We start from the raw sequence: 57,671 nt of genomic DNA on the forward strand, positions 1-57,671 counted from the left end.
ATAGGAAAAATCAACAGCCCTTAAGTAAACCCTACAAAAAACTAATTTTTATACACAGCTCCTTGTCTGACTTATGGGGGGAGTGTTTGGTAATATGATACCTCAAATGGTTCCTAGTGTTGAGTCAGTTGAAAACTGGATAACGAGGGGAACACAGATTTGTAGGGTTGCCGTAGGGGGAGGGTAGAGCGGGAGAAAGGCGCCCGCTCAGGATAGGAGGAATCAGGCTGCAGCGATGGGCTCGGTTCTGAAAATCTCGTTTCGGTGATAGGCGAGGTATACGGCTTGCTTGGGTTCGAAGTGGCCGACGTTCAGAGGCAGCTCAACGCCCCACTGCTGCAGCACTTGCTCGATGCTGGGCTCGGCACACAGCAGGTCGCCAGCGTCAGTGAAGGTAATCCAGCCGCGGTCGAACAGCTTGTCGATGTGAGGGGAAAGTAGTAGGCCGTTGTTCCCATCCAGGCGCTCGGCGTTATTACTCTCACTCCAGGGTTTGATGTGGCTGGCAATCAGCAAAGCCTGGTTGTTCACACCGGTGACCCGGCAGGCGCGCTCTATTTTCTCAAGCCTACTGCGGAAGAGGCCCTGACCGCGGCGCGACTTCACCAACTGCTCCTTCTCGGTCACAGGCAGCGTGGAATGCTGGATTTCCTCGATTGCTGCCGCTTCGTCATGCTCCTGCCGCTCTTCCAATATCTCAAAGCACTTCATGCAGTAGGTGAAGTGATGGTACTCGTGCTTAAGGTAGTTCCTGAGCTCTCGGAAGTTCGTTGAGCAGATTTTGAAATAATCGTTGGTCGTGAAGTTGCCACGCTTATCTTTCGAGATAGCAGCATCACCCGCGGAGTGGATCATCGGGTACTGCTTCATGCTCTTGGCTTTGTCCATGTTGGCTACAAAGCCCGATGGGTTTGCTTCAACCCAGGCCAGATACTCCTTTTCCTTTTTGTCGAAGACTTCGACGTTCCAGGTGCGAGAGGGGGTGGCCGCTCGGAGTTGCACTTCTGGAGCCAGTGAAAGAAGCAGGTCGCCCAGCTCGTTGCTGATGCCGGCCAGGTAACAGCTCTGATTCCCATCCCCGGTTGCCCGCAAAGGGGAGTTTTTCAGTGGGAGGAGGGGAGCAATCAACTCCAGGTGGTCCTTCGGGCGGATTGGCTTCTTCAACTGCTCCCAGTCGATGCGAACTTCCCAGCCCATATCTGACCAGGAATCACCGGCACTGCCGAATTCAGAGGGCTTGGACTTCTCGCTGCAAGGGGCTGCTACTAGGCCAATGGCCTTGATAAGCCCGCCGGCGTAGGAGATAACAACATCCCCCGGCCGGGTCAGCGTGAGGTTGATATAGGTCTGATTCTTCGAACCGTTACGGTTTGTCTTGGGCGACCAGATGTAGCCGCCCCCGACCTCTGCACTGTACGTTTGCTTATGGTTTACCCACCAGAATGCCACTGAAATCCCCTCGAGACAGCTGACCACGGAAAGAGGGGACATGGTAACTCGAATGGTTCCATATGTAGAGAGGTGCCACCCATCGTTGATTGGCATTGAGGACAACAGCAGGCTAGCACTAAGCCCTGTGTTTAAGCGCCCGGTTTATGGCTCTCAAGGATAATACTGGAGTGCCCACATAGAACATGTATATGCCTCCAATAATCATGATAGCTATTAGAATTAATGGTCGTCCATTCAGAGCAAACAAACCCAGGTCGATTTGGATATATAATGCGAGCAACCCTAGCGCCAAGAAAATAAAGCCAAAAAAGAGATGATATAATCCAAAGAAAAAATCTATGAGTCCAACATCAAGCTTGTACTTCCCATCACTGCCCCGGATTACCTTTGGATAGAGTTTCAGAGCATTGGCAAATTGATGAAGTGTCCTTTCCCCTCCTAGTTTATTGTGTAGCATGAACACCTGATCTATCAGGGATTTCTTGGCCCTGACGCCATATACAATTTTAAAATGTTCACTCTCAATCTCTTCTTTAAGGTTCTTCTTGAAAGATGAGCTGATGTTATCACTCTTAATCGTGTTTTCCAGGTCGGTTACTCGACGCTTCCTGTGTGTATGATAAGCATCGAGTAAAGGGAGTGATTTATATATCAGGCTTGCGATGATGACTGCGATCAGAATTGCATAATTGCCTGACTGCAAATGAGCCATTGCTTTCTCTATTAACTCGAACATGAACAATCTCTTAGTCGATAAGGTGATGAGTGGAAGTAAATCATACAAGGGACTCAGATTGTTCTGAATGGTTTTGTTGTGCGTGACAGAAATTCTCAACAGTGGGTACCATTGCCAATGCCGGACCTAGACCACCCGGCTTTGAGTAACCAAAGGACCCAGACCATGACCAAAGCACATACCCGAGATCTATCTACGGCACGCCCTCGCGGCTGCGGCAGTATCCACCACATCAAGCCTATCGCCCCTCAGTACACTCCCGAGCAGATCGAGTTGTTCAAGAAGCTGGTGAGTGCCCAGGATGGGGAGGTGTTCACTACCTCTCGTCAAATTGCTGAACTGTTTGAGAAGGAACATCGCAACGTACTGCGAGCTATCCGCTTGCTCGAATGTGACGAGGAATTCACTGCGCTCAATTATGAGCTGACTGATTTCATTGATAAAAATGGCGATTCCAGACCCGAGTACCTGATCTCGAAAGACGGCATGGTGTTCTTGGTCATGGGATTTACTGGCAAAAAGGCTGCCCAGTTCAAACTGCTCTACATCCGAGCGTTCAACTGGATGATGGAACAACTCCACGAGAATCGAGATCTGCAGTATCTCCTGCACGACTTTGCTAGGCGGGAGGCTCTGTCTGTCTCCAAAGGTTCTTTCCATGGACAAGGGCTGGCCCAGCGACGCATAGAGAAACGAGCGCTGGGTCTAGAACAAGCCCAGCTCAAGGCACGAGCACAGCTTTCCCTTGTACTGATAGGGACTGATGCGGCATGAGCTCCTATCCCAAATATATCCTCCGCAGCCCTGAAATCCGGTCCCGTGCTTGCCAGTTGGTCGCAGGCCTGCCGGTTGACCAGGACAAGCCGCTAGTCATCGAAGTCAAAGAGATGACCCGTTCCCTGGCTCAGAATGCCCTGTTCTGGGCAGTCATGACCGATATCGCCGAGCAGGTGGTCTGGCACGGCCGCAAGCTCTCCAAGGAGGACTGGAAGCATGTGCTCAGTGCGGCCCTGTACCAACAAGACGTGGTGCCGAACATCGACGGTAATGGGTTCGTGGTGCTGGGCAAGTCCACCTCCAAGATGACCGTGCGCGAGATGCGCGACCTCATCGAGCTGGCCCAGGCCTTTGGTGCTGAGCAGGGCGTGAAGTTCGGAGATGAATCCCGCCGCGGCTTCGACTGGGTAGCCGCCTACGGGAGGGCTGCATGAGCAAGACCAAGGCTGATAAGCAGTGGCTGGACGATGTGAGCTCGCTTGGCTGCGTTGCATGCAGGAATGCCGGGTATGGCGCCACGCCTGCTGAAATCCATCATGTGCGCTCTGGGTCTGGCATGGCCCAGCGCGCCGAGCATACCAGAGTGCTGCCGCTGTGCCCGCGGCATCACCGCGCTTGTTACCCCACCGGTTTCCATGCTGCCCCGCGCACCTGGCAGCAGGAGCACGGCAGCGAGAGGGCCCTGCTGGGGCAGGTAGCCAGAGAAGTCACCGAACTGCGCAAGAACACCATCGGGAGGGCGGCATGATCCACCTTTCCGCCCTCGATGCGTCCCGGCTATTGGGTAACAACCCCAAAGTCAGGAGTGCAGCCAACCAGGTGCGCAAGGCCCAACAAGTCACCAACCTGCACGACAAGGTGCTGGCCCAGCTGGTTGGCTTTCCTGACCCAGCCATAGAGCTGCTGTTCCACCCCAAGCGTAAATGGCGTCTAGATTACGCCTGGCCGGCCCGCATGATCGCCGTCGAGGTCCACGGCGGTATCCACTCCGGTGGCCGGCATACTCGGGGCCGTGGGTTTGTAGAGGACCGCGCCAAGATGAACGAGGCTGCCTTGCTCGGGTGGACTGTCATCGAAGCCACGCCCGAGCACATCAAATCCGGCCAGTTGCGCGCCTGGCTGCTCGCCGCCTTCAACCAGGACCCAGACCAGAGGACCAACCCATGAGCATCGAGCTTCTTATCAAACTGCATGCACCCAAGGCGGTGTCCATCGAGGCGGAGTCACAATGCGCTGGTCGCTCTCCGGATGGGGTGGGCAGGGAGGTGGCTTTGGCCGCCTTGGCGCATGCTGAGCGCCTGCACCCTGTTGGGGTGATGGTGCTACGCGCCCGCCACTTGTCAGATGGTCTGGCTATGCGTCAGCTGGTCAGCGGCTACCCAGTCAGCGCGGTGATGAGTGCGGCTGAACTGAATGGCGATAGCGATCGGCTGCTGCGCCTCTACAAGCGCCACCATCCCTATGGTCGCCGTGAGGCGAAGCGGGCCAGGGAGCTAGAGCTGTTGGGGGATCATTACAACGCGGCGCGGGTGCGGGCGCTCATCGTTTCCCGTTGTGATCGCGATACCCAGGGGGGACGCTGCCCCGCCTGCTCCGGCACGGGGGAGTTGACCAAGCCGAAGCCGCACGCTTGCCCGCACTGCCACGCTGGTTACATCTCAGCTCCGGCATTGACCATTGATATAGAGCTCCAAGCCGAGAAGGAACTGCAGCGTTGCTATGGCGATGCGGTGAGGGCGTTTCACCAGTATCTGGATAAGGCCAAGGCGGCGTAGAAAAGCGAACGTGACAAAGTGTCACCTCAATCTGTTTGACCAATCAGACAAATTTCTCTAAATTGAATTTGCTAACTCCGGACGCAGGAGCAGTTGCTCTACGGGGTGCCGATTAGGCGAGGCTCTACTTCTTTCTATTACAAGCTATGTTAACCATCCCTTACTGAAACTGGGTAATGGTGCATGCTGCAAGCGTCCTGCTGCTACCAGCGTCTTCCGCTGCGGCACCACTACTTAACTGAGGAGTGGTTAGTATGACTTCGTTCTATTTCAGAGGGGAAACCCTCTTCGCCAGCGACATTGATGTGAAACGCGTTGCCCGTGCAATCCGCAACGCCCATCGTAATCCCGATGGCTCCTACACTATGAGCATGGATGAGGCACTTGAGCTTGTCGCTCATTACTTTGGTGCTAACCATGCGCACGACATGCGCAAGCAAGCAGCTGATCCTGTCATAAGCGGGATGCGTCGCGAAGAGAAAGATCGGCTCGTACAAGAAAGCGCGATCTTCACTGGTGAGGCATTTCCCAAGAGCTTGCCTCCCAAATTTGGTACTGAATGGCAGAAAAATGCACGGCAGTTGTTTGAGCTGGCAATTCAATCTCGCGAACCTGAAAAGCTGGAATTTGTGGCCCTGGTTGGTAGTGAAGGATCTGGGAAGACCCTTTTGGCTAACCACATGTGTCAGTTTTATGGTGGCTACGTTGTAGATGTAGAGCTGTATAACGAACTCAGTTTTCTAACCAAACCAATGCACTACCAACCAGGGCAAGTACTCATCTACGATCGGCCTACTGTGTCTTCGACCGTAGAATGGTCTGACGTCTTCTCTGTACTTAAGAATGCGTCAATCGATCCTGCAATACGAACCCTGAAAAAATATCGGGAGTTGAGCCGGAGCCGTCGCCCCCTGATTCCTGGTGAGGAAAGGCACCGTGGCGGCGGTATGTGGAATGCAACATCTGGTTTCAACCAATTAAGCAACGCTCGCCATTGGGTTTTGAATAACCCCCAAGTGACAATGGTGGTTAGTTTTACAAACATTGCAGAGGTTGAAGAGGCGATAAGCTCTGATGCTCAGGTTTTTACGAACCAAGGAGAGTCTTTTAAGCACAACTGGCGTCGTGTCCATGTGGTGAATTTGGACACCATGACTTTCTGTACTGTGGATGGGCCCGGAATGAAGGCTTAGTTTGCTCGTTTAGGTCAGAATCGCTAGGTCGCGTCGGTATACTTGACCCAATTCATGAGATTAAGCGGAGCCATAGGCTCCGCTTTCCTTTTCTACGTTCGGCAAAGTCCCCCCCCTGACACTGTTGCGAGAACTGGCCATGTATTGATTCAATGCTCGTAAATAATCCGACACCTGCCAATATCTTCGATTGCTTGCTATTTGCGGTCGTGTGGCACAAAATCTCCTCATCATAGCCGGACTCTTCGTGAGCCCGGCTTTTTCGTATCTGGCCCGCAGCTGTGCGGGTTTTTTCGTTTCTGGGGTTGGGCGATGGGGAAACAACGGGTCAGGTCTGCAGCTAAGTTCACAACTAAAGGCGTGCAGTGGAGTACTGATGAGTAGAGCAAGTATCAGGCTGAACAGGCCATGGTTAGTTAAGGAGGATTTAACATGAGTAAATCACTGGAAATGGCCCTACGCCTGTTCTCTCCCCGTGGCGCTCTGACCGAAGTCGCCCGGGGGACTGCCGGCCCACTGAATCGCGAGGACATCCTGGTGGCCCTGCAGATAGCTGCCAAGGATAACCCCCGGGGCTATCAGTATCTGATAGCTGATCACCTGATGGATGAACAAGCCATCCAGGGACTGCTGACCCACTTCTGCACCGCTCTTGGCAGCAGTGATGCCGGCGGTATGGCCATGGCTATCCTGCTGCGCCGCCCTTTGCCTGAGCAGTTGGAGCGCCTGGTGATGTCCCACCCGCATTATGACAAAGAGCGCCGCCGGGCGGCAGTGGTGATGGAGAAGGCTAAACGGGCGCACCGAGCGGGGAATGAGCACGAGTACCAGCGCCTGCTGGATGAGCGGAACGGGATCTTGCAGTTGGCACGCGACCACTGTGTCGCTGAGATGATGCACTCAGGGCGCTGCCCACACTGCAGGGGAACCGGATTGCGGCCACGCCGCGGTGATGAGTGCCCGAAGTGCTATGGTACCGGGCGAGTAGTACCCGATGCTGAGTTGGTGTCGCGCCGGTTCGGTCAGGAGATGCGTCAGCATGTCGAGCGGTTGGTTGATGAGGTGATCCACCAAGCGTCAGACTTAACCAAGGTCATGGACCAGCAGGTGAGGGAGATGCGGATAGCCTGATACCTGTTGTTCAACGATACAGCGAAAAACGCCCTTCTCAGAAGGGCGTTTCTGTTGCATAGATTTCTTACTTGATACGTACCGGCTCTTTGTTTTTGTGCTGGGTGAAGAACTCTTGCGCCTCTTGGAGCGGATCTTTCCCGCCCTTGGCGGCCAACTGCAAGTTGGCTGGAGTCTTTATCATCTCGACTACAGACAGTGATTGCAGGTGGACACGGTAGGACTCCTTGTCCTTCAGGGTGATAAAGAGGACACGTTCCTTCTCGATATCTACGTTAATCTCCATCCCCATAGGCAACCCGTACAGGAACAGGCCGGTATCTTTGGACTGGACCCCGAACAGTATGTTGTACTGATAAGTTGTCTTGTGTGCTTCGCTCTTCTCCCAGAAGATCCAAGCACTGTCTTTCTGCTCATTCAGGTTGGTAAAGGCGCTGGTGACTGACTCGACCAGTTTCGCCTTCGGAACTTCACCGAGCACCACCCCGAGTACCTTGTTCAGGATTTCCAGCACCTTATCCACCATGAGCGTGACCGCAGCATTGGACTGCTCTACTACCTGGTCGGTGAAGTTGATCACAGCCATGTCCTTGTTGCCCTTGATCAGGGTAAGTGCTTTTTGAACATCAAACCGGAGTGACTTCCCATCGGCTGTTGATACCAGAGCATCTTGGAACACCCTGGCCATCGCAAAAGCCTGTGGTGCGATCTTGGGATCCGTGATCGAGAAGATCTCGTTGAAGTTGACCTGGCCTTCGCCGGCTGAAAGTGAAACATAAATATTCCGAGTGACGATTTTTTTGGCGTTATCCACGGTGGTATTCATAGGTTCATCCTTGTGCTCGTTATGTGATTGAACTGCAGTGCTCTAAGGGGCCAGCAAGGTATATTCTTAGTTGATAGATCTATCAACTATGGTGCCCCATATGGGGGTTAAATGGATCTTTGTTTTGTTTGTGGCTCCCAAGTGCTGGCGGGATCGGGATAGGCGGTCTATAGCAATTGAGTCTGTATTTGAAGGGGGGAGGGGATGCAGAGGAGTGTGCTTAGGCCAATGGCTCTGAAGGTCGCTAGCTGGGGCCTTATGTATGGCGACTTTTTCGATCTACATTCAATCACCGGCATTCTTGGCGTATCTGATGCTGTGGCTGCTAGTGTGATCCTTTACCTGCGCAGACTGAGTTATATCGATACTGTGGCTGAGACTAGGAGCTGTAAGCGAGAGCCCGGCAAGAGAAGCTCCCATCGTGTTTTCATTAAAGTGATCTGCATAAATCCAGAACCACCAAGCAAAGCACCACCCGCCAAAGTGGATGTCCTACGTTTGAAGCTAGCTCGTCTATCTAAGGTCATGCCTTCACCTCGAGGAGCTCGTTGAAACAGGTGGTATAGCGGGGACTGAGTTGCTCCTGCTTCATCATCCATTCCCGGGTATCCCGGCCGCGGGCCGCGAAGTAGACCTTGCCCAGTCGCCCATGATTGATCTTGTCGATGACCTGCATCAGCGCCTCGCTGCGCGGTGATTGCTGCTCCGCAGCGAATAGGTCGCCCTGCTGCATGTGGGCCGGGGTGAAGTCGGCCAGCATGACGCCCCCCTTCTGATAACGTTGCTCATCGCGCCAGATCCGGGGAAGTAGTTGGGGGATCAGGGCCAGCAGCGCCCGGGTGTCATTGGTGGGAATGGCCAGCTTGGTGCTCACCTGGTTGCCGTAGTAGGGGGCCTTGTCGCTGAACGGGCTCGTGCGGATGAACAGGGTGACGTGGCGGCAGCACATCCCTTCCCCCCGGAGCTTCTCAGCTGCCCGCTCCATGTAGCCAGCCAGCGCCTGGTGCATAGGGCCGATCTGGGTGATGCGCTCCCCAAAGCTGCGCGAGCAGATGATCTGCTGTTTGGCCTGGGCCTCTTGCTCCAGCTCGGCACAGGGGAGCCCCCGCAGCTCCTGCACCGTGCGTTCGACCACCACGCCATACCAGCGGCGCAGCACCTTGGGGTCAGCAGCAACCAGGTCCGCCACCGTCTTGATGCCCTGGGCCTCCAACTTGGCCGACAGCCGCCGGCCAATGCCCCACACCTCCTCGATCGGGGTGATGGCCATCAGCCTGGCGCGCCGCCCCTCATCCCGCAGATCCACCACGCCCCCGGTCGCCGGCCACTTCTTGGCGGCGTAGTTCGCCAGTTTGGCCAGGGTCTTTGTAGGACCAATACCCACCCCGACGGTGAGACCCGTCCACTGCAGCACCCGCTCGCGGACTTGGCGGCCATACTCCACCAGATCGCCCGCCCATCTCTCGCTCAGCTCGATGAACGCTTCATCGATGCTGTATACCTCCACCGCCGGGGCCATCCCCTCCAGAATGCTCATCACCCGCTGGCTCATGTCACCGTAGAGCGCGTAGTTGCTGGAGAACCAGATCCCGCCCATGGCCTCAAAGAACTGGCGGATCTGGAAGTAGGGGACCCCCATCTTGATGCCGAGCGCCTTGGCCTCCGCTGAGCGGGCCACCACACAGCCGTCGTTGTTGGAGAGCACCACTATGGGGCGCCCCTTCAAGTCAGGCCGGAATAGCCGCTCGCAGGAAGCGTAGAAGTTGTTCACATCGACCAGAGCAACAGCACTGTGTTTGTTCATGGGGTTGGCATCAGGCGCACGACACCGGTCACCACCCCGAAGATTTCCAGCTCCTGCCCCTCACTGAAATGGATGGGCCGATATGCCCGGTTGCCAGGCAGTAGCGCTATCGATGGCTCAAGCTGCAGCTCCTTCACCGTGAATTCGCCATCGACTGCGGCGACCACCACGCTGCCGTGGCGCGCCTTGCGGCTGCGGTCCACGATCAGCAGGTCACCATCACGTATCCCGTGATCCACCATGCTGTCACCGGCCGCCCGAACGAAGTAGGTTGCCGCCGGGTGTGCGATGCAGAGCTGATTCAGGTCGATGGTCTGCTCCACGTAGTCCTGGGCGGGAGACGGGAAGCCACAGGCTGCGGGGGAGAGGAACAAGGGGATTTCCAGCGCCGGGGCTTCAAGGTCGGGAACTGCGTACATGTTTGGAACTCTATTGTGCTGTATATAAATACAGTATAGCTGTACCCATGATGAAGATCACCGTGGAGCGATTGGCTCTGGATATGTTGGTCTTGCAGGTAGCGTCACAACCTCATGCTATGGTTTTGCAACAAGGTTCCAAATGGTGTTTAAATAGTGCGACTCTGATGTATATGTAAGGAAAAACATGATCTTGCTGAAAATTATGGTGGCTTTACTGATGCTTGCCATCATTGCTGTCGGTTCTTATATGTGGGGTATCGTTGGATTTTTGGTCACTTTGGGCATGGCCATCGTTTTGAACGGGATGTTCAATCGCTGGGATGCGAAAATGTCCGCGAAGTAGCCATATTATCCTCATGAACAATGCCGGGGTGCCGGAAGCCGAAATGACTGAAGAAAAAACACTTTTATTGCTGCCCCGTTGGTTTTTCAAAAGGCAGCTCATTGTATCGCTTTGCCTCTTCGTGGCATTCCCGGTTGCAATGACTCTCATAACGCCACAAAAAAATCATGTACCAGTGGTGAGCTGGCTGATCATTACTGTGGAGTTTCTAGTGCTAGGCATGCTGTACCCATACAGCAGGTATGCTGTTCAGCGCATCATTGACTACTGGTATGGGGATGAAAATGTTGTCTATGACGCGTCAATAAAAAGCTCATTCGATCGGAAATTTGCAAAATTGATGGTGAGCTTGGTTTGCCTGCTGGTACTGGGACCGATGTGTCTTATCGTGCTTCTGGTGAAGCGTTGGAGAGAGCGAAGAGGCCAAATAACTAGGGAGCCTGCTTCTGGTTGAATCCCCGCCGCCCCAGCGTTAGTATTGCTCAAAGATGGCCAGAGTCCCCGTGACCCTGGCCTTTTTCATTTCTGGCCCGCCTCGTGCGGGCTTTGTCGTTTCTGGAGGGGCGATGCATGGGGAAAGAAGAAGATCTCGCGACGGCTGCGGCTGCTGCAGGGGTGGCAAAGAGCGCGCCGCCGGTGGTGGTGTCCGGCATGACGTTGGCCGGGTACTCGCTCAATGACTGGGTGCTGGCCGCCACGTTGATGTGGATAGCGGTTCAGATGGGCTGGTTTATCTGGTCGAACATCATCAAGCCGCGTCGCCAGCAGGGAGGTGCAAAATGAACAAGGTCCGCATTGCCATTGCCGCGCTCAGTCTGAGCGCGGCGGGCTTTGTGGGGCTCCTGAATCGGGAGGGGTTTGAGCCGACGGCTTACCCCGACCCGGTACATGGCACCAAGCTCCCCACGCTCGGCTTTGGGAGCACCGAAGGGGTCAAGATGGGTGACACCATCACGCCCGTCGCCGCGGTGAACAGGAGTCTTCGGGAGGTGCGGGTGTTCGAGGATGCCCTCAAGGCATGCATCCAGGTACCACTCCATCAGTATGAGTTCGACGCCTATGTCGAGCTCTCCCATAACATCGGCCCCGGCGCCTTCTGCCGCTCCACCATCGTGAAGCGCCTGAACGCCGGCGACTACCCCGGGGCCTGTGAAGCGATCCTGCTGTTCAAGCGGGCTGGCAACCAGGACTGCTCGGCGCCAGGGAACCGGGTCTGCCCCGGGCTCTGGAAAGACCGGCTGCGCCTCAATGCGAAGTGCAAGGGGGAGTGATGGGTGTTACTCCGCAGAGCAAGGCGCTTCCGTTCCTGGCCGGTGCCTTGGTGATAGCCGCCCTGGCTGGCGGTGGTGCGGCGCTCTACTGGTCCGGTCATGCTGCTGGGGAGGAGGGGGAGCGCAATACCTGGCAGGCAAAGTGGAATGAAGAGGCTGCCCGCCTCGCTACTGCTAGGACCAAGGCTGAGCTGAAGGCTCGGGAGGAAGAGCAGCGCCGGCAGGCAGAAATCGATGAGGTGAGAGACCATGCACAAGAACAGATCGCCCAAGCACAAACTGATGCCGCTGCTGCTGGCGTTGAGTCTGGCCGGCTGCGCGAGCAAGCCCGCCGCCTGGCAGCCCGAGCAAGTAGGTGCGCCAGCCATTCCCGCACTCCCCAAGGAAGCCCGGCAGCCGAACAGCCTGCCATGGTGCTCGCCGACCTGCTCAGCCGGGCTGACGAAAGAGCGGGTGAGCTGGCAGCAGCGTATGACCGAGCTCGAGTATCAGGACTAGCCTGCGAGCGAGCCTATGACTCCCTGCGTACCGCAACCATGACACCCCGCCCATAACGGCGGGGTTTGTTTTTCTGGGGAAGGGGAGGAGGTGATGCAGATGAACTGGAGCAGTGAAGTGGAAAGCGGTATCGATGTGACTGGGGTTATCACCCGTGTTGAGCACTACGACGGGGCTGAGGCGGTGGTTGTTCTTTCTTCCGGTGTTTCTGTGGTGGTAGCTGCAGCCCACAAGCCGGTACCCGGCGATACCATCGTTGAAGGCGAGTTATCTATCTAAATGGCAAAGACCGACTGGGCACAGCTCAATGCAGAGTTCCTGCAGGAGCATGAAGCGACAGGCATCAGTGCGAAAGACTGGTGCAACAGCCGCGGCCTGAACTACAACTCGGCGCGTCGCTATTTGAAATCTCGGGGACAATCCCCTGCGCAACCTGATAAATCTCGCGTAGCTGCGCAAACTGCGCATTCCGAAGTGCGCAAAACTGCGCAATCTGCGCAAAGTGCGCAAGCCAAAGGGAATGAGGCCAAGGCGAAAGGGGGAGAGGGAAGAGGGGAGAAGTCATTCTCTTCCACACAATCTCAGCCCGAGCCGGACCAGACCTCGAAAAACAAAGGGCGGGATGGTGCTGGCCGCTTCGTCCGAGGCGAGTATGAAGGCAACCCGAACCCGCCCGCCAACATCAAGCCCGGCATGCAGATAGCCAAGACCCATGGCGGTTACGCCAAGTTCCTCGATGCCGAGGAGCTGTTCGACCAAGCCCGCGAGCTGCAACTACGTGATGAGCTGGAGTTCACTCGGGCGCGCGTTATCTCCGTCACCAAGCTGCTCAAGGGGCTGCAGCAGGACCTGGTCACGGCCACCGAGATGACCGACCGGATCGCGCTCTATGACAAGATCCTGAAAGCCGAGCAGGCCCTCGACCGCAACATCCAGCGGATTGAGTCCATCGAGCGGACCCTGAGCGCCCTTATGGTTGATGCCGTTAACGTGCCCAAGATCGAGGAGGACACCCGCCGCATCAGAGCAGCAACTCGCAAGCTGACCGCCGAGGCCGACCGGCTCGAGAAGGATGGGGGCAGCGAGGCCACGCCGGTCAGCGAGATGGTGACTGAGCTGCAGGGGATGGGGACTGGTGGATTGATGTCGTGATAGCATACAAAATATAGCAACCGGTATAATTGGAGTGTGATGGTGGCTTCTAACGCGGAAATGGAAGAGCTGTACCGAAAACGACTAATGGTTGTGGCGACTGGAATACTTATTTTTGTAATTGCAGGCGGGTCTCTTAGCAAGGCAGATCCGAACGCTAATGCTACAGAAATTGTGATGTTTGGGGTGAAGCTGATATTCAGTCGCCCTAACTGGTTGGAATGGGCTGCGCTAGCCGTTATGGGATACCTCTGGTTGAGGCATCAACAATTTTCCTTTGAGGAGAATGAAAAGCTCAAAGCGCAGGTTTACGAAAATACTAGAATTAGCCGAAGAATTTCAGTAAAGGCCCTCGGGGCTGAATCAACATACTATCACGGCCCAGGCGACTATGAAGGAAAGTTCAGGAGTGTGAGATACTATCGCACAGCGTGGAAAGAATTGTTCGATGAGCACGAACCATATAATTACCCCATAAGCATCTGCGTTTCATCTTTTTATAAAATCATCGTATGTGTGACATTAATAGATAGAGACAGTGATAGGGCTGTTGGATGGAAGATGGAGAGGGTGAAGGGTGTTGTTGAACATCTTCAGTTTTATTTTTCATACGCAGTGTCATATTTACAGTGTGCCTATAAGTATCCAGAGTTTTGTCATGCAAAACTGCCATCTTGGTTAGCCTGCATTAGCGCCATATCGTATTTAACAAGCCAGTTTATTATTTAGAGTCCAATATTAAGATAAACCCGCCTCGGCGGGTTTTTTATTGCCTGAGATCCCCGATGACTGAACCCGACACCTCCGCCATGACTGAGCAGGAGCAGATGGCCTACATCCGCTCGAAGCTCAGCGATAAGTGGTGGAGGATGAACAACCTCTACATGATCGAGAATGAGCAGGGCCAGCTGGTGCGCTTCCGGTTGCGCCCGGCGCAGGAGCGGCTGTTCAAGACCATGTGGTGGCTGAACATCATCCTCAAGGCGCGCCAGCTTGGGTTCTCCACCGCCATCGACATCTATCTGCTGGACGAGGCGCTGTTCAACAAGAACATCAAGTGCGGGATCATCGCCCAGGACCTGACGGCCGCCGGCGAGATCTACCGCACCAAGATTGAAGTCCCGTTCGATAACCTGCCGGGCTGGCTCAAGACCCAGTTCAAGGTGGTGACCCGGCGCGGTGGGGCAAATGGCGGCCATATCCTATTCCGCCATGGCTCCAGTATCCAGGTGGCCACCTCGTTTCGCTCCGGTACCGTCCAGCGCCTGCATGTCTCCGAGCACGGGAAGATTTGCGCCAAGTACCCTGAGAAGGCCAAGGAGGTGCGCACCGGTACCCTGCAGGCGATCCACCCGGGCGCCGTGGCCTTCATCGAATCAACAGCGGAAGGCGTGGGCGGCGACTTCCACGCCATGAGCATGAAGTCCCTCGAGCTGGCCAGGGCCTCCGGTGAGCTCAGCCAGCTCGACTGGAAGTTCCACTTCTTCGCCTGGTGGCAGGACCCCAAGTATCGTGCTGACGTGCCGGCATCCGGCGTGGTGATGAGCAAGACCCAGGTGGAGTATTTCGCCGCGGTAGAGAAGGCGATGAATTGCACAATCACCGACGAGCAGCGGCAGTGGTACGTGCTGAAAGAGTCCACTCTGGGCGCAGAGATGAAGCAGGAGTTCCCCAGCACGCCGCTGGAAGCCTTCCTGACCTCTGGTCGCCGGGTGTTCGACCCTATCCACACCATGGATGCCGAGGGCGATTGCATTGCCCCGCTCATCGTCTATGACATCGACCCGGTGACCGGCAAGCGGGAGAAGGCTCGCAAGCCTGAGAAGCTGGACGAGCGTGGCCAGCGCTCCCTCGAGAACATGCTGCTGGTCTGGGAGCTGCCAGACCCCGACGAGGATTACGCCATCGGCGCCGACGTTGCGGAAGGGCTGGAGCACGGCGACCGTTCAAGCCTCGACGTGACTGCCAAGAGCGACGGCCGGCAGGTGGCCCACTGGTTCGGGCACCTGGATCCCGGGCTGTTTGCCCAACTGCTGGCCCACGTTGGCAGGTTCTACGGTACCGCAGAGCATGGTCCGGCCTACATCGGCCCGGAGCGCAACAACCACGGTCACGCCGTGCTGCTCAAGCTCCGTGAAATCTACCCGACCCGGCGCATCTACACCCAGGAGCACCTCGACCGGGACCGCGACGACGAGACACCGCGCCTCGGCTGGCTCACCACCCGGCAGTCCAAGCCGATCTTGGTTGATGGCCTCAAGGCCCTGCTGCGTGCCGGGCAGTCCGGGATCCGCTGGATAGGCACCATTCACGAGGCAACCACCTACGTCTACGACAAGAGCGGCAGCATGAACGCCCAGGACGGCTGCTACGACGACCAACTGATGAGCTACATGATTGCCCAAGAGATGCGCGCCCGGATGCCGGCCCGCATCGTCAAACCCGAAACCTCCCGCAAACCCAAGCACTGGATGGCCAACTGATGATCAACGCCCAACCCAAGGCCCCTGAAAAAGGCGGCCTCGATACCCCACGCCTGCTCAAACTGATGAGCGATATCAACGGCCAGCCAGATTGGCGCTCAATGGCGAACCGGGCTTGCGCCTACTACGACGGGGATCAACTGCCCCCTGAGGTGGTCAAGGTGCTCAAGGAGCGGGGTCAGCCCATCACCATCCACAATCTCATCGCCCCGACCATTGATGGCGTGCTGGGGATGGAGGCCAAGAGCCGCACCGATCTGATGGTGATCGCCGATGACCATGACGATGAGCTCGAGCAGCTGGCCGAGGCCGTCAATGCTGAATACGCCGACATGTGCCGCCTGGGCGGACTGGATCGTGCCCGTGGTGAGGCCTACGGCGGCCAGATAAAGACCGGCATGGGCTGGGTGGAGGTCTGCCGGCGCGATGACCCGTTCGGCCCGCGCTACAAGTTCAGCAACGTCCATCGTGATGAGGTCTATTGGGACTGGCACAGCCGGGAGCCTGACTTGAGCGACTGCCGCTGGCTGATGCGCCGCCGCTGGGTCGATCTGGATGAGGCCAAGACCATGTTCCCGAGCAAGGCTCAGGCGTTGGAGTGGGGCGTCAACGACTGGGAGGGGATGGCAAGCCTGACCGCCATCGAGGGGATGGATCCCAACCTGGTCAGCGCTTACGACGAGTGGAGCCAGTTTAGCGGCAAGGAAGTCGAGTGGTGCAGCCGAGAGCGGGACCGGGTGTTGCTGCAGGTGGTCTACTACCGCACCTACACCATGCGGCAGGTGCTGATGCTCGATTCTGGCCGGGCGCTGGAGTACGACAAGACCAATCAGTTGCACCTGGCCGCGCTCGCCATGGGCCGGGCCAGGATGGAACGCCGCCCGGTGGCCGTGATCCGGGAGTCCTGGTTTGTCGGCCCCCATCATCTGGTTGACCGTCCCTGTACTGCTCCCCACAACATGTATCCGCTGGTGCCGTTCTGGGGATACCGGAAAGACCGCACCGGTGAGCCATACGGGCTGATTGCTCGGGCCATGCCGGCGCAAGACGAGGTGAACCTGCGGCGAATCAAGCTGACGTTCTTGCTGCAGGCCAAGCGCGTCATCATGGACAAGGACGCCACGAACATGAGCCGGGATCAAGTGCTTGAGCAGGTTGAGCGCCCGGATGGCTATATCGAGCTCAACCCGGACCGCGCCAACAAGACCAGCGTGAGCGACGCCTTCAAGGTGGAACAGGACTTCAACGTGGCGGCCCAGCAGTTCCAGGTGATGCAAGACTCGGTGAAGCTGATCCAGGACACCATGGGGGTTTATGCGGCCTTCTTGGGGCAGGGCTCAACCGGCCAGTCAGGGGTGGCCATCAGCAACCTGGTAGAGCAGGGCGCTACAACTCTCTCCGAGATCAACGACAACTACCGGATGGGCTGCCAACAGGTGGGCCAGCTGGCTCTGGCATACCTGCTGGAGGATATGGCCAACAAGCGCAACTACAAGGTGACGGTGAACCGTGACGATCCGCGCCGGCGCAAAGCGGTGGTCCTCAACGTGGAGCAAGAGGATGGCAAGCTGACCAACGACGTGACCAGGCTGCGAGCTCATATCGCCCTGGCACCGATCCAGCAAACCGCCGCTTACAAGCAACAGCTGGCCGAGCGGATGACCCAGGCTATGGCCCAGTTACCGCCAGAAGCTGCAGCAGCATGCTTTGACCTGCTGGTCGAGCTGATGGATGTACCGCGCAAGGCCGAGTTTGTGGAGCGGATCCGCAATGCCCTGAACATCCAGAAAGACCCGGAGGAAATGAACGACGAGGAGCGTGCCGCAGCTGAGCAGCAGGCCCAGCAGGCCCAGATGCAGCAGGAGCTGGCAATGCGCGAGATGCAGGCCAAGCTGGCAGAGTTGGAGGGCAAGGCCGCCAAGTGGCAGGCAGAGGCTCAGCGCATCACTAAGCTGACCGACTCCATCCGCTTCGAAGATGCCCTCAAGCAGGCCCAGACCGGTAAGACGTTGCAGGAGATGGAGCAACTGGCCGCAGAGCAGCAGGTGATACAAACCGAACAGGCAGCCCTGCAGGCTCAGCTGTTGGACACCATTCAGCAGCAGATAGACGCGATCGCGCTCTGATAGTTGCTTTCCTCATCGCCCAGCGTTACGATTTCTCCAACATGGCCCAGTCTCTCGAGATTGGGCCTTTTTCGTTGGTAGAAATGACAGTAGAGCCTGCCTTCCATCTTCGGTACTGTCTCATTTGAGTGTAGCAACTCCCGTGCTTATGCCATTGCCCGCCTTCCGCGGGCTTTTTTATAACCAGCCTCGAGCTGGTTTTTTTGTGCCCAGCCCCAGCCGGGGAGCGCTCTTTCAGAGAACCTTCCCCCGCTTGGGCAGCGATACCACCCACTGAAAACCCACGAGGACAACCATGGATACGAACATCGATAACCTGACCGGGACTGAAAGCCTGGACGAACTGGAAGCCATGCTGGAGGCGATCGAGCGCGAGCCCGATGCCGAGCTGGATAATGGCACTGGTACCAAGCAAACGGACGTAGAGCAACCCGCGCCGTCGGCGGGCGAGGTGGCAGCCGGTAACGAACAAGCCAGCACCGAGCCGGGCGGCGAAGGGGCCGCGGAGCCTGAGAAGGTGATCCTGGCCAAGAATGGTCAACACACCATCCCGTATGAAGTGCTGGAGCAGGCGCGCAATGAAGCCAAGCAGCTGCGTGAGCAGTTGGCGTTATCTCAGCAGGCCCAGGCTGAACGGGACAAGCTGCAGGCGCTGATGGAGAAGCACGGGATCAACCCCGATGTGGACCCCGACGACATCAGTCAGGAGGAGCTCGAGCAGCTGGCGCAGGACTACCCGGATCTCGGCAAATCCATCGCAGCCATTGCTCGCAAGCTCCAAAAGCTGGAGCCACAAGCTGCACCGCAGCAGGTTCAACCCGCACTCACCCCGGTGCAGGCCGCACTGCAGGCGGTACCTGACCTGGTGAGCTGGCGGGAAAAGGACCAGGACCGTTTCGACTTCGCCATCATCGTCGATGAAAAGCTCCAGGCTGACCCCGCGTGGCAAGGAAAGTCACTGGATGAGCGATTCGCAGAGGCTGCTCGCCGCACCAAACTGGCCTTTGGTGATGCCGTGGACTCCGCGCCACCTTCCGCTAAGGCACCCAGCAAGGAAACGGAAAAGCCAACTGACCACATCCCGTCCAGCCCATCAGCCTTGGGCCAAACCCATCACGCGCCGGCTACCGGTGTTGAGCGTTATAGCGCCATGTCCCAGACCGAGCTGGTCGGGGAGTTCGGCAACATGACCGACGCCCAGATTGACGCCCTGCTGGAACAGTCCGGGCTTTAACCCACAACCCATCTATACAAGCCAACCCCGACCACTGTGTCGGGGTTTTTGTTTTCATGTAGGAGAGGATCATGACCCAAGTCACCTCGGCGCAAGCCAACAAGATTATGCAGGCCGCCCTGTTCACGACGGCCAACCGTTCCCACTCGCTGGTGAACATGCTGACCGAAGAGGCCCCCAAGGGCGCCAAAATCAACGGCGGCAAGCAGACCAGCGCCGGCGCTCCGGTGGTCCGCATCACCGATCTCGGCAAGGGGGCGGGCGATGAAGTAGACATGCAGCTGTTCCACCAACTGTCTGGCCGCCCGACCATGGGTGACAAGAAGCTGGCTGGACGTCTGGAGAGCATGTCCTTCGCCGACTTCTCGCTCAAGATCAACCAGACCCGCCATGGTGTGGATGCCGGCGGCAAGATGAGCCAGAAGCGCACCAAGCACGACCTGATCAAGACGGCTCGCGTGCTGCTGGGGGATGGCTACTACGGCCGCCTGGTTGACCAGCGCGGCTTTGCCCAGCTGGCCGGTGCTCGCGGCGATTACTCGGCAACCGACATCATCCTGCCGCTGGCTGATGATCCCGAGTTTTCGGAGATCATGATCAACCCGCTGACTGCGCCGACCTACGAGCGCCACTTCTTCGGCGGGGATGCTACCACCTTCGAAGCCATTGACGCCGCGGACCGGTTCAATCTCGGCTGCGTGGACAACATGGCGCTCTATCTGTCCGAGATGGCCAACCCCATCCAGCCGATCCGCATGGTGGCAGACCCCTCCGGCGGCGAGCCGCTCTATGTGCTCTACGTCACCCCGCGCCAATGGCACGACTTCTACACCTCCAGCACCGGTAAAGACTGGAATGCCATGCTGGCCGCGGTGGCAGAGCGTGCCAAGGGCTGGAATCACCCCATCTTCCGTGGTGAAGGTGCGATGTGGCGAGGCATCCTGGTCAAGCAGTACAAGGGCATGCCGATCCGCTTCAACCAAGGCAGCGCCGTCAAGGTGTGCGCGACCAACTCCGCAACCGGGGTGGAAGTGGACAAGATCGCTGGTACCACCATCGATCGCGCCGTGCTGCTGGGCGGCCAGGCGCTGGCCAATGCCTTCGGCTCTGGCGAGCAGGGTGGCTCCTTCGGTATGCACGAAGAGAAAACCGACCACGGCAACGCGACCGAGCTCTCCATCAACTGGGTGTCCGGTTTGCAGAAGATCCGCTTCAAGCAGCGCAACGGCAACATCCAAGACCATGGCTGCATGGTGATGGATACCGCAGTGAGCCCCATCGGCCGCTAAGCCCTAAACCAGAGGGGGTAAGTGCCCCCCCTCCTTGTTTATCAGACCCAATAAGGAGCCATGTCATGGCCAAAACTACCTTGATCGCCAAAGCGTACCGCTGGTTTGTCGGTGCGTTCGGCAACCTTTCCATCTCTCCGACCCTGGTGGCCAAGCTGGCGGCGGTACCGGCCGGCGACGTCGTCGCGTTTGGCGACAAAGTGGAGCCCAACCTGAAAGTGGTGGGAGTGACGATGTTCAGCACTGCACTGGGCGCGAGCACCACCATTACGGCCAAGATCGGCGACACCGTCATCATCAACGCCGAAGGCACGGTGACGGCGGTGGCCAAGTACATTCCGGTTGACGACCTGCTGACGGCACCTGACCAGGAGATCACCCTCACCGTCGGCGGTGGTGCGGCAACGGGCACCGTCAAGCTCAAGCTGCACTATGAGGTGATCGGCAACCTGTAAGGCTGCCCGTCACGCCATGCCCGGCCCTGCGCCGGGCTTTTTCATTTCTGGATTGGAGATATTGCCGTGAGCGACAAAATTGCCGTGGTTTATATCGGCGACAAGCCGAGCAAGAAAGACACCGTCACCGGCTCCCGCCTGGTGTTCCCGCGCCACACCGCCGTTGATGTGGAGAGTCACATCGCCATGCAGTTGCTGGAGTTCCCCACCGTCTGGATCCGCCATGACGCGCTGGCCGGTGAGCTGGAGCGGCAGGGGGCCATTGCCAAGGCAGAGGCCGATGAGCAGGAACGCATTGCTGCTGAAGCGGCCCGCCTGGCCGAAGAGCAAAGCTTTGTGGTCGGCGACCGCGACCTCACCAAGATGACCAGCGCCCAGCTGGCGACCCTGGTGGAGGGGGAGGACTTGCAGGTTGAGCCGCAAGCCCCTCAAGAGAAGGTGGGTGACTACCGGCTGCGTGTACGTGACGCCCTGAAAGACAAGCTGGCGGCTGGCCAGGAGGGGTAATCATGCAGATGGTGCCCCGCGAGCAGTTCCTGCCTACCGTCAGGCTGCACATCACCGGCCCGCTCGAGATGCTGCTGGAGGAGGCCGTAACCGAAGCGGCGATCACCTTCTGCCGAGAATCAGAGCTGATCACTCTCGATCGCCTCCTTCCCAGCGCGTCAGCCGGTAGCCTGGAAGCGGTGTGCAATGTGGACGGGGTCACCTCCTGCAATGTGCTGCACCTCACCGGTGCTGATGGCGTGCCACTGGACTCCGGGCGTGACTACTTCGCCTTATCCGCAAATGAGTTGAGCATCCTGGCCGACTTCAATGATGTACGGATCTGGTACGTAGCCGCCCCGGTAAAAGGCGCCAAGGAACTACCAGCACAGCTCTACACCGACCACTCAGAGGCCATAGCCCACGGCGTGGCCGCACTGCTTTACGCCCAACCTGACCGCCCCTGGTCTGATCCAAAGCGTGCCAACTACCATCGCGCCGAGTTTGTTGAAGGGTGGCGGCGTGCCGGCCGGTTCCGCAAACAGCACAGCGCACCGACTCAAGTTGAGTTCTACAACCCGCCCCGCAAACACAGCTTTTTCTAAGGAGTCGCCATGGCTACCGTGTCCATTGCAACCATCATCAAGCGGGTCAACACCCTGCTGGTCGATCCCACTTTTACCCGCTGGCCCAAACAGGAGCTGCTGGACTACTACAACGACGCCACCAAGGCGATCGTGCTGGTTCGCCCTGACGCTCACACCAAGAACGTCGAGTTTATCTGCGCGGCCGGCACCAAGCAGGCGCTGCCAGCTGACGCCCTGCGCCTGATTGAAGTCTTGCGCAATGCCAACGGCAAGGTGGTTCGCTTCGTGCCGCGCAAGGCGTTGGATGACAGCTACCCAGATTGGCACTCCGGCAAGACAGCGACATCAGTTGATAACTACTGCTATGAAGATCGCGATCCCAAGACCTTCTATCTGCATCCCGGCCCGGCCGAAGCGGTCAAGGTGGATGTGATCTATTCGGTCGCCCCGCAATCCAAGCAACTGGCCGATGTGGAGAACACCAACACGCCGGCGCTGGCAGACCTGGATGATATCTACATCAACCCGATCATCGACTTCATGCTCTACCGCTGTTTCTCCAAGGATGCCGAGTACGCCGCCAACAGCAATCGTGCTGCCGGCCATTACAACGCATTCCTGCAGCAGCTGGGTGAGAAAACCCAGGCTGACGCCAGTATGGAAGCCCGCCAGCAGGCCGGCTTTAACCGGGTGACAGGTCAGTAAGGGGGCGCATAGATGGCAGGATTGTGGAAGCGTGACGGCACTGTAGCTGTCACCAGCGGCAGCAAGAAGGTGACCGGCACCGGAACCACCTTCGCAGATGCCAAGAACGGGGTGGCCAAGGGCCACCTTTTTTGTATGACCACCGGGGCAACGGTTGACCTCTATGAGGTCGATTATGTGGTTTCCAACACCGAGCTGTTCTTGGTGCAGGCGTTTCGTGGGGTTACCGGTACCGGCAAAGCCTACGAGGTGATCACCACCTTCTCTGACTCTATCCCGGAGTTTGCCCGCAAGCTAAATGCCTCGTTGTCCTACTACCAGGGCCAATCCGACATGGTGCAGCAGCTGTTTACCAGCGATGCGGCCGAAATCACTGTGACAGCCCCAGATGGCACCATCCACAAGTTGATCCCATGGAAGCGGGTGACCAGCGATGGCGAGGGCCAGGCCGCCCGGGCCAAGGTCGAGGCAGATCGATCCAGGGACGAAGCGAACCGAGCCAAGGATGAGGCTGACCGTGTGGCGGGGATCGTGGCTGCCGCCGCGCTTCCCCTGCCGGATGTGTGGGCGCCGCTCTCTGACAGCCTGCGCCTCATCACCGGCTATGGGCGGGATGTGATGGCTGGCTCTGGTGCGGATGTGGTGGCCAGGATGGTGAATTTCAGCCGCAGCACTACAGCAACCTACATTGGTAAGGATGGTCAGCTGAAAACCGCTGCTGCGAATGAGCCGCGATTTGAGAAAGAGGGGATATTGGTTGAAGGGCAAAGTACCAATATATGGTGGACCCAAGGGGCTGGATTGTCAGTTGTTAATTCCCCGATAGAGCAAATTACGCTCCCTACAGGAGTGGTTGGAAGCGCATATAAAATAACGCCAAATACAACAGACTTTTCGTATGTTCGTACCTCATATGGACAACAGTCTGGAGTCCATACTCTTTCTTGTTTCGCAAAACGGGCAGACGGTTCCCTTGATATGCCAATTATCTATGCGGGACAAGGAGGGGCGCTTAGCATAAAAATGGTAGGGAAATATTTGGGGAACGGTTGGTGGAGAATGGAATGTCAACTTACAAACCCCATTGGCAATACCGGTTTCGGATTTGCGGCAACGGCTATTGACACCATCCCTGTTCACATTTGTTTCTTCCAATTTGAAGCACTACCGTTTGCCAGCTCATACATTCCAACCAATGGCGCGGCAGCAACAAGATCAAAGGACATTCTTTATTTGGCATCGTCAGGGAATATCCCTGCCGATATGAACATGGCTTTTGCTGCTCAGATTAAATTAATGGGTAAAGGGGTTAACTCTTGGCCTCGGGTATTCGAGATTTCTGACCCAGCCAATAAAGGCTCGTTTATTGATATGAACACGGGGACATGGGGCGCCAACAACATTGTCGGGATTCGAAGAACTATCGCAGCAAGGTTCAGTGATACATCCCGGTGGCTTGATGGCGTAAACATATCATCACCTTGGCAAGCTTATCCCGTTAAGCCTTATTCAGACCCGGTTTACATTACTGGGTCAAATGTTGCGGGAACCCGAGATTACTACGGCCATGTTCGAAATCTAAGGGCATGGTTTTTTTCGCCGACAGACGATCAAATGAAGGCAATACGATGACCAACTTTATCGACTTCAACCTCAAGGCATCCACTCAGGCCGCCATGACCAAGGCCCTGCTGGCCGCTGGCTTTATCAAAGACCCAGAGAGCGGCACCCTCTATCACCCCACAGCCTCGTTGCAGCTGCTGCCGCCAGGCATGGTTACCCGTCCCACCGGAGTGCTGGATACTGAGGGCCTACCGCTGCGCGAGCCTGTACCGGGCTATCACGCCAACGTGCGCACCCAAGACCCTTCAATGGCCGCCGCGTTGGCGCCGGTGACCGTGGATGTCGAAACCCCGCAATATGTCTGGGCCTCAGATCCGGCTGGTATGTGAGTCTTGCCTCCTGGCGCTGTCAGCGTTAGGATTTACCCATCATGGCCCGTTCTATTCTGAGTGGGCCTTTTTGTTTCCTGCCCGCCGAGAATCCCATGTCAGCCATCGATATCGTCACCATGCGAGGTGTAACGCCGCGCGTGGAGCCTCACCTTTTGTCTGATGAAGTGGCCGTGGTGGCCCGCGATTGCCATTTCGATCACGGCGTAATCTCGCCCCTCGAGGAGGATGTGAGCGTCGGAGTGGTGTTGCCAATCACACCAAAGACCCTGTTTCGCTATGGAGATCACTGGTTCGCATGGAACAAGGTGGTTGAGGCCATCCATTCTCCAATCGCCCAGGATGGGTATCATCGCGTTTACTACACCGATGGGGAATATCCCAAGGTGACACATGCTCAGATCGCCACTGGCGGCAGCAACAAGCCGACAGCCTGGTATCGGCTTGGGGTACCTGCGCCAGGCGTTCCGGTAGGGATTGGCGCTATCACGCCGCCAGAAGGCGGCAAGGATGACGACATTACCGATGACGAGACCCGCTACTACGTAGATACCTACGTGACCGCTATGGGCGAGGAGGGGCCACCAGGACCTGCTAGCGGCAAGGTGGCGATCCCCATCCCAGGGTCAGCGGTGACGCTGGCGTTATCCCCTCCGCAGTCGCAGGACAACAACATCACCAAGCGCCGGATCTACCGGTCTGTCTCCGGTGGCGGCCTAGCTGACTACTTGCTGGTCGCAGAGCTGCCCATTTCGCAAGCTTCATTTGTAGATAGCCGCGCTGATGGTGAACTTGGTCCTGTCTTGGAGACTTACGATTACGCTCCACCCCCAGCGGCTCTGCGTGGCCTCTGCCAGATGGCCAACGGCATGTGTGCCGGGTTCGCTGGCAACTCTCTCTACCTATGCGAGCCATACCTGCCCTATGCCTGGCCGGAGAAGTACCGGCTGACCACAGAGCACGACATCGTGGCGATCGCCGCTATCGATACAGCGCTGGTGATCGGCACCAAGGGTTATCCCTACCTGGCGCAGGGGGTGAGCTCTTCTTCGGTGACAAACCAGAAGCTCAGCCAGTTGCCACAGGCATGCATCAGCGCCAGTTCCATGGTGTCTATGGATGGGGTGGTGCTGTATGCCTCGCCGGATGGACTGGTTGGCATTGGCGCCAGCGGAGGGCAAGTGGTGACCGAGCAGGTGATCACTCGCAAGCAGTGGCGGGCCATGAAGCCGGAAACCCTGCGTGCCTGGCATCACGATGGCAAGTACGTCGGCCTGACAGACACCCACGCCTTTATCTTTGATCCAAAGTCGGGAGACCTGCGCGAGTTGACCAATCGCTGGGATGCCGCCGTCTCTGACATGGAGAGCGACAGCCTGTTTGTAGCCAAGGGGCGTGATCTGCATATCTGGCGTGGCGGAGAGGCTGGAAATGGCCAGCTTGTCTGGCGTTCAAAGGTATTCATGGTTGTCGGTGGTGCATCCTATGGGTGCTGCAGGATCCTGGCCTCGGATCTTAGCAAGGTCGGGGTGCGGTTGTTTGTAGACAATCAGCAGGTGATGGAGCTGTCGCCTGGCAACCTGACGGCCAGTGCCTTCAGGCTTCCGCCTGTGCGTGGTCGGTGGTGGCAAATCGAGGTGTTTGGCACCTCCACTGTGCGGCGTATCACGTTGGCGGGATCGATGGCGGAGTTGATGTAATGGCAAAACCTGCTTACAGGGCCGGGCGGGACCCGGCAGCGACCGCCGAAAACGTGGAGCTGCTTACTGGGCAGCGAGGCAACAAGCTGGACAAGGCGGTAACGCTGAGAGAACTGACAGAGCTTGGCTTGGCCACTCTGCGCCCTGGGGCCGGTGGTGCCTACAACCCAGGCAAGAACCCGGACCTTTTCCCGACCGGCATTTATGACAAGCCCCATGCACCGGTCAATGTGCAGGCAAATGGGGCGTTTCATACCGTGGTGGTTGAATGGGATAGCCCCAACTACCGTGGCCACGCTCATACCGAGATATGGCGAGCCGAGACAGATAGCCTGCCTGCAGCCACGCTGGTCGGTACCACCTCGGCCAATGTGTTCTCTGACGCCATTGGCAAGGGGGCGCAGTTCTACTACTGGGCGCGTTTCGTAAATGGCAAGGATGATGCCGGCCCCTTTAACGCCAACGGAGTCATGGCGGAGACTAGCCGCGATGTGCAGGACATTCTCGATGAGCTGCAGGGGAAGATTGAGGATAGCCACTTAGCCAAGGAGCTGCTTGCCCCTATCAAACAGGTCCCGCAGTTAACTCTTGATGTTGAGGCGATCCGCCCCAGGCTGGAAGAAATCGATGTGTCTATCGGCACCATCCAGAACAAGATCCCCAGCATCGAGGGAGACCTGGCATCACTCAGCCAGAAGCAACTGGAAAGTGAAGATCTTCTCAAGGATGCCCAGGCGCAGCTTGGCAATGCCAGCATCGACATTGGCCTGGTTCAGGACCGACTGAACAACAAAATAGACAAGTACAAGGGCGACTTTGACAGTTTCCGCGATGCGGTATTCAAGGTTGACCCTGAGAATGGCAGCATCACCATGGACGCGGTGAATGCTGTCCGTGAGGAGATGCGGACCTCTATCACAGAGGTTCACCAGGGCCTGGACGCAGTGTCTGGCCAGATAGCCAGCAAGGCCGACAACGTCACAGTGGACGGCCAGGGGAAACGCATCACCGAGGCGGAGCAACGCATCAATGGGCTCGATGCCAGCCTGAGCCAGACAGTGACCAAGGGGGAGTTTACCGACGAGCAGAAGAAGGTCACCCAGATCGGTCAGGAGTTGAATGCCACCAAGGGGGAGTTGGCTCAGAAGGCAACTCAACAGCAGGTGGACGAACAGGGCGAACGGCTGGCCAATGCTGAGAGCAAGATGACGGTTCATACCGATGAGCTATCGAGCCAGGCTCAACGCATTGATGGGCTGCAGGCCACCGTCAACAGCGGCGATGAGGTGCTTGATGCCAGGATCACTGAACTGGCGCGCGTGACGGCTGAGGCTGATGGCGTGACGGCCAAGCGTGTCAGTGGGCTGCAGGTGAGGGCTGTTGAAGCGGAAGGCAAGATCAGTGCGCTGGAGGAGGTTATTGAGTCGAACGGTGGGATAACGGCCGGGCGGTTCGATGAAATTAAAGCTGAAGTCGAACTGGCCAAGGACAAGGCCGATGGGGCTGGTGACGCGGGTCAGGCAGCAATTGATGCCGCCCTGGCAGGGGATGAGCGGGACAGGGGAAACCGGAAGTCCTTTGGTGCCATTCGCACGCAGCAGCAGGTGATCGTGAATGAGCAGGCTGCCCAGGCCAAGCGCATCACCGACATGAATGTGAAATTTGAGGGGAGGGATGCTGACACTCAGGCGCGCATCTCCGGCGTGGAAGAGGTGTTTGCCGACGCAGATATTGCGCTGGCTCAGCGCATTGATGATCTAAGCGCTTCGACGTCTGGGGCGCTTGGTGAGGCAGCCGCGGCCATTAAGGCACTGGAGAAGGTAACAACCGACGCAGATAGCGCGTTGGCTCAGCGTCAGGAAAACATGGAGTCATCCATCGACCTTGGTGGTCAAACTGATGTCGAAGGGGCTCTGGCCAGTGATGAGCGCGACCGGGAGAACCGCAAGGCGCGTGGCAAGATCATCACTCAGCAGCAAACTCTGGCCAATGCGCATGAGGCACTGGCGCGAGATGTTACGCAGCTCACAGCAGATTACGAGGCAGACAGCGCAGCTCTGCACAGTCAGATAACCGAGGAGCGACTTGCACGCAGCACGGCGGACGAGGCGCAGGCGCAAAAGACGTCGGTACTCGAGGCGCAGATAAAGGGGGTCGATCAGTCGCTGTCTGCCTCTATTGCCGAGGTGGCCAAAGCCAGCGCTGACGCAGACTCAGCCATGGCTGAGAAGTTGAGCCAGCAGCAATCCGCTATGGAAACAGCAGATGCTAAATTGTCTGGGCGCATCAACGAGGAAGCGACAACCCGGGCCGATGCAGTGGAATCGCTGGTCAGTCAGATCCAGCAGATGACGGCCGACTATCAAGGGGCAGATGAGCGCCTGACTGCCCAGATTACCGAGGAGTCCACAGCTCGGGCCAACGCAGTACAGTCGCTGGCCAGCCAGATCAACACGGTTTCCGCTGTAGCCGGCAGCAAGAACAAGACATTCTTCCAAGCCACTGCACCAGGCACTGGCATGGGTACGGGCGACCTGTGGTTTGACACTGCCAATAACAACCGGCCTTACCGTTACAGCGGGACTGCGTGGGTGGCTACCGATGACCCACGAATTGCAGCAAACGCAGCGGCTGTCCAACTGCAGAGCAAGGCGATTGCCGACCTTCAGAATGGCGCCCAGGCGATGTGGACGGCAAAAGCCACTGCCGGGCAAATCACAGCCGGGATTGGCCTGATTGCCAAATCGGACGGCACCAGCCAGGTGGCCATATCAGCCAGCCAGGTGTTCGTGTTCAATCCCAACAGCTCCACACCCATGGCGCCATTGTTCGCCATCGATAATGGGCAGACGGTGATCGCCGAGGCCATCATCCGCAAGGCTACCATTCAGATCCTGAACTCCGAGAAGATCACGGCTGATTTTGTGAAAGCGGGGGTGAGCATCAGCTCCCCACTGATCAACGGTGGCCAGATCGATATGGGGAATGCCTTCATGGCTGGAGGGGCTGCTGGCTTCGGCAAGGGCGGGCCATATGGAGGCTGGGGATGGGGTTGGAACACGATTATCTATGCTGACGGAAACATCTACACCAACCGACTCCATGCGGAAGGTGGTTATGTTCGAAACATGTCACTTGGCAACTGCACCATTGAGCAGGACTGTATAGTCAAAGGGACCATCTACGCCGAGAGGATTGTGGGTGACATCGTAAGAACATACGCACTGAACCTGGCTTCGCCAGTCTGGTTGCCAGCCATGCCGTTCACTAGAAAATGCACTTTCATGCTAACGGTGTCTAGTGGCTCCTCAACTACAACTGCCACTGTATATGTCAATGGCGTGGCGATAGGCTCACTAACCGCACGTGACTATGGGATGGGGCAGGGTTCTACCATGAATCACAATTTCGAGTTCTTACTTGCTGCAAACCAGGCCCACACAATCAGTTATGACAGGGATAACAAGGGCTATCCGTATGCATCAAGTTCGTGTCTCTCAATCGTATGTTTGGCGTGAGTTATGAAAATACCGCCTCTTTGCCGTATCGCCGGAGATACCGGCAACCCCAGGCTATCCGCCGAACTGCAAGACGCCATCCGTAACCGGGTGGCGTTTTTGTTTGTGCGCGGCGCTGATGGTTTTGTTCTGAGACCGGTGGTGGAACAGGGCGTTACCGGGGTCCTGATCTGGGTTGGATGGGGTGATGGCGGGGCACCGGAGCGACACCTGCCGGAAGTGAAGCGGCTGGCTCGCCTGATTGGCGCCCGCTGGCTTCGCTTCCATTCGACGCGCAAGGGGTGGCTCAAGGTTGCTCCAAGAATGGGGTGGGAGCGTCAGCCAGATGATGCTGACGGCATGTTTGTATTTCAGATCAACTTGTGAGGTGAGGGGATGGGAAAGGGTGGTTCAAACGAAATCAAGGAAACCGAAGCCCAGAAGGCCGCGGCTGATGTGGCCACAGAGCAGTGGAATATCTACAAGAGTGACCTGCAGCAGTATGAAGACGTCTTCATGGACAAGGTGGATGACCTCAACAGCGAACGCGAATACGACAAGCTTGCCGGCACCGCAGCGCTGGGTACCGCTCAATCCTTTGGTGAGGCGCGCTCAGGGTTGGCTGACTCCCTGGCTGCCGGCGGCGTGGACCCAACCAGCGGCAAGTACCAATCGGCCATGTCCAATTTGGAGACGGATCAGGCTCTGAGCCAGACCGATACGACCAACCGAGCACAGTCCAGCCAGCAAGACCGTCATGTGGCAGGACTCAAGGATGTGGTCAGCATTGGCGCCGGCCAGAAAGCGGAGGCACTTGCTGGGATGGGGGATGTGGCTAACACCAGCCTGCGTAAGGCTGCCAGTGATGCTCAGACATCGTTTCAGAGCAAGCAGGCGACTGCGGGGTTGGTTGGGGCTGTGGCCGGAGCCGGTACGGCATATGGCCTTGGCCAGTTGAAAGCGCCGGCGGCAGTGGAAAGCAGAAAGATCAGCCCTACTGCATCAGTGTTGCAAAACAAAGGTTATTAAGGGGTTAGCCATGGGATATGCCGCAGACAAATTTGCCCAAATCACGCGCGATAGCTACCAGGACTGGAAGACTCGTTTCTACCCCAAGCAGAAGGAGCTAATGGAGTTGGCCACCAATGGCCAATTACTGCGGGATCAGCTTGGCCGGGTAGACCAGAACAACCAGAACTCGCTGGCAGCCGCCAAGCAAGCAACTGACAACCGGATGGCCAGGATGGGGGTTGGCCAAAGCCAGGGCGCCAATGACAACAGCCAGGGTCTGCGCATGGCCTTGATGACTGCCGGCACTGAGAACGGCCTTCGTGAGCAAGAGCAATCACGCCAGATGGGCATTCTGACAGGGGCGGATGCTGGGCTGCGTGAAGCAATCAAGACAGGGGGTAAGGTCTGATGGGTTACGGAATTCTGGATATCGGCGCTCACACGCGCCAGCAGGGCATGGCAGGGCTGCGTGATTCGGCCAACCGTGAGAATGAAATTGAGATGGGGAACAAGCAACTCAAGACGCAGGAGAAACAGGCCAAGATGTCTGCAGCAGGTGCCGGCGCCGCCACTGGAGCCATGATCGGCGCATCCTATGGTTCGGTTGGCGGTCCCGTCGGCGCGCTCATTGGGGCAGGCGTTGGTTTTCTGGCAAGCAGCTTATTTTAAGGGGGCATGATGAGCGTATCGGGATTGGCAGAAGGGTTTCTGGCCGGCTTCAACACCATGGACCGCTATCAGCGGGGCCAGAAAGAAGATGAGCGGCAAGAGCGTGAACTTGGGTTGCGCGATGCCATGGTCAAGCAGAACAAAGATGACTCGGATCGCAACTTCTCTCTCCGACAAGCCTCTTTCGAGCATGATAGGGAGCGCACAAAGACAGCAAATGAGCAGTGGAAACAGGAGTTTGGCCTCAGACAGAAAGAGGCTGATGGGATGCAGGCTTACAGAAATGCCAACCTTGGCCTTGCTCAGGCTGCCGAGGGGAGAGCAAGGCAAGAGTATGAGTGGCAGGTGAAGGATCGGGAGAAGCAAGAGTACCAGCGAGAGAACTTACCGATCATCCAGTCTGGTTGGCAGGCTGTGGCCGAAGGCAAAGACCCGGGTGAGAAATTCTGGGGTGTCGTGCGAGATCCGCGGGCCGGCTCCTTCAATCCGGAGCGCTACTTGAAGAAAGACTTTGCTGACTCTGGAGAGGTGGTGGTCAAGCATGGCGGAAAGTTGATGCGCATGGCCCAAGAGGGGAAGTTGGACCCCAACACCCCGGAGGGGCATGCCCTGATCAACGATGGCAAGTTCATCAAGTCCTTGGACACGATCTACCAAGACGAGGTTCGTAAAGGAGTAGGGGATATCGACCCAGAAAGTGGCAAGACCATCACCGGCAAGCAGCTGAACAACATCATGATCACCCCGGACGGGCGCGGCGTAGTGCTGGGGGTGGAGGTCACTTATGACGACGGTAGCAAAGCGGTGCGGCCAGTGACCAACAACCGCACTGCGGCGCCGGACGATCACCCCAAGGTCATCCCTATTAACGACTTCTTGAAGCCTGCGTATCAGCGGGCAGCCCTGGCCAAGCACATGATTGGCACTGCAGATCAGTTGCGCACCTCTCTCGGTCTGACGGCCGGGCCTGACCAGGGTGGTTACAAGAAGGCGGTTACCGAGCTGGAGAAGCAGCACGGCCAGAACAGGGCACGCATCTCTGCTAGCAACGCAGAGGATAAAGACCTGCAGCTGGATGCGCTGGACGCCCAGCTGGAGCAGAGCAAGGCGGCAGTGGCGGACACCTACGGCCTGACCAGCAAAACGGATGAACCAAAGCAGGAGGCCCCAATTAAGGCGTGGACTGGTGGAGATCCAGAGCGCCTGCAATTCATCAAGGAAGCGAACCAACACGGCAAACTGTACGGGCTACTGGAGAACCCCACTAGGATGAATACCGCGTTCGAGCTGTGGCGCCAACAGGCTGCAGGGCAGAGGAAGGCGGAGCAGGCAACTGTGACCGCCAACCGGCTGCGCGATACACAAACCAATGCCTATCAGGCTATGAGTCTGGCACAGGCCCGCCGCTAGTTGCCTTTCAACCACCCCAGCGTTAGCATCTCCCCATAGTCGGTCAGTCTGCATGCTGGCCACCCCATCCAATAAAGCCCTGATCGGTTCGCCGGTCGGGGCTTTTCTTTTGCCAAAAACCCGAGGACACCATGGACAAGCCTGGACTGCGTGACGCCCTGCCAAAGCCGCAATCATCTGACACTCGCACCGATCCATTCTGGAGCAATCTCGATAGCAGCCTGTCAGCTGCCACAGCTGCTCCAGCACAAGCTGGCCAATCTACCGCCAAGCGCGACCTTGATGTCGGTCTGGGCGATGTGGCGCGCGGGGTGGGGGCGGGCGCACTGGACCTGGTCGGCGGCATTGGCGAGCTGGCACGGCAGGCCAGCAACTTCGGCAAAGAGAACGCTGGCAAGCAGGGGGGTGACTACCTGGAGCAGGCCCGCGCCAAGATGGCCAACAGGCTGAGCCCCGTACTTGATATGGTGGCCGGCGCCGGCGATCTGGCTACATCAGGGGCTGAGTCACTGACCGAGGGGATGAGCGCGGATGCCAAGGAGGCCATGGGGCGCCGGCTGGTTGATGAAACGCCGGAAGGGCGTTTAACCCTGGGGGATGGTGCGGGGGATATCGATGTCTGGGCCATGAAAATGGCACAGGGCGTCGGCTCCATACTGCCGACCTTGATGGCTGGCGGCGTCACAGGTGTGGCTGCCAAAGCCTCTATTGGCCGTGCCGTCACCGCCTCCATGGTGAAGCGTGGCGCAACCCAAGAGGTAGCCGAAGCGGTTGCAGCCAAGGCCGTTTCCAGAATCGCCACAGGTGCTGCCGTGACTACGGGGGCGACTGGGTCGGTGGGCAGCGCTGGGGTGAACACCCGTGACACCGTGCTGGGGATGAGCTTTGATGAGCTGGCTGCCAGTGACACCTTCCGCCAGGCCTTCACGCGAATCGACCAGGATCAGCAGACACAACACCTCTCCGATGAGGAGAAGCTGGGGCTGGCCAGGGAGGAAACTGCCAACCTGGCCAGCCGCGCCACCATGAGCGACGCCAAGGTGTGGGGGGCCGCCGCCATGGGCTCCATGATGGGTGACGCCATGCTTTTCAAGATGCTGGCGGGAAAGGCTGCAACCGGCGGCGTGCTGAAAGGTGTCGCCAAGGGGGCAGCAGGTGAGGGCATCGGCGAAACCCTGGAGGAAGGGGCGCAGCAATTCGCCGTCAACGAATCCCTCAACGAGGTGGCCGCTGCGGATATCGACCCCATGAAAGGTGTGGTGTCCAGTGCGCTGGAAGGTGGCTTGATTGGCATGGGTACCGGTGGTGCGCTGGGTGGTGTCGGTGGCATGCGCAGCGGAAAGCTGCAAGCTGATGGCGAAAGTAGCAACCTTGCGGCGTCTTCCACAGCAGAAGAGGTAGCGCCCGTTGAGCAGGGTGAATCAGTGTCGCCCGATACAACTTCCGCTCCGGTGGAGCCGGGGCCGGCCTCTGCTGTCGATACTGTTGCTGAATCGGTGATGCCTGCCGGTGAGCAAAACCCGCTTGGCCCCAGCACCAGCCAGTTCGACGAGCTGCGCGATACGCCTGCCTACCTGCGCCGCGATGGAACAGCAGAGCGTTACAAAGGGATGGCGGCTGATAGCGAGGTGCAGCGGGCGCTGGCTGGTGAGCTTGGCCAGTCAGTGCAAGAGATGGTTGCTTCCCAGTTGCAAGCTGGCGATCAGGGCAAGAGTTTTTATGAGCGAGCTCAGACTGGCGAGCTTGGGGTTGACCCGTTCGCAGGCAACAAGAGCGCCCTGCAGGTGGCGGCAGAGGGACAGCGCCCAGCGCTGCCACTCAAGGATGTAATCTTTGCTGGCGATGCCAATGCTAAACCCAAGGGGGAGGCGGTTGCTGCAGCGGGGGATCACGATGATCGCCAGGCCGGTACTGGCCCGCAGTTTCGAGGTGATGAGCGCACCCGCTGGCAGAGTGGGCAGGAGGGGGATCTGCTCCCGCCGGAAACGGCTACCACCTACCAAGCCGGAGAGCTGCCAGGTGCAGTGATCGAGGGGGAGGCTCGTGAGGTAGGCACCGAGTTACCGCACCACGATGTGGTATATGGGGCAGATCAGCGAGGGCCTGACGCTAAACCGATGCGCGGCAGTACCACCGAATCGTCAATTGGCCGGCTCCAGACACTCCGAATCACCCGCAAGGGCAAGCCTTTTGCAACCGAGAAAGAGGCCGCCATGGCCAGCCGCAAGGGCAAGGAGATGCCGGTACCGCTCAATGGTGGAGGCTTTGGTGTTGCCGAGATCGCCGAAGTGGAGCAGGCGCAGGCGGCAACAGCTACGCAACCCAGCTCCCCACCGTTCGATGTCAGCGGTATTGCCGACTCTAATCAACCTTTTGATCAGCCAGCAGCAAGCGTAAGCGCTGAAACAGTTCCTGCACAGTCCGCACCCGTCGGCGACATCAGCCAACTCGCGCCAGCAATCGATACCGGATATCGCGAGGTGCTCCCCGCTAACCAGCAGCAAGCAGAGGTGAACAATGAGCCAGTTACCCCAGTACCTGCAATCGGCAGTGAACGACAAGGTGATCAGCCTGGCACAGGCGAACCAGTTACAGCAGGCGCTGAACCAGCCATTACCGGGCTCACCGAGGGAGCTGGAGCCGGAGATCGGGCAGATATCCCTGCGCCTGCATTTGTACCTGATGGACAGCAGCAAAATGACCAGACACTGACAGCCCCGGCCACTGATGTCGGGGTTGCTGTTTCTGAGGCGTCGCAACCCGAGCCAGTGGCATCGGAGCCTGACTCCGCGCCGACGCCGTGGACGGATGCCATTGATAACCCGGATGGCACCATCACCCTGAAAGGTGAGGTGCCGCTGCTTAAGCAGTGGGCCAAGGATAACGGTGTTAAGGCGATCCTGGGCAAGGGAGGCTTGTTGGTAGCCAAGTCATCTGCGCCCAAGTTACGGGAGTATGTGGCGCCAGCCGCCAGTGAGCCACTAACCAAGCAATGGGCTCACGCTTCCCCGGATGAACTTCACAGTGGCATGGACAGATTGTTTAGAGGTGAGATGAGCTATGAGGAGTTCCGCGACTTCTCCGAACGCACCATCACCAGTGGCGACGCTATCAAGGCGATGTTCGGTGGCTGGACCGTTCCGAAGTTGAAGGAGTACCTGACCGCCAACAACGCCTACGTGTTCAGTGGCACCAAAAAGGCCGAACTGGTCGAGCGCGCCACCCGCATCATGCAGGGCGAGATCCGCTGGCCATCAGCTGGCGGGGCTTCCGTGCTGACCACTACCAGTAACCCCTTCTCCAAGAGCAATGCCAGCCCTGAAGAAACGCTGCGCGCCGAGGTGCAGGGCATCACCGAGGCGCGCTATGGTGAGTTCGTCGCCCGCCGCAAAGAGCTGATCGCCGCGCACGAGGCCCGCAAGGAGGCTATCGCCAAGGCCGTGGCGAACCCACAGACCCTGGATGATTATCGCATCCTGGCCCGCATGAAGGGGCGCGACGGCATGACCGCCGAGCAGGTGGGCGAGTATGAGCGCTTGTTGACCGAGGCCCAACTGGACAAGCAGGACGCCGATAAGGCTGCCAAGCAGGCCGCCAAACTGACTGCCACCCCAAGCGGGGACATCATCAAGACCAAACACACCAAGCACGGCTACGACCTGTTTGTCGTGCAGATGGCCAACCGTGTGGAGAAGGACGAATACACCCGGATCAACGCCAAGGCTAAAGAGATGGGAGGCTGGTATTCCTCCTTCAAGGGCGTCGGTGCCGTGCCCGGCTTCCAGTTCAAGGACGAGGCCCATGCTACCGACTTCCAGGCATGGTTGACCGGGCAGGGGCAGACTGAGAGCGCGCCCAGCGTAACGGCCGCTGAGTCGACCGTGAACATGGAGGTGCCCGCCAGCAGCCATGGCGACAAAGTGGCCAAGCAGATCGCCGGCCTGCGGCAACGCGCCGACACGATCCGCACCAAGGCAAACGCCGCCCTTGCAGTGGACCGCAATACCAACACCCTGCGCCGCGCTGGCATGGCGGCACGGGCGACCGCCGCCGCCGAGGAGGAGTTGAGGACTGCCGACCTGTTGGACGCAATAGCCGATGGCGTGAGCACGGGCAAGGCCAACATCCTGCGAAATCTGACCACCAAGGCCCAGCTTGCCACCCTGCGCAGCCGGCTGGGGCGCGCTATGTACGACCTGCCGCCCACCGAGTACGAGCGCCTGAAGGGTGAGGGTCTGATCCGTATGGGCAGCCAGGGTCGCCATGAGTGGACCGAGAAGGCCGGCCCGTTGGTGCGCGTCGAGGGCGCCAAGATGCCGGGTCTGGACTACTGGACTCGCCAATTGGACGATCTCGCCAGTGAAATGCAGGCCAGCGGCAACCGCAGCCACAAGGCGGCCGGGGTCAAACTCAAGAGCCTGGTCAAGGCCGCCGAGGCGAACCAATTGCGACAAGTGGCCGTGACGGACCGCGACCTGATCGACAAACTGACCGCGTTCGTCAGGGGCAGCCAGGAGGGCACTCAGGGGTTCCGCGTGGCCGAGCAATTGGCTGATGCGGACCGCCTCAACAAGATGGGGATCTTCTCCCGCGCCAACCTGCGCGCCGCACTGGTGGAGCTACAGGCCTTGGAGGCCGGGCTGGGCAAGCAGGCCGAGGTCAGCCCACTGCGCGCCAAGGAGCAGGCGCTCAAGCTGAAGCTGCTGGGCAACCGCAATACCTTCATCGACTTCTTCCCCACCACTGAGGATGATGCTGCCGATCTGGCCGGCCGTCTTGGGATTGAACCGGGTATGACCGTGCTGGAGCCGTCAGCGGGTCACGGGATGCTGGCCGACGCCGCCCGCGCTGCCGGGGCCAAGGTAGATGCCGTCGAGATTGCCAGCGACCTGCGCGACATTCTGACCGAGAAGGGCTACACCCTGGCCGGCAATGACTTCATGGCCATGACCCCAAGCGCCAGCTATGACGCGGTCATCATGAACCCGCCCTTCTCTAATGGCATGGACATGGATCATGTGCGCCATGCCTATGATTTCCTGAAGCCGGGCGGCAAGCTGGCGGCAATCGTGTCGGCTGGCGCTGGCCAGCAATCCACCCGCAAGGGGAAGGAGTTCGCCGAGTGGTTGGATACACTGGGCGCCGAGGTGGAGCTGATGCGTGAAGGGGCTTTCAAGGACTCGCTGAACCCGACGAGCGTCAGAACCAAGATCATTGTCATCAAGAAGCCTGCCAGCGAGATTAAGCCTCCACCCTCCGGCGAGGGTAAACGCGTGACCGAAGGCCGTGTTGATCTGGACGGGGTGGTCATTCGCATCCCTACTATCGACGAGGAGCAGCAGCGCCTCTACAACCAAGCCACCCATCGCGGACAGGGGGTGAACTTCGCCAGCGGCATCAGCGCTGGCGTGGGGCGGATCCTTAATGACATGAAGGGCTCCGGCCTGCTGGAGACAGCAGAGCAGAAGGCGGCCGCCGAGGCAGAGGTGCAAGTCTGGGCTAATGAGGAAGCCGTCAACGCCCGCAAGCTGATGCGCGACGGCATCAAAAAACCGAGCTGGGCAATCACCGGACGATCTGGCCGCAAGGCACAATCTAGCGCTGCTCAGGACGCAGAGAACCGCCGCCAAGCCCAGCACTACAAGGATCAGGACGCCCGCATCAAAGCCCTGCGCGACGAGCTGAAAAAGCTGCGACCGAAGGAGGTGATCGGGAGGGAGTCCTTCAACTATGCATGGGGTAAGGCCAAGGGCATGATCGCAGACTACGCCAGTGCCATGAGCGGCGGCCAGCCAAACCTGCTGGCAAGCCTGCGCAAGAGCATGAATGCGGAGCTTGCCCGCTACCTGCAATCAATGGGCAAGATTGATGCACCCAACTTCATCAAGACCCTGAAGGAGCAGGATCAGCGCCTGAAGGACGCCGGTCATGACGGTCTGGTGGCCATCGTGGGCGCGCGCTCCAACCCAGGCAAGATCATCACCGACGCCATCGAGGGGCGGATCCGCTTCTCCAAGCAAGCCATGTCACAAGGGGCACGACCCGTTAAACACCTGACTCGCAAGGAGGCCGAGCTGATAACCAAGGGGTGGTTCAAGCAGTACCGCGGCGGCTCCGGTATTGATGTGCAGATCCACGCTACTCAGGTGGAGCTGGAGGAATCCCTTGGGCTGGATGCGAAGGAAGGGCTGATTCGGCGTGCAGCATTCGACGACGACGCTGGTACCCTGCACGTGGCGGCAGACACCATCACAGACCCCAAGCGGATGCGCGAGATCCTGCGCCATGAGGTGCTGGCCCACTATGGCCTCGCCAACGTGCTTGGCGATGGAGAGTACACCAAGCTCATGAGCCGGCTCATTCAGTCGCAGAAAGATCCCAGCATGAAACCAGTGTGGGACTGGGTAAACACCCACTATGCCGATGAGGATATCGGCACCAAGGCCGAAGAGGTGGTGGCTCACCTCGCCGAGCTGGAGCAGGGAGTCTGGGGTCGTGGCTGGGATCGGGTTGTGGCTTGGGTTACCCGGGCGCTGCGTGCCGTCGGCTTTGTGCCTGATGGCATTACCGCAGCAGAGACGCGTTCCCTGATTGAGGGACTGGGCAGGAAGCTGCAGCGCAACGACCCAGATGATAACGGCCCTGATGGTGGTAAGAAGTTCAGCCAAGAGGATGCTCAGGCGCCGGCCAAGAAAGGCGGTGTCAAGATGAGCCAGGCCAGCACGGCCCCGGACACAGCCATGGGGAAGCTCAACCTTGGCCCTAAGCCCGACATCATCGACAAGACCAAAACCAACCTGAACAAGCTACGCCAGGTAGACCGCGGCGTGGTCAATTCCTGGATTGATCGCGTCATCAAGAAGGCCAACACTGAGGTGCTAGATGCCCTGGCCCCCATCAAATATGCGGAAGAAGCCGCAGGCATTACCGAGGCGGCCGACTCCGGCTATGTGGCGGCGAGGATGGCTACAGGGGCGGCCTCCACCATGCAGGCGACCATGCTCTATGGCCTGCCGGAGTGGAAGGATGGGGTGATCCAACGCAAGGCTGGCTCCGGCGAGAAAGACGCGCTGCTGGGCATTTTCTCCGGGCTTGGGACAGACCTGCACAACTGGCTGGGCTGGATGGCCGGCCACCGGGCGGAACTGCTGATGGAACAGGGGCGTGAGAACCTACTGAGCGAGCAGGACATCGCAGCGCTGAAAGGGCTTGGCAAGGGCAAAGAGGCCAAGTTCATGGAGGCCAAGGCACGCTGGAATCGGCTCAATGCGTCAACCTTGGACCTTGCCCAGGAGGCTGGCCTGTTTACCAAGGAGGCGCGGGACGAGTTCGAAAGCGAGTGGTACATCCCGTTCTTCCGTGAATCCGACGACGGCGATGTGATCGCCCCTTTCAAACCGAAGGGGATTGCCAACCAGAACGCCGGCATCAAGAAGCTCAAGGGCGGCGAGGCTAATACCAACGACCTGCTCGAGAACATCTTCACCAGCACCAGCAAGCTGATCGACGCCTCGATGAAGAACATGGCGGCGCAAAAGACAGTCTGGAATCTGGCGGATACCGGCCTCATCGAGGTGGTAGCCAAGCCAAATATGATGGACTGGCGCGCACTCAAGAATGGCAAGGACCTGATCACCGTCAAGCTGGAAGGTGAGGACTACATGATCCGGGTTGAGGATCCTGACCTTTACCGGGCCATGACTTTCTTTGACCGCCAGCCATTCGGTTCAATGGTCAATATGGCATCCAAAGCCAAGCGGCTGCTGACGGCCGGGGTGACAGCCTCGCCGGAATTTATGCTGCGCAACTTCCTGCGCGATTCGCTCTCCAGTTGGGCGATCAGCAAGGACGGCTTCAAGCCGGTGATCGACTCCATCAAGGGGGTGAAGAAGACCCTGGCGATGGATGGAAGCACCATTGATGTGATGTTCAGCGGAGCCAGCTTCCTGGGCGGCTATGTCAACGGCAACGACCCGACGGCGATGGCCGATACCGTGCGCAAGTCGCTGCGCCGCAAGGGGATGACGCCGGAGCAGATTGCCCGCTACGAAAAGAGCATCATCCGTAATGCAGCTCAAGCCAAGGGTGTGGTCGCGAATGTGTGGGAGAAGTACAACCGCTATGGCGAGGCGCTGGAGAACGCCAACCGTGAGGCGGTCTATGATGCGGCAATCAAGGCTGGCAAGAGCTATGCGCAGGCAGCTTTCGAGTCAAAGGACTTGATGGACTTCTCCATGCTTGGGGCGGCACGAGCCATTCAAGGCGCAGCCATGATCCTGCCGTTCTTCAACGCCCGCCTGCAGGGCCTGGGTAAATTGACCAGGGAGCTACGTGACAATCCGCGTGAAATTGCTAAGCGTGCCGGCATGATCACTGCCATGTCGCTCGGTCTGCTGGCTGCCAACTGGGACGATGAACGATATGAAGAGCTGCCGGATTGGGACAAGGACGCCAACTGGCATTTCTTCGTTGGTGATCAGCACTTCCGGATCCCCAAGCCGTTCGAGATTGGCGTGATGTTCGGGACCATCCCGGAGCGCATGATGCGCGCTATGGGCGACAAGGACTCTGGCGCTCAGTTCGGCAAGGCGGTAGCACGGGCGATCGGCGATACCTTTGCCCTCAATCCCACGCCACAAATCGTCAAACCAATGGTAGAGGCGGCCTTCAACTATGACAGCTTCCGGGGCGGCCCCATCGACAGCCCGCAGGATCTGGCTGTCAAAGCCGAGGCTCGCTACAACGAGAAGACCAGCTTGCTGATGCGCGAGCTTGGCGAGCTGTCTGGTTTCTCGCCCAAGCAGCTTGAGCATTTGGTGATTGGCTATACCGGCACCATGGGTAGCTACGTCATGGCCGCTGCTGATGGTCTGATCCGTGCTGCCAGACCAGGCGAGTCGGCAAGCTGGCGGGCAGACGAAATCCCGTTGGTGAAAGCCGTATACCGCGGCACCGGTCCGGCCAAGTCCACACAGCACATGGAGGAGTTCTACCGGATGCTTAACGAGGTGAACCAGCTGAAGCGAACCGTTGACCAGTACCGCAACGAGGGGGTGACCGACAAGGCGGACGAGCTGCTGGATGAGCAAGGCGGGATCTTGAAGTCGCGCCGCAGCCTGAGCCGCACCCAGCAGCAGGTGAGGGTTGTGCGCAACAAGATTGAGCTGATCCAGCGTGACCGCACCATGAGCGCAGAGGAGAAGCGCCGGCGCATTGACGAGCTTCTAGCCCGCCGCAATGACCTGGTGTATCAGGCGGTAAACAAGAACAAGGGGAATTGGGAGTAGGTGAAATGGCGGCCCTTTCTTGCCTTGGGCAGCAGGAGGTATTTTAGGCACTGACCTGTAAGGACTCTGGCTATGTGGATACTGTTTGCATTGGTAATGATGGTGGTTGCGCTCAAGGCGTTCAGTTTTAGCTTCACCTTGGCGCTGATACCCTTTGCTGCCGGGTGCTGGTGTTTCAGTAAGTCCAGTCGCGATGACCTGGACACCTTCATGGCGTTAAGTTTCTTCGCTGTATTGATAGGGTGTGTGTTGAATGTTCTCGTTAGTGTCTGGTGAAATTTAGTCCACAGTCTCGATTAGGACATGACACACGAATGGGGCCTTGGCCTCTTTTTTAATACCCAAAGCGGTCCAGAAATGATAGATTCTCCATATTACTGTATGCCTATACAGTATTTCACAGCCGAGAGGCTGAGAGAGAAAGGGAGACATTGGATGGCACCATCATTGACCGAACTTGAAGAGCTTATCGAGACATTGGATTTGACGCGTCAGGAGGAAGATAGATTCGCGCGCATTCTTGAAAAACTTCGCGATGAAACCACTGCATCGTAATGATGTGGGAGGATTCAGATAGGCCCGCCATTGAGCGGGCTTTTCTATGCGCTTTTGGCAGGGAAAAGCTGGGGATTTTTTTGGGGCAATTTTGGGGCAGTATTTATCGGGTTGGGGCAATTTTGGGGCAAAAATATCGGGGGAATGAGGTGGCATAAGGTGGGAGGTGATCTGCTGGCAAGGCTGCCATATCAACGGCTGCAAGGGTTTACGCGGCTTTGGATGGGGTTCGGCTATCTGCGGTTGATTACCATGCCGGGATAGTAGATGTAGGTCTTCATCGAATGGGTCTGTGGTCAGGAATGTTGCCGGGACGCAGGTTCGGGAATATACGCAAGATTGCCTCGGTGCGGCAAACATTGCGTGGGGGAATGTGAGCAAACGCTCATCCAGTAGGCGCTGGCCACAAAGTTCTGATATAATTCGCGCCCTTAAATCAAGGTCACCCGAGTCATTACCATGAAGTTCATTATCAAGCTGTTCCCGGAAATCACCATCAAGAGCAAGTCGGTTCGCCAGCGCTTTATCAAGATCCTGCAGGGCAATATCCGCAACGTCCTGCGCCGCTTCGACGACGATGCCCGGGTGCGGATGGATTGGGACAAGCTGATCGTGAGCTCCCGCAATGACCAGTTCCGTGAACAGGCTATCGAAGCTTTGGCCTGTATTCCCGGCATTCAGGCCTTCCTCGAGGTGCAGGCCAGCAAGTTCACCGATCTGCACGACATCTTCGAACAGGTGAAAGCCGTGTGGGGTGATCAGCTCGAGGGGAAAACCTTCTGCGTGCGCGCCAAGCGCCACGGCAAGCACGAGTTCTCCTCCCTCGAAGTGGAGCGCTACGTGGGCGGTGGTTTGAACCAGCACTGCGCAAGCAACGGCGTGCGTCTGAAGAACCCGGATGTGAAGATCAACCTCGAGATCGACGGCGAAGAGCTCTTCATCGTCAGCGCCATCCATCAGGGCCTGAGCGGCATGCCCATCGCTACTCAGGAGGATGTGCTGAGCCTCATCTCCGGCGGTTTTGACTCCGGTGTGGCCTCCTTCCAGTTCATCAAGCGCGGCTGCCGGGTGCACTACTGCTTCTTCAATCTGGGTGGGGCCGCTCACGAGATCGGTGTCAAGCAGGTGGCCTATCACCTGTGGAACCGCTTCGGCTCTTCCCACCGGGTGCGTTTCACAGCGGTGGACTTCGAGCCGGTGGTGGCCGAGATCCTCGAGAAGATCGACAACGGCCAGATGGGCGTGGTGCTCAAGCGGATGATGATGCGTGCCGCCGCCAAGGTGGCCGACGAGTTCCAGATCCCGGCGCTGGTGACCGGTGAGTGCGTGGGTCAGGTTTCCAGCCAGACCCTCACCAACCTGAACGTCATCGACCGGGTGACCGACAAGGTGATCCTGCGCCCGCTCATCACCTGGGATAAGCCGGACATCATCAGTGAAGCCCGTCGCATCGGTACCCTGGAGTTCGCCGAAACCATGCCGGAGTATTGCGGTGTCATCTCCAAGAAGCCGACCGTGAAGGCCGAGCTCTCCCGCATCGAGGCGGAAGAGGAGAACTTCGACTTCGCCATTCTGGACAAGGTGGTGGCCGAGGCCCGTTACCTCGACATTCGTCGCATCGGTGAAGAGACCGCTGCCGAGGTGCAGGAAGTGGAGACTACCGCCGAGAGCGGCGACAACGAGGTGATCCTCGATATCCGCTCCATGGACGAGCATGACGAGAAGCCGCTGCTGGTAGAAGGGCGTGAGGTCATGCATATCCCCTTCTTCAAGCTGGCCACCGCCTTTGGCGATCTGCCCAAGGAGAAGACCTACTTGCTCTACTGCGATCGAGGCGTGATGAGTAAGCTGCAGGCGCTCTATCTGAAAGAGAAAGGCTTTGCCAACGTCAAGGTGTACCGTCCGTAATATGACGTTCACGCATGCATAAAAAAATCCGGCCAATGAGCCGGATTTTTTTGTTTCACTCGGGGGAGAGGATTTTCGTTAAGGGCAGGGCACCGGGGTAAAGGTGGATTGCCCCTGACAGCGCCACCCCATCTCCGCCTGGCGCATCTGCCACAGGTTGTTGCTGCGAAACAGGGTCAGGATGTAGATCATGTCGCTCTTGGTGCCGTCGAGGGCAACGGAGAGCACCAGATCGTTGTCCAGCTGTTGTGCCTGGATGCGACTGGGAATGTCGCTGTGGCCGACAAAACGCAATGCCACTTCACGATAGTCATTGACCCAGCTCTGCTGGGCAGTGCTTGCCTGTCGGATCTGCTGGTTGAACTGCTGCACCGGGGTGGAGGCCAGCCGTCCAAACAGTACCTGCGCTTCGGCCTGCGCCGTTGCCACATTCATCAATAGCAGTGATGTGATGAGTCCAAGTTTTTGCATGAGGGATTCCGGCTTACAACACTGGACCTTATGACAACAGAAAAGCCTGCTTGGTTCAACGCAACCTGGCCAGGAGTGCGACTCTCCCCCTGGCCACGGCATCAATTGCGCTGCAGGGAGAAGGTGGGCAGTGACAAATGCCAATAGATAGCCGCCACCCGCAAACCGAATACCGCCGTCATGCAGATGAGCATGGCGGTCACCCGATCCACGTTTATCTCCAGCGCCAGGGTATAGAGGATCCCCCCCAGGATGCAGGCGGTGGCATAGATCTCTTTTTGCAAGACCATGGGCACTTCCCGAGCCAGCACGTCCCTGATCATGCCGCCGGCCACCCCTGTCATGGTGCCCATCAATACGGCAATCAGCCCCGATGTGCCAAAGTTGAGGGCTTTTTGCGCCCCGATCACGGTAAAGAGTGCCAGCCCGAAGGCGTCGGCGACCGGCAGCACGTACCAGGGCATGCGGCGGGGCAGCTTGACCATCCACATCCCGATGAGTGCCGTTGCTATCACCACCCAGATGTAGAGCGGGTCGCGTACCCAGAAGACGGGGGTGGCCCCCAGGATCATGTCGCGGATGGTACCGCCCCCGATGGCGGTGACTGCCGCCAACACCATGACACCAAAACCGTCCATCCTGAGGCGGCCCGCCACCAAAACCCCCGAAAACGCGAATACCGCAGTACCAAACATGTCGCTGATGTAAACAATCTGCTCAACCAGTGTCTGCATGGAGAACAACTCACGTCCAATTGTTGATGGGGCCGCGATTTTAGGGGGGATTGCGGCGTCTGACCAATGGCTGCCTGCAAGAAGTGGGAGCCAGACCCAGTTTTTATCGGCGGTGATGTTGCCGGCCGTCGTCATGGTATCTGAACGGTACCAGATGGCCAGCAAGGTTCACGCTGCCTTGCCTATCGCCCTCTGTTGTTTGCCTAGTGAACTTAGCGGGAAGAACAGAGCATTTTTTTCCTCAAGTTCAACGAGAACATGCCGATAAATAGGGTAAGCGGCGTTAATGCGATGAAGCGTTGAAAATAATGCTAAAGACATCGAAAAAGAGGCCGTTAAATAAGACGCATCGAACAGGAAAGACAATAAAGTTCGAGCAAATTAGATAGTAAATTTAATAGCTTAGGAGAATAGTCATGGGTCTTTATATCAATACGAACGTTTCATCGCTTAACGCTCAGCGTAACCTGATGAACACCAACAAATCTCTGGATACATCCTACACCCGTCTGGCATCTGGTCTGCGCATCAACAGCGCCAAAGACGATGCCGCCGGCCTGCAGATTTCCAACCGTTTGACCTCCCAGATCAATGGCTTGGATCAGGGCAACCGCAACGCCAACGACGGTATCTCCGTCGCCCAGACTGCTGAAGGCGCCATGGATGAAATCACCTCCATGTTGCAACGGATGCGTACCCTGTCTCAGCAGTCCGCCAACGGTTCCAACAACACCGATGACCGTACCGCGTTGCAGCAAGAGTACACTCAGCTGATGACTGAAATCGACCGAGTCTCCAAAGACACTACCTTCGGTGGTCAGAATCTGCTCAATGGTGGTTATGTGGGCTCCTTCCAGGTTGGTGCCGACGCGGGTCAGACCATCACGTTCCGGATGACCACGGCTTTCAGCATATCTGGAATGGCATCAGCAACGAAAGGTAATGCAACAGTTACAACAACAACAACCGGTGAGCCCTATTCTGTGGCGAAGAACCCGAGTGGGACAGTGACTACAACTAGTATTGGGAGTATCACTACCGCCAAAGATGCACAATCGGCCATGGCTAACCTGGATTACATGATCAAGGTGGTGGACAGCAAGCGTGCCGAACTGGGTGCGGTGCAGAACCGGTTCGATTCGACCATTCGCAACCAGGCGAACGTTTCTGAAAACGTCAATGCAGCGCGTTCACGGATCCGCGATGCAGATTTCGCGACCGAAACCGCGAACCTGACCAAGCAAAACATTCTGCAACAGGCTGCCTCGACCATACTGTCTCAGGCAAACCAGCGTCCGCAGTCAGCACTCTCCCTGCTGCAGGGCTGATAAAAGAAAACAGGGCGGTTGTTCAGGCCGCCCTGGTCAAGAGATGGAACAAAGGGGTGTTCGGTTCGCACTCTGTTCTATCGGGAGAGAATCTATTCTCTTATTAGTAAAGCCAAGTGTTGTACAGCTGTTCAGTTCTGTCACGCTTGGTCATATTCTCCTGAGCGTATGCTCGTTTTAGGCCGGATTTTCCGGCCTCTTTTTATTGTGCCGTCAAATTGACGCCACTCCCCCATAGCAAAGCACAAACTGTGCCAATACTTTAAGCCCATCTCCTTCCCACCAGTGTTAGGCTGTACTCCCGCTCACTGAGAATGACTTGCCGCCCCCCTGCCGTTTTGCCGGATAAAACTTGCCGCCTTCGGCAATTATTTTCCTAAAGCTTGTTGCCGTGCTGCCGTTAAATAAAGTGAAGCAATCGAGGGGTGTTCGGAATCCAACGTTTGCACTACTGCGGGTGACCTGTTCGTTCAAACAGACACCCGCCAGAAGAATCAGGCTCGTTCAACCTGTTCTTCTAACGGTGGGACGCCGCTTTGGCGGTGCAACCCGCAGTCGCATGTTCTTCGGGAGAATATTTTATGGCCATGTATATCAACACGAATACTTCATCACTGAACGCCCAGCGTAACCTGATGAACACCAACAAGTCCTTGGATACGTCCTATACCAGACTGGCTTCCGGTCTGCGTATCAATACCGCCAAGGACGATGCTGCCGGTCTGCAGATCTCCAACCGTTTGACCTCCCAGATCAACGGCTTGGATCAAGGCAACCGCAACGCCAACGACGGTATCTCTGTTGCCCAAACGGCTGAAGGTGCCATGGATGAGGTGACCAGCATGCTGCAACGCATGCGTACGCTGGCACAACAGTCCGCCAACGGCTCCAACAACACCGATGACCGTACTGCTCTGCAGCAAGAGTTTGACCAACTGACCACCGAGATCAACCGTATCTCCAACGACACCACCTTTGGTGGTCAAAAGCTGCTGGATGGCAACTACAAAGGGTCGTTCCAGGTAGGTGCTGATGCCGGTCAGACCATTACCTTCAAGATGACCTCTGCTTTTACCATCAGCGGTATTGCTAAGTCGACCAAGGGTAGTGCAACCGTTGCGACCAGCGCCTCCGGTGAACCTTACACTATCACCAAGGGCACGACAGCCGTAACCTCTACCAGCGTCAGCAGCATCACTACTGCTAAGGATGCACAGACTGCCATGGCCAACCTTGATTTCATGATCAAGGCCGTTGACAGCAAGCGGGCAGAGCTGGGTGCGGTGCAGAACCGCTTCGACTCGACCATTCGCAACCAGTCCAACGTTTCCGAGAACCTGAGCGCAGCACGCTCTCGTATCCGCGACGCAGACTTTGCGACCGAGACTGCCAACCTGACCAAGCAGAACATTCTGCAACAGGCCGCGTCCAGCATCTTGGCGCAAGCCAACCAAAGACCGCAATCTGCTCTGTCCTTGCTGGGTTAACAGAAACGCAGTGATGAGATAGAAAGAGGAGCGACGATATGGCCAATGAAATTGGGATCCCGTCATCGGTCACTCCTTCTTCTCTTCAGTCAAGTAGCAAGAGCGGCCAATCGGCCGCTCAAGTGCTATCTGGCACGACGGAAGAGCAGCGGGTGACGGCACAGGATGTGAAAAAACAGCAAGAGGGACAGTCTGGTGAAAAAAACGCCAAACAGGATGTGCCTCAGGCAGACATTGAAAATGAGGTCCAAAAGTTGCAGGAGTTCAGTAAGTTGCAAGGTTGGACCGTCAATTTCAGTGTTGAAAAGGATCTGGATCAGGTGGTGATCAAGGTGGTAGACGCCGAGACCAAGTCAATGATCCGGCAAATCCCGAGCGAAGAGTTGCTGGCTATCAGCAAACGAATTAAAGATCTGCGTGAGAGTGATGCGACCGGAGGAGGTTCACGCGCCGGGTTGCTGCTCGATAACGAGATCTGATATGAAAACTTAAGAGGAGAGTGAGTATGCCCACCATTACGTCTGCAGGTGCCGGCTCCGGACTCGATTTGGAGTCAGTGATTGCTGCCAGCGTCGATGCCAAAAAAGCACAGCTGATGCAGCCCATCACCACCAAGAAGACCAACACTCAAATCACTCTCTCCGGTGTGGGGCAGCTGAAATCTGCCATCGCCTCTTTTGTGACGACCTTGCAGGCGATGGCGAAAGATGACGCGTTCAACAAACGCTCCATCAACATTACCCAGGACAAGGACAAGCCAGTGCTCAAGGTGGAGAGCAAGGCCGGGGCCTCCAATGGGCAATATGATATCAGCGTCGAACAGCTGGCAAAAACCAGCAAATTTGACGGTACCTTCGACTCGTCGACCACCCCTCTTATCACCCAAGACGGAAAATTGACGTTCAAGGCGGGCGACAAGACCTTTGATGTCGATGTCAAAGCTGGCGATTCGCTGCAATCCATTCGAAAGCGCATCAACAATGACGCAGACAACTTCGGTCTGAGCGTCAACATCATGAATACCTCCGATGGCAAATCCAAGCTGATGATCGATTCAGGGGTCAGCGGCAGTGGTAAGGATCTGCAGATCACTGGCAACACCACCGAATTGACCGACAATCTGGTCTCCAAGCTGACCAAGCGCCAGGATGCTCAGGATGCCAAGATCAAGGTAGATGGCAACACGCTGACCAGTGCGACCAATACCTTTGATGGCACTATCGTCGGGCTCAAACTGACCGTGCTGAGAGAGTCGGACAGTACGACCTCTACCGATGCAGGCGGCAATCCCGTCAAGTCCTACAGTTCCAATAAGGTTGATGTAAGTACCGACAAGGCCGGCATCAAAGACATGGTCAAAAGCTTTGTCGACGGCTACAACGCCCTGGTGAAGAAGAGCAATGAGCTGGGCAAACGCAACTCCATCGTGGCCGGAAAAAGCCAGAATGATGGCGGAGCGCTGGCTGGTGACGCGACGACACGCGCCGTGATCAACATGATGAACGGTGCCATTACCGAACCCTCACAAAAATCCTCAACCTATTCAACGATTTTCCAGATGGGTGTGAAGATGGACAACAAAGGGGTTCTCTCCATTGATGACACCAAGTTCAGCGAGGCCATCGACAAAAACTTTGATCAGGTGGTGGCCGTTTTTGGCGGCAAGGATGGGGTGGCAGGTAAACTGGCCGGACAATTGGAAACCTATTCCAAAACCGGTGGCTTGCTGGCCAAGCGGGAAGATACGCTGAATTCGGATCTGCGTGAGGTGAGCCGCAAGGAGTCGGATGTCGCCTCTCAGCTGACCAAGTATCAGGAGACCTTGCGTGCCCGTTATGGCAGCCTGGACTCCATGCTGGCCAAGATGAACAAGTCGGCCTCTTATCTCAATTTGCTCAATACCAAATCGAATTAATACGTAGTCAGGAGCCGTGTCTCGTATGTATCGGAAAAATATCAAGGCGTATACCACCCAGAATCTGCAGTCCGAGCTTGCAGTGGCAGATCCCTACCGGGTGATCCAGTTGCTGATGCAGGGCTGTCTCGAGCGGCTTGCCCAGACCCGTGGCGCCATCGAGCGTCGTGATTTCGAGGGCAAATCCCAGTCTGTGTCCAAGACCATGGCCATCATCAATGGTTTGCAGGACTCGCTGGATCTCTCTTACGGCAAGGTGCCTGAGGATCTTTTTGCTCTGTATGACTATATGAAGGCACGAATGATGGATGCCAGCCGTGACATGGACATCGCAGCCATCGATGAGGTGATGACCCTGATGCTGACCGTCAAAAGCGGCTGGGATGCCATTCCGGTCGAAGAGCGCGACAAGGCCATTGCCCAGCAAAAAGCGGGCAGGACGGAATGAGCGATGCCATTCTGTCCGGGTTGATGGCTCACGGCACCCAGCTGTTGCTGCTGCTGGAGAGAAATGAGTTGTCGGCAGCGGAGGCACAAATGGATCACTATCTTGATGCTTTTGATGGTGTGTTTCGGCAGTTCCCTGTGGAAAGCCACCTTGATATGGAACGGCAGCAGGCTCTGTTGCAGTTTCAAATGATCCATGAGCGAATCGCGAGCGCCAGGAGTCTGGCAGAAGATGAATTGCGCCAATTCTCCAAGGCTGGGCGAGCAACAAGCCTTTACAAGTCGAATGCGGGTTAAATATCGAATGGATTTTAATAAAAACATAGAAAGTGCAGAGGAAGAGCTTTCCCGTCTTGCAGTTCAAAAAGAACAGGAAGCCGCCATGCTGGCGGTGCTGCCTGTTCGCCATCAGCTCAATATGGCTGCCTTTGAAAAATATATGCCAGGGATCCATGCCTTTTTCAAAGAGTACCAGCCAACCAGACCCTTCCGGTTTTTCTGCAACGAGAACGGCATTCCAAATATTCTGTGGCTTGATGACAAGGTTTCCCTGTATGGAGACGATCCCTTTACCGAAGCGCAAGCCCAGATTGCCGAGGTGATCGAGCAGAGCGTATTGCAATGCATCGATTTTGTACCTCAATGGTGTATGGAGGGGCAGATCCATATTGCCTATAACAATACCATCTCCGAACTCAAAGAGAATGTGTCGCTGGAAGGTTTGCCGCTTCGCAAGGCGCTGAATGCGGATATTCCCTTGTCATTCATGTACGGGATCGGACTGGGTTATCAGCTTGGCTATCTTTATGAGAAATGCAGGGTCAGGAATCTGTTTGCCTTCGAGCCTGACCTCGACATGTTCTATGCCTCGCTTTATTGTTTCGACTGGCACCAACTTCTCGAATATATGGAACAGGAGTCGCTGAGCCTGCATCTTTTCATCGGTGTGGATGAGCAACTGCTGGTGGCCGACATGATGGAAGCCTTGCATCGCAAGGGCGCCTTCTGGTCGGCGAGTTACTTCTCATTCTGTCATTATCACTCACCCAAGCTGCATGACTTGATCGACAAGGCTGAGGGGGAGCTTTATCTGCTCAAGACGGGCTGGGGCTTCTTTGATGACAATATTTATGCGCTGGCCCACAGTCACACTCATCTGCAGGATGGTACGCCGTTCCTGAAGCGGGAGCGGGATACCTCGTTGGCCGAGCAGGTACCGGTATTCGTGGTCGGTAATGGGCCGTCGCTGGATCAGAGCATCGATTTTATTCGGCAGCATCAGGGGCAAGCCATCATCATCGCCTGCGGTACCGCCGTCAGTGCCCTGCACAAGGCGGGCATCAAGCCTGACATATACGTGGCGGTGGAGCGAACCAAGAGCTCGGCAGATTTCCTGCGCATTCTCGGTGCGGATGATTTCCTCAAGAATGCAGTGTTCCTCAGCGTCGATGTGATCCACCCCGAGTGCAAGACCTTTTTCCGCAAAACGGGGCTGACTTTCAAGCCTAATGAACCCATGTTTGCCATGCTGGCCAGCCGTTTGGGTCAGACTTTCGAGTATGAGTCCATTGAGTTTTCCAACCCCTTCGTTGGCAATACCGGTCTCAACTATGCAGCCCTGCTCGGTTTCAAGCAGGTATACCTGTTCGGGATAGACAATGGCTACAAGTATGCAGACAAGCATCACTCCAGTCTGAGCCTCTATTACAACGAGAAGAAAGAAGCCAAGTACGACGAGAATTTGAAGGATACATTCCCGGCTCCGGGCAATTTTGGCGGGGAAGTGCGGATCAATCACCTGTTTGGTCTGGCCATTCATAATATGACGCGCGTGCTGACTGGCCATCCGGATATACGCTGCCTGAATTGCAGTGATGGTGCCTACATTGACGGTGCCATCCCTCAACGGGTTGATGCTCTGCAAATCAGCGGCCCTGAGCTGGATAAAATCGCTCTGCTTGATGAGCTGATGGCGCGCAGCTTCCAGCCGTTCGACATGACCAGTATCGACTTCAATGCCGCGCTCAATGTACCGCTGTTTGACGATTTGCTGGAGAAGTTGCGTACCGACTGGCAAACGGTCAAATACGAGCACAATGAGATATTGGCCATGATGCAGCGTCATCACGATTATCTGCTTTATTTGCTGATGAGCCGTGATTGCCATCTTTATCGCATTTTGATTGGCTCGATGAACTATTTCTACGCCAACATCATAGGTTTGATGATGACCCTGCTTGACGCTGCTCCTGACAAGTTCGAAGCCAAGATAAAAGAGGCCGAGACTATCCTCGAGCGCTTCTTTGATGATGCGAAGCCGATTTATGCCGATGCCTTCCAGCGTCACGATTCCGTCTATTTCGTCGGATTGGATATCTTCAAGCAGAAATAACGGCTATCCCTCATCACATGTCTGCTGAATAAAAAACACCGGCGTTGGCCGGTGTTTTTTATTGTGAAAATAACCACGCAACGTGGCCTACTGGTTCGGCTGTTGCGCCTCTTCAATGACCCGACATATCTGCTCCACGGCGTTGAGCGCTCTCGGGGTGAAACGATGCAGTTCATCCGAGTTGATGAGGTGCAGGTGCTGATGGCAGACGGCGTCCAGATTGGGCCACTGTTGCCAGTGGTGCAGAGCGTCAGGATCTTGACTCCCCGCCAGGATCAGCGCCGGATTGGCCTTGATCACCTGCTCCAGGCTGACCTGAGGGTAGGGCGTGCGGGCAGCTGCCATCACGTTTTCCCCGCCGCACAACTCGATTGCTTGGGCGGGCCAGGCATTGCCGCTAACGCTGGTGAGCGGTGGATACCAGAGCTGATAAAACACCTTGATATGCTTGGGCTTGCCGTAGCGCTGACCAAGTGCGGCCAGGCGGGCGAGATAGGCATCGGCCTCGGCATTGGCGGTTTGTTCCACCCCCAATGTTTCTCCCAGCGCCCGCATCTCGGTGGCGAGGGAGGCAAAGTCGGTCGGTTCTGAATAGAACACCGGGATCCCCAGCTGCTTGACAGGGGCCAGCATGCGGGATTGGGCGGAGCGCCAGGCGACGATCAAGTCGGGCTTTTGGGCCAACAGGGCTTCCAGATTGATGCTGCGGTAATTGGCCACCTGGGGCAGGCGTTTGACCTCGGGCGGATAATCGGAGGCATCGTCGGTGGCCACGATGCGATCGCCGGCGCCGATGGCAAACAGCAGTTCGGTCAGATGAGGGGTGAGGCTGACGATGCGTGTCGGCGTCCCGGCCAGCAGGGCGGGCGACACGCACAACAGGCAGAGCAGAGTGAGCCATCTAGCCATGCAGCTGCTCCAGCACAGTGAGCAGCAATGCCAGCGTCAACCAGCCCCAACCGGCTTGTTGCAGGCGGTTGAGCAGGCGCAGGGCCGTGCCGGCATCCGGCTCGGCGGCGGCGTTAAACACGGGAAAACGGATCAAGCTGCCCTGATAGTAGCGGGGGCCACCGAGCTTGCAGCCCAGCGAGCCGGACAGCAGCGCCAGCAGTATTCCCATGGCGGGGTAGGGCCAGCGTATCGCCATGCGCAGCCGGCTTGCCAGCTGGCGCAGTTGGGTCAGGCACAAGGGCAGTGCCAGCAACAAGATGGCAGGGGTACACAGGGCCTGATAGAGCACGGCGGCGGCCCGGCCAAAGTGGGTAAAGGCTGGCAGTTTCGGACTCCAGCCCTGATTCATCAACTGGGCGAGGCGCCACAGCAGGGCGCCTTGCACACCCGCCAGGGCAAATCCCAGCAGAGGGCCGGCCCACTGCCCTATCAGGCGCAGGGTGCAGCTTTCGCTGACCGCCTTGGCAAGCCCCATCAGAGATAGCTTGCCGGTATCGCGCCTGAGCCAGGGGGCGGCCTGCAGCCGGGCCACCACCAGCGTATCCTGGTCTGTCAGCGAGCGAGTGGCACGGGCCAGCTCCCGCAGCGGACGCGATTCCAGCATCAGCAGCAGAAACAGCAGATCGAACAGCGGCTCCGAGAGCGAGAGGTTGCGCACCGCCCAGAGTCCGGCGGCGCAAGGCAGCCAGACAATCAGCATGGCCAACAGACCTGCCTGCAATTGCTGCCCGGGGGCGCCATCGGGGCGACACACCTTGTGACCCAGCCGGGTCAGCAGCGGCACGACGGCGGAGAGCCGATAGTGGGCCGGCCAAGGCACGATGGCCTCCAGCAGGGCGGCACCGAGCAAGATGGCCGCCGGAGTGGCGGCCATCTGTTCCAGCGTGGTGAGTGGGATCACAGCTTGCCGAGCATCTTGATGATCACCTCGGCGGAGTGCTTGCCGGCCACCTCGATGAAGGCATCGAAGGATTCAACCTGTTCCTTGCCGGCGATGTCGGACATGGCACGCACCACCAGATAGGGCACCTTGAACATGTGACACACCTGACCGATGGCCGCCCCTTCCATCTCGACCGCCAGCATCTGCGGGAAGTCGGCACGGGCTTTGGCGATGGCGTCCGGCTTGCACATGAACTGATCGCCGGTGCAGATGAGGCCGACTTTGGTCTGATGCTTGCCCTGCTCGGCGATGCAATCCTGAGCGACAGCGATGAGCTTCTCGTCGCAGGGGAAGGCGGCCGGTTGCTGTGCCATCTGGCCCATCTCATAGCCAAAAGCGGTGACATCCACATCGTGGAAGCGCATCTCGCTGGCGATCACCACGTCACCGATGTGCAGGTCCTGGGCAAAGCCGCCGGCAGAGCCGGTATTGATGACGCAGTCGGGAGCGAATTTTTCCAGCAGCAGGCTGGTGGCGACGCTGGCGGCGACTTTACCGATGCCGGAGCGGGTCAGGATCACTTCCTTGCCTGCCAGGGTGCCCTGATAGAACTCGCAGCCGCCCAGTTGCAGGGTGGTCGGGTTGCTCATCTGGCTGCGCAGCAGGGCCACTTCCTGTTCCATGGCGCCGATAATACCTACTTTCATCACTCACCTCGTCTTGATGGCCATGCGGCCGAATAAGTTGTTGTGGATCATAACAAAAGTTGGCGATGGCGCCGAGCATTCCGATGCTGCGCGATGTGAAGGGGCGCTCAAGGGTAGCGCTTGGCGAGGTCAGCCAGCTCGCCGCTGTCCGCCAGCCGTTGCAGGGCATTGGCGAACAGGGCCAACCGGGTAGGGGAGGTGCGCTGGTAAAACAGGATATAGAAGGGAATGGTCTCCATGGCGGTGGGGAGGATGCGAATTTGGCCGCTCAGATGGTGGCGCAGCAGGTCGGCCTCGAAGCCGGGTGAGCGGTAGTAGACGAAGCGCCCTCGTTTCATCAGCAGCTTGACGTAATTGGCGGCACTGCTGATCCCGCCGCTGTCGATGATGAGCCCCTGCAGGGCCTGTAGCCGCTCGATGGCACCGCTGCCGTGATTGATGAGGATGATGCCCTCTTCACCAAGGGCCCTGACGTCGTCCCACTGACGGATCTCGATTGGATCATCGCTGCGCACTGCCAGGTGGTAGCGTACGGTGAAGATGGGGGGCTGCAGATAGAGGAAGTGGTTGCGACGATCCGGGTTGTCGCCCACGCTGCAGATGAAGTCGAGCTGGCCGAAACGCACCTGCTTCTCCAGTCGCTTGAGGGGCACAAAGCGCTGATCGCCCTGGATGCGCAGGGCGGGCTCCTGGCGCTCCAGCAGTCGAAACAGCTCGACGCAGAATCCCCCGATGCGGCCATCCGCCATCTGGGTGTATTTGGGGGCGGATTCGGGCTGCGCCGCCGTGCGATAGATTTCGGTGGCAGAGACGGCCCGGTGAGCGACTGCCAGCAGACAACCCAGCATCATCACTCGGAATATCATGTCATGCTGGCCCTCTATGCGTGGGGAAATGCGACGTTGCCCGCCGATGTCACGGCGCTAGTGCTCAAACATTACGCTATATATCAGAATCTTATCAACCAAGCGCCGTATCGAGGGTCATCATCAAGGCAAACCCGGCCATCAGGCCCAGGGTAGCGTGGGTCTGGTGGCCATTGCGGTGAGTCTCGGGGATCACCTCATGGGAGACCACGAACAGCATGGCGCCGGCGGCCAGTCCGAGGCCGATGGGATAGGCGATGGCCAGCCCGCTGGAGAGGCCGACGCCGAGCAGGGCCCCGAGCGGCTCAAGCAGACCGCTGCCGATGGCGACCAGCACGGCTTTGCCGGGGCGAAAACCGGCGGCGCACATGGCGAGCGCCACCGCCAGCCCTTCCGGTATGTCCTGCAACGCGATGGCGGTGGTGAGCGGCAGACCCACCGACATGTCACCCTCCGAGAAGCTCACCCCGATGGCCATCCCTTCCGGCAGGTTGTGCAGGGCGATGGCAAACACGAACAGCCAGACCCGGGAGCAGCTCTCGTGACCGGGACCACAGGGGCCGGTCTTGTCATGCTCATGGGGGGTGAATTGATCGAGCCCCAGCATCAGCAGCACCCCGAGGGTCATGCCTGCCACCACCACGGCGGCGGCGAGAAAGCCGTTGCCGGTGAGCCCCTCTGCCGCCTCGAGCCCCGGCAGCAGCAGGGAGAAGGCGCTGGCCGCCAGCATCATGCCGGCGGCAAAGCCCAGCATGC

At 57.7% G+C, this 57,671-nt stretch carries 53 protein-coding genes (1 of these 53 running past the window's edge); 41 read left to right on the top strand and 12 right to left on the bottom strand.

Annotated features, from left to right (window positions below):
* Positions 1-222: 222 nt before the first annotated feature.
* Both QLG02_RS15195 and QLG02_RS15200 read right to left on the bottom strand, forming a co-directional pair.
* On the bottom strand, positions 223-1,449 hold the full coding sequence (locus tag QLG02_RS15195) for an HNH endonuclease signature motif containing protein (RefSeq protein ID WP_282465573.1): 1,227 nt from the start codon (positions 1,447-1,449) through the stop codon (positions 223-225).
* A 118-nt stretch (positions 1,450-1,567) separates the two neighbouring features.
* Entirely contained in the window at positions 1,568-2,188 is a 621-nt protein-coding gene (locus QLG02_RS15200; protein ID WP_168756503.1) for a hypothetical protein, read from the bottom strand.
* 165 nt (positions 2,189-2,353) lie between these two features.
* Here QLG02_RS15200 and QLG02_RS15205 point away from each other — a divergent pair, with 165 nt between their 5' ends.
* The 7 genes from QLG02_RS15205 to QLG02_RS15235 all read left to right on the top strand — a co-directional run bounded on the left by QLG02_RS15205 (position 2,354) and on the right by QLG02_RS15235 (position 7,064).
* A complete protein-coding gene (locus tag QLG02_RS15205; RefSeq protein WP_279452616.1) occupies positions 2,354-2,962 on the top strand; it encodes a Rha family transcriptional regulator in 609 nt (202 codons plus the stop codon).
* Positions 2,959-3,399: a recombination protein NinB gene (locus QLG02_RS15210; RefSeq protein WP_282465574.1), complete on the top strand. Its 441-nt coding sequence runs from the start codon at positions 2,959-2,961 to the stop codon at positions 3,397-3,399. The genes QLG02_RS15205 and QLG02_RS15210 overlap by 4 nt, the downstream gene beginning before the upstream one ends.
* Entirely contained in the window at positions 3,396-3,713 is a 318-nt protein-coding gene (locus tag QLG02_RS15215) for a Ref family recombination enhancement nuclease (protein WP_282465575.1), read from the top strand. The genes QLG02_RS15210 and QLG02_RS15215 overlap by 4 nt, the downstream gene beginning before the upstream one ends.
* Positions 3,710-4,132: a hypothetical protein gene (locus tag QLG02_RS15220; RefSeq protein ID WP_282465576.1), complete on the top strand. Its 423-nt coding sequence runs from the start codon at positions 3,710-3,712 to the stop codon at positions 4,130-4,132. Before QLG02_RS15215 ends, QLG02_RS15220 begins: the two co-directional genes overlap by 4 nt.
* Positions 4,129-4,740 (top strand): hypothetical protein, encoded by a 612-nt coding sequence (locus QLG02_RS15225; protein ID WP_282465577.1) that lies wholly within the window; start codon positions 4,129-4,131, stop codon positions 4,738-4,740. The genes QLG02_RS15220 and QLG02_RS15225 overlap by 4 nt, the downstream gene beginning before the upstream one ends.
* 254 nt (positions 4,741-4,994) lie before the next feature.
* Positions 4,995-5,933, top strand: coding sequence for a hypothetical protein (locus QLG02_RS15230; RefSeq protein WP_282465578.1), 939 nt, complete (start codon positions 4,995-4,997; stop codon positions 5,931-5,933).
* 432 nt (positions 5,934-6,365) lie between these two features.
* A complete protein-coding gene (locus tag QLG02_RS15235; RefSeq protein WP_282465579.1) occupies positions 6,366-7,064 on the top strand; it encodes a TIGR02642 family protein in 699 nt (232 codons plus the stop codon).
* Between the two features lie 67 nt (positions 7,065-7,131).
* On the opposite strand, the gene QLG02_RS15240 is transcribed toward QLG02_RS15235, so the two are convergent.
* The 3 genes from QLG02_RS15240 to umuD form a co-directional block, all read right to left on the bottom strand.
* On the bottom strand, positions 7,132-7,890 hold the full coding sequence (locus tag QLG02_RS15240) for a cytolytic delta-endotoxin (insecticidal protein) (RefSeq protein ID WP_219254383.1): 759 nt from the start codon (positions 7,888-7,890) through the stop codon (positions 7,132-7,134).
* A 523-nt stretch (positions 7,891-8,413) separates the two neighbouring features.
* Entirely contained in the window at positions 8,414-9,694 is a 1,281-nt protein-coding gene (umuC, locus tag QLG02_RS15245; RefSeq protein WP_282465580.1) for a translesion error-prone DNA polymerase V subunit UmuC, read from the bottom strand.
* On the bottom strand, positions 9,691-10,113 hold the full coding sequence (umuD, locus tag QLG02_RS15250) for a translesion error-prone DNA polymerase V autoproteolytic subunit (RefSeq protein WP_282465581.1): 423 nt from the start codon (positions 10,111-10,113) through the stop codon (positions 9,691-9,693). Before umuD ends, umuC begins: the two co-directional genes overlap by 4 nt.
* Positions 10,114-10,300: 187 nt before the next feature.
* Here umuD and QLG02_RS15255 point away from each other — a divergent pair, with 187 nt between their 5' ends.
* The 27 genes from QLG02_RS15255 to thiI all read left to right on the top strand — a co-directional run bounded on the left by QLG02_RS15255 (position 10,301) and on the right by thiI (position 44,734).
* Positions 10,301-10,459 (top strand): hypothetical protein, encoded by a 159-nt coding sequence (locus QLG02_RS15255; protein ID WP_279452637.1) that lies wholly within the window; start codon positions 10,301-10,303, stop codon positions 10,457-10,459.
* A 43-nt stretch (positions 10,460-10,502) separates the two neighbouring features.
* Entirely contained in the window at positions 10,503-10,913 is a 411-nt protein-coding gene (locus QLG02_RS15260) for a hypothetical protein (protein ID WP_282465582.1), read from the top strand.
* A gap of 116 nt (positions 10,914-11,029) precedes the next feature.
* Positions 11,030-11,242 (top strand): hypothetical protein, encoded by a 213-nt coding sequence (locus QLG02_RS15265; RefSeq protein ID WP_041215975.1) that lies wholly within the window; start codon positions 11,030-11,032, stop codon positions 11,240-11,242.
* The gene (locus QLG02_RS15270; RefSeq protein ID WP_282465583.1) at positions 11,239-11,730 is read left to right on the top strand and encodes a lysozyme; all 492 of its coding nucleotides are present in this window, start codon (positions 11,239-11,241) and stop codon (positions 11,728-11,730) included. Before QLG02_RS15265 ends, QLG02_RS15270 begins: the two co-directional genes overlap by 4 nt.
* A complete protein-coding gene (locus QLG02_RS15275; RefSeq protein ID WP_282465584.1) occupies positions 11,730-12,284 on the top strand; it encodes a DUF2514 family protein in 555 nt (184 codons plus the stop codon). Before QLG02_RS15270 ends, QLG02_RS15275 begins: the two co-directional genes overlap by 1 nt.
* A 43-nt stretch (positions 12,285-12,327) precedes the next feature.
* The gene (locus QLG02_RS15280; protein ID WP_242522821.1) at positions 12,328-12,507 is read left to right on the top strand and encodes a hypothetical protein; all 180 of its coding nucleotides are present in this window, start codon (positions 12,328-12,330) and stop codon (positions 12,505-12,507) included.
* Positions 12,508-13,380, top strand: coding sequence for a terminase (locus QLG02_RS15285; protein WP_282465585.1), 873 nt, complete (start codon positions 12,508-12,510; stop codon positions 13,378-13,380).
* 60 nt (positions 13,381-13,440) lie between these two features.
* Positions 13,441-14,109 (top strand): hypothetical protein, encoded by a 669-nt coding sequence (locus QLG02_RS15290; protein WP_282465586.1) that lies wholly within the window; start codon positions 13,441-13,443, stop codon positions 14,107-14,109.
* 56 nt (positions 14,110-14,165) lie between these two features.
* Entirely contained in the window at positions 14,166-15,863 is a 1,698-nt protein-coding gene (locus QLG02_RS15295) for a terminase (RefSeq protein ID WP_282465587.1), read from the top strand.
* Positions 15,863-17,989 (top strand): portal protein, encoded by a 2,127-nt coding sequence (locus tag QLG02_RS15300; RefSeq protein WP_282465588.1) that lies wholly within the window; start codon positions 15,863-15,865, stop codon positions 17,987-17,989. Before QLG02_RS15295 ends, QLG02_RS15300 begins: the two co-directional genes overlap by 1 nt.
* A 295-nt stretch (positions 17,990-18,284) precedes the next feature.
* The gene (locus QLG02_RS15305; RefSeq protein ID WP_282465589.1) at positions 18,285-19,223 is read left to right on the top strand and encodes a hypothetical protein; all 939 of its coding nucleotides are present in this window, start codon (positions 18,285-18,287) and stop codon (positions 19,221-19,223) included.
* A 71-nt stretch (positions 19,224-19,294) separates the two neighbouring features.
* Complete coding sequence (locus tag QLG02_RS15310) at positions 19,295-20,512, top strand: DUF4043 family protein (RefSeq protein ID WP_041215984.1); 1,218 nt, start codon at positions 19,295-19,297, stop codon at positions 20,510-20,512.
* 65 nt (positions 20,513-20,577) lie between these two features.
* The gene (locus QLG02_RS15315; protein WP_041215985.1) at positions 20,578-20,967 is read left to right on the top strand and encodes a hypothetical protein; all 390 of its coding nucleotides are present in this window, start codon (positions 20,578-20,580) and stop codon (positions 20,965-20,967) included.
* A 66-nt stretch (positions 20,968-21,033) separates the two neighbouring features.
* A complete protein-coding gene (locus QLG02_RS15320; RefSeq protein ID WP_041215986.1) occupies positions 21,034-21,474 on the top strand; it encodes a hypothetical protein in 441 nt (146 codons plus the stop codon).
* A gap of 2 nt (positions 21,475-21,476) precedes the next feature.
* Positions 21,477-22,058, top strand: coding sequence for a hypothetical protein (locus QLG02_RS15325; RefSeq protein ID WP_052143466.1), 582 nt, complete (start codon positions 21,477-21,479; stop codon positions 22,056-22,058).
* 9 nt (positions 22,059-22,067) lie between these two features.
* Entirely contained in the window at positions 22,068-22,745 is a 678-nt protein-coding gene (locus QLG02_RS15330; protein WP_041215987.1) for a DUF6682 family protein, read from the top strand.
* Between the two features lie 12 nt (positions 22,746-22,757).
* Positions 22,758-24,377 (top strand): hypothetical protein, encoded by a 1,620-nt coding sequence (locus QLG02_RS15335; RefSeq protein WP_282465590.1) that lies wholly within the window; start codon positions 22,758-22,760, stop codon positions 24,375-24,377.
* Complete coding sequence (locus tag QLG02_RS15340) at positions 24,374-24,697, top strand: hypothetical protein (protein WP_041215989.1); 324 nt, start codon at positions 24,374-24,376, stop codon at positions 24,695-24,697. Before QLG02_RS15335 ends, QLG02_RS15340 begins: the two co-directional genes overlap by 4 nt.
* A 41-nt stretch (positions 24,698-24,738) precedes the next feature.
* A complete protein-coding gene (locus QLG02_RS15345; protein ID WP_080756122.1) occupies positions 24,739-26,397 on the top strand; it encodes a hypothetical protein in 1,659 nt (552 codons plus the stop codon).
* Positions 26,397-29,915 (top strand): DUF1983 domain-containing protein, encoded by a 3,519-nt coding sequence (locus QLG02_RS15350; protein WP_282465591.1) that lies wholly within the window; start codon positions 26,397-26,399, stop codon positions 29,913-29,915. Before QLG02_RS15345 ends, QLG02_RS15350 begins: the two co-directional genes overlap by 1 nt.
* A 3-nt stretch (positions 29,916-29,918) precedes the next feature.
* Positions 29,919-30,281 (top strand): hypothetical protein, encoded by a 363-nt coding sequence (locus tag QLG02_RS15355; protein ID WP_047234884.1) that lies wholly within the window; start codon positions 29,919-29,921, stop codon positions 30,279-30,281.
* A 9-nt stretch (positions 30,282-30,290) separates the two neighbouring features.
* Complete coding sequence (locus QLG02_RS15360) at positions 30,291-30,923, top strand: hypothetical protein (RefSeq protein WP_282465592.1); 633 nt, start codon at positions 30,291-30,293, stop codon at positions 30,921-30,923.
* Between the two features lie 10 nt (positions 30,924-30,933).
* Entirely contained in the window at positions 30,934-31,314 is a 381-nt protein-coding gene (locus QLG02_RS15365) for a hypothetical protein (RefSeq protein ID WP_168756272.1), read from the top strand.
* The gene (locus tag QLG02_RS15370; protein ID WP_282465593.1) at positions 31,314-31,574 is read left to right on the top strand and encodes a bacteriocin; all 261 of its coding nucleotides are present in this window, start codon (positions 31,314-31,316) and stop codon (positions 31,572-31,574) included. Before QLG02_RS15365 ends, QLG02_RS15370 begins: the two co-directional genes overlap by 1 nt.
* A 9-nt stretch (positions 31,575-31,583) precedes the next feature.
* Positions 31,584-32,984 carry a hypothetical protein gene (locus tag QLG02_RS15375; RefSeq protein ID WP_282465594.1) on the top strand — a complete coding sequence of 467 codons (1,401 nt, stop codon included), beginning with the start codon at positions 31,584-31,586 and terminating at the stop codon, positions 32,982-32,984.
* Between the two features lie 131 nt (positions 32,985-33,115).
* Positions 33,116-42,271 carry an LPD38 domain-containing protein gene (locus QLG02_RS15380; protein WP_282465595.1) on the top strand — a complete coding sequence of 3,052 codons (9,156 nt, stop codon included), beginning with the start codon at positions 33,116-33,118 and terminating at the stop codon, positions 42,269-42,271.
* A gap of 1,014 nt (positions 42,272-43,285) precedes the next feature.
* Positions 43,286-44,734, top strand: coding sequence for a tRNA uracil 4-sulfurtransferase ThiI (gene thiI / locus QLG02_RS15385; RefSeq protein ID WP_016350344.1), 1,449 nt, complete (start codon positions 43,286-43,288; stop codon positions 44,732-44,734).
* 78 nt (positions 44,735-44,812) lie between these two features.
* Here the strand turns inward: thiI and QLG02_RS15390 are convergent, their stop codons facing one another.
* Both QLG02_RS15390 and QLG02_RS15395 read right to left on the bottom strand, forming a co-directional pair.
* Complete coding sequence (locus tag QLG02_RS15390; RefSeq protein ID WP_039214967.1) at positions 44,813-45,205, bottom strand: hypothetical protein; 393 nt, start codon at positions 45,203-45,205, stop codon at positions 44,813-44,815.
* Positions 45,206-45,306: 101 nt separating this feature from the next.
* Positions 45,307-45,939, bottom strand: coding sequence for a trimeric intracellular cation channel family protein (locus QLG02_RS15395; RefSeq protein ID WP_011705587.1), 633 nt, complete (start codon positions 45,937-45,939; stop codon positions 45,307-45,309).
* Between the two features lie 416 nt (positions 45,940-46,355).
* On the opposite strand from QLG02_RS15395, the gene flaA reads away from it, so the two are divergent.
* The 7 genes from flaA to QLG02_RS15430 all read left to right on the top strand — a co-directional run bounded on the left by flaA (position 46,356) and on the right by QLG02_RS15430 (position 53,508).
* Entirely contained in the window at positions 46,356-47,267 is a 912-nt protein-coding gene (gene flaA / locus QLG02_RS15400) for a flagellin A (protein WP_282465596.1), read from the top strand.
* A gap of 581 nt (positions 47,268-47,848) precedes the next feature.
* The gene (gene flaB / locus QLG02_RS15405) at positions 47,849-48,754 is read left to right on the top strand and encodes a flagellin B (RefSeq protein ID WP_252451017.1); all 906 of its coding nucleotides are present in this window, start codon (positions 47,849-47,851) and stop codon (positions 48,752-48,754) included.
* Between the two features lie 38 nt (positions 48,755-48,792).
* Positions 48,793-49,233 (top strand): flagellar protein FlaG, encoded by a 441-nt coding sequence (locus tag QLG02_RS15410; RefSeq protein ID WP_282465597.1) that lies wholly within the window; start codon positions 48,793-48,795, stop codon positions 49,231-49,233.
* A 26-nt stretch (positions 49,234-49,259) separates the two neighbouring features.
* Positions 49,260-50,669, top strand: a complete 1,410-nt coding sequence (gene fliD / locus QLG02_RS15415) for a flagellar filament capping protein FliD (RefSeq protein ID WP_282465598.1) — start codon at positions 49,260-49,262, stop codon at positions 50,667-50,669.
* 25 nt (positions 50,670-50,694) lie between these two features.
* The gene (fliS, locus tag QLG02_RS15420; RefSeq protein WP_077096643.1) at positions 50,695-51,117 is read left to right on the top strand and encodes a flagellar export chaperone FliS; all 423 of its coding nucleotides are present in this window, start codon (positions 50,695-50,697) and stop codon (positions 51,115-51,117) included.
* Entirely contained in the window at positions 51,114-51,413 is a 300-nt protein-coding gene (locus QLG02_RS15425) for a hypothetical protein (protein WP_166463618.1), read from the top strand. The genes fliS and QLG02_RS15425 overlap by 4 nt, the downstream gene beginning before the upstream one ends.
* A 7-nt stretch (positions 51,414-51,420) precedes the next feature.
* The gene (locus QLG02_RS15430; protein ID WP_348994635.1) at positions 51,421-53,508 is read left to right on the top strand and encodes a 6-hydroxymethylpterin diphosphokinase MptE-like protein; all 2,088 of its coding nucleotides are present in this window, start codon (positions 51,421-51,423) and stop codon (positions 53,506-53,508) included.
* 87 nt (positions 53,509-53,595) lie between these two features.
* Here QLG02_RS15430 and QLG02_RS15435 read toward each other — a convergent pair whose 3' ends face one another.
* The 5 genes from QLG02_RS15435 to QLG02_RS15455 form a co-directional block, all read right to left on the bottom strand.
* Positions 53,596-54,417 (bottom strand): cobalamin-binding protein, encoded by an 822-nt coding sequence (locus QLG02_RS15435; protein ID WP_282465600.1) that lies wholly within the window; start codon positions 54,415-54,417, stop codon positions 53,596-53,598.
* On the bottom strand, positions 54,410-55,360 hold the full coding sequence (locus QLG02_RS15440) for a cobalamin biosynthesis protein (RefSeq protein ID WP_282465601.1): 951 nt from the start codon (positions 55,358-55,360) through the stop codon (positions 54,410-54,412). Before QLG02_RS15440 ends, QLG02_RS15435 begins: the two co-directional genes overlap by 8 nt.
* Complete coding sequence (gene mtnN, locus QLG02_RS15445; RefSeq protein ID WP_219281514.1) at positions 55,357-56,049, bottom strand: 5'-methylthioadenosine/S-adenosylhomocysteine nucleosidase; 693 nt, start codon at positions 56,047-56,049, stop codon at positions 55,357-55,359. Before mtnN ends, QLG02_RS15440 begins: the two co-directional genes overlap by 4 nt.
* A 107-nt stretch (positions 56,050-56,156) precedes the next feature.
* The gene (locus QLG02_RS15450) at positions 56,157-56,915 is read right to left on the bottom strand and encodes a transporter substrate-binding domain-containing protein (protein ID WP_282465602.1); all 759 of its coding nucleotides are present in this window, start codon (positions 56,913-56,915) and stop codon (positions 56,157-56,159) included.
* 94 nt (positions 56,916-57,009) lie between these two features.
* Positions 57,010-57,671 carry the 3' portion of a ZIP family metal transporter gene (locus QLG02_RS15455; protein WP_282465603.1) on the bottom strand. It continues 271 nt past the right edge of the window, so the window shows 662 of its 933 coding nt (coding positions 272-933); the start codon falls outside the window, past its right edge; the stop codon is at positions 57,010-57,012.

Source organism: Aeromonas sp. V90_14 (assembly GCF_029967615.1).
Taxonomy (GTDB): Bacteria; Pseudomonadota; Gammaproteobacteria; order Enterobacterales; family Aeromonadaceae; genus Aeromonas; species Aeromonas hydrophila.

Coding starts and splice junctions, on each gene's coding strand:
- QLG02_RS15205 (WP_279452616.1), top strand. CDS start 2,354: ATGACCAAAGCACATACCCGAGATCTATCTACGGCACGCCCTCGCGGC.
- QLG02_RS15325 (WP_052143466.1), top strand. CDS start 21,477: ATGCAGATGGTGCCCCGCGAGCAGTTCCTGCCTACCGTCAGGCTGCAC.
- umuC (WP_282465580.1), bottom strand. CDS start 9,694: ATGAACAAACACAGTGCTGTTGCTCTGGTCGATGTGAACAACTTCTAC.
- QLG02_RS15285 (WP_282465585.1), top strand. CDS start 12,508: ATGGCAAAGACCGACTGGGCACAGCTCAATGCAGAGTTCCTGCAGGAG.
- QLG02_RS15260 (WP_282465582.1), top strand. CDS start 10,503: ATGACTGAAGAAAAAACACTTTTATTGCTGCCCCGTTGGTTTTTCAAA.
- QLG02_RS15240 (WP_219254383.1), bottom strand. CDS start 7,890: ATGAATACCACCGTGGATAACGCCAAAAAAATCGTCACTCGGAATATT.
- QLG02_RS15335 (WP_282465590.1), top strand. CDS start 22,758: ATGGCAGGATTGTGGAAGCGTGACGGCACTGTAGCTGTCACCAGCGGC.
- QLG02_RS15425 (WP_166463618.1), top strand. CDS start 51,114: ATGAGCGATGCCATTCTGTCCGGGTTGATGGCTCACGGCACCCAGCTG.
- QLG02_RS15280 (WP_242522821.1), top strand. CDS start 12,328: ATGAACTGGAGCAGTGAAGTGGAAAGCGGTATCGATGTGACTGGGGTT.
- flaA (WP_282465596.1), top strand. CDS start 46,356: ATGGGTCTTTATATCAATACGAACGTTTCATCGCTTAACGCTCAGCGT.
- QLG02_RS15450 (WP_282465602.1), bottom strand. CDS start 56,915: ATGATATTCCGAGTGATGATGCTGGGTTGTCTGCTGGCAGTCGCTCAC.
- QLG02_RS15255 (WP_279452637.1), top strand. CDS start 10,301: ATGATCTTGCTGAAAATTATGGTGGCTTTACTGATGCTTGCCATCATT.
- QLG02_RS15355 (WP_047234884.1), top strand. CDS start 29,919: ATGAAAATACCGCCTCTTTGCCGTATCGCCGGAGATACCGGCAACCCC.
- QLG02_RS15210 (WP_282465574.1), top strand. CDS start 2,959: ATGAGCTCCTATCCCAAATATATCCTCCGCAGCCCTGAAATCCGGTCC.
- mtnN (WP_219281514.1), bottom strand. CDS start 56,049: ATGAAAGTAGGTATTATCGGCGCCATGGAACAGGAAGTGGCCCTGCTG.
- QLG02_RS15305 (WP_282465589.1), top strand. CDS start 18,285: ATGGATACGAACATCGATAACCTGACCGGGACTGAAAGCCTGGACGAA.
- QLG02_RS15360 (WP_282465592.1), top strand. CDS start 30,291: ATGGGAAAGGGTGGTTCAAACGAAATCAAGGAAACCGAAGCCCAGAAG.
- QLG02_RS15220 (WP_282465576.1), top strand. CDS start 3,710: ATGATCCACCTTTCCGCCCTCGATGCGTCCCGGCTATTGGGTAACAAC.
- QLG02_RS15395 (WP_011705587.1), bottom strand. CDS start 45,939: ATGCAGACACTGGTTGAGCAGATTGTTTACATCAGCGACATGTTTGGT.
- QLG02_RS15270 (WP_282465583.1), top strand. CDS start 11,239: ATGAACAAGGTCCGCATTGCCATTGCCGCGCTCAGTCTGAGCGCGGCG.
- QLG02_RS15200 (WP_168756503.1), bottom strand. CDS start 2,188: ATGTTCGAGTTAATAGAGAAAGCAATGGCTCATTTGCAGTCAGGCAAT.
- QLG02_RS15340 (WP_041215989.1), top strand. CDS start 24,374: ATGACCAACTTTATCGACTTCAACCTCAAGGCATCCACTCAGGCCGCC.
- QLG02_RS15265 (WP_041215975.1), top strand. CDS start 11,030: ATGGGGAAAGAAGAAGATCTCGCGACGGCTGCGGCTGCTGCAGGGGTG.
- flaB (WP_252451017.1), top strand. CDS start 47,849: ATGGCCATGTATATCAACACGAATACTTCATCACTGAACGCCCAGCGT.
- QLG02_RS15350 (WP_282465591.1), top strand. CDS start 26,397: ATGGCAAAACCTGCTTACAGGGCCGGGCGGGACCCGGCAGCGACCGCC.
- QLG02_RS15365 (WP_168756272.1), top strand. CDS start 30,934: ATGGGATATGCCGCAGACAAATTTGCCCAAATCACGCGCGATAGCTAC.
- QLG02_RS15290 (WP_282465586.1), top strand. CDS start 13,441: ATGGAAGAGCTGTACCGAAAACGACTAATGGTTGTGGCGACTGGAATA.
- QLG02_RS15225 (WP_282465577.1), top strand. CDS start 4,129: ATGAGCATCGAGCTTCTTATCAAACTGCATGCACCCAAGGCGGTGTCC.
- QLG02_RS15345 (WP_080756122.1), top strand. CDS start 24,739: ATGGCCCGTTCTATTCTGAGTGGGCCTTTTTGTTTCCTGCCCGCCGAG.
- QLG02_RS15410 (WP_282465597.1), top strand. CDS start 48,793: ATGGCCAATGAAATTGGGATCCCGTCATCGGTCACTCCTTCTTCTCTT.
- QLG02_RS15380 (WP_282465595.1), top strand. CDS start 33,116: ATGGACAAGCCTGGACTGCGTGACGCCCTGCCAAAGCCGCAATCATCT.
- QLG02_RS15370 (WP_282465593.1), top strand. CDS start 31,314: ATGGGTTACGGAATTCTGGATATCGGCGCTCACACGCGCCAGCAGGGC.
- QLG02_RS15300 (WP_282465588.1), top strand. CDS start 15,863: ATGATCAACGCCCAACCCAAGGCCCCTGAAAAAGGCGGCCTCGATACC.
- QLG02_RS15315 (WP_041215985.1), top strand. CDS start 20,578: ATGGCCAAAACTACCTTGATCGCCAAAGCGTACCGCTGGTTTGTCGGT.
- QLG02_RS15375 (WP_282465594.1), top strand. CDS start 31,584: ATGAGCGTATCGGGATTGGCAGAAGGGTTTCTGGCCGGCTTCAACACC.
- QLG02_RS15430 (WP_348994635.1), top strand. CDS start 51,421: ATGGATTTTAATAAAAACATAGAAAGTGCAGAGGAAGAGCTTTCCCGT.
- QLG02_RS15295 (WP_282465587.1), top strand. CDS start 14,166: ATGACTGAACCCGACACCTCCGCCATGACTGAGCAGGAGCAGATGGCC.
- QLG02_RS15235 (WP_282465579.1), top strand. CDS start 6,366: ATGAGTAAATCACTGGAAATGGCCCTACGCCTGTTCTCTCCCCGTGGC.
- fliD (WP_282465598.1), top strand. CDS start 49,260: ATGCCCACCATTACGTCTGCAGGTGCCGGCTCCGGACTCGATTTGGAG.
- QLG02_RS15310 (WP_041215984.1), top strand. CDS start 19,295: ATGACCCAAGTCACCTCGGCGCAAGCCAACAAGATTATGCAGGCCGCC.
- thiI (WP_016350344.1), top strand. CDS start 43,286: ATGAAGTTCATTATCAAGCTGTTCCCGGAAATCACCATCAAGAGCAAG.
- fliS (WP_077096643.1), top strand. CDS start 50,695: ATGTATCGGAAAAATATCAAGGCGTATACCACCCAGAATCTGCAGTCC.
- QLG02_RS15230 (WP_282465578.1), top strand. CDS start 4,995: ATGACTTCGTTCTATTTCAGAGGGGAAACCCTCTTCGCCAGCGACATT.
- QLG02_RS15215 (WP_282465575.1), top strand. CDS start 3,396: ATGAGCAAGACCAAGGCTGATAAGCAGTGGCTGGACGATGTGAGCTCG.
- umuD (WP_282465581.1), bottom strand. CDS start 10,113: ATGTACGCAGTTCCCGACCTTGAAGCCCCGGCGCTGGAAATCCCCTTG.
- QLG02_RS15435 (WP_282465600.1), bottom strand. CDS start 54,417: ATGGCTAGATGGCTCACTCTGCTCTGCCTGTTGTGCGTGTCGCCCGCC.
- QLG02_RS15275 (WP_282465584.1), top strand. CDS start 11,730: ATGGGTGTTACTCCGCAGAGCAAGGCGCTTCCGTTCCTGGCCGGTGCC.
- QLG02_RS15390 (WP_039214967.1), bottom strand. CDS start 45,205: ATGCAAAAACTTGGACTCATCACATCACTGCTATTGATGAATGTGGCA.
- QLG02_RS15330 (WP_041215987.1), top strand. CDS start 22,068: ATGGCTACCGTGTCCATTGCAACCATCATCAAGCGGGTCAACACCCTG.